The sequence below is a fragment of the Paramagnetospirillum sp. genome, assembly GCF_058402745.1.
Window position 1 is genome coordinate 667,368 of sequence record NZ_JBZVFI010000018.1, and the last position, 52,257, is coordinate 719,624.

Consider the following 52,257-nt stretch of genomic DNA (forward strand, 5'->3'; position numbering starts at 1 on the left):
TGCACCACCTTGTGCTCCATGGCCGGAAGGGTCATGGCCGCCATGGTCTGCAGCATGGGCGAGCGCAGTTCCATCTTGTAGCGAGCCTCGACCCGGCACCCCTCGCCCATGGGCTCGAATTCCCAGATCAGCCGGAACCGGTGAAATGGGCCGTCCTGGGAGGTGATGGTCAGCCGCCCGGGGGGTTCCTCGACGGCATGGGACGTGAAGCGGGCCTGCATCGGCCCCAGGCCGAACAGGTTGTCCACTTCCATGCGGTCGCCGTCGCGCGCGCGGATGCGGGCCTTCTGGCACCAGGGCAGGAATCGCGGATAGGATTCGATGTCCGACGCCAGGGCGTAAAGCTGTTCCGGCGTGTGGCGGGGCACGTCGAGGCGCCAGCCGCCGCTCAAGGGGGGCATGGCGGACTCAGCGGGTCAGGTTGCGGATGTTGCGCACGAAGATGTTGAGCAGGCCGCGGATGAAGGGATCGGCCTTGGCCAGCTTCTCGCGGAAGGTATCGCGCGAGATGATGATGCACGATACGTCGGACAACGCCTTGGCGGTGGCCATGCGCGGCTGGTCATCGACCAGGGCCATCTCGCCGAACAATTCGCCCTTGCCGATGGTGGCCAGCGTCATGCCGTGCTTGATGATCTCCACCTGGCCGTCCTGGATCAGGTAGGCGCGGTCGCCGCTGTCGCCTTCATTGAAGATCTTCGCCCCGGCATAAAAGACTTTGCGCTCGAGAATCCTATCGTTACGCATGCCTGCCACCCCAGCCTTTACGATACGACTTTATTCGCGTTCGGCTCCCGAGTCACTCCCGAAGGCGTATATGAGGTAATCACCTTTGGCGCGTGGTACAACCTCCGCCTTGCCCATCGACAGAAGGGCGAGGTCGGGCATAGACTTGCCCGATGATTCCAAAGGCCGCACATCCATGAGCACAGACGACCGCGCCAAGGGGCTGGCCCGCCTGCGGGCGCTGATGGCCATGACCACCGCCAACGGCTGCACCGAGGAGGAGGAGCTTTCCGCCGCCCGCATGGTCGCCAGGGTGGTCGAGCAGCTGGACGGCAATCCGGCCGCCCAGCCCGCCACCGACCCGTCCTGGGCGGCGCGCGAGCGTGACAATCCGCAATACCAGCTGCTGCTGGAGAAGAACACCCTGGAAGGCATGCTGAAGGCCACGCTGCAGGAACTGGCGCTGGCCCACATCAACACCGTCTCGCCGCCCAAGCGCAATCTGCGCGGCCAGCCGGTGGAATGGGTGCGCACCACCGAGCTGATGCTGCCCTATTTCAACATGATGCTGGGCAGTTCCGGCGCATCGCGCCTGGCGCGCGGCATCGTCGAGGGCATTGTCGAGGAATTGATTCTCGACGGTCTGCTGCCCGACGCCCTGGCCATGCCCCGGGAATAGCCCGAAAGCAAAAAGCCCCGGACCATGATCCGGGGCTTTTTCCTTGTCCGAAAAGGACGGATCAGCGCACGAAGACCTGCACCTCGCCGCCCGACACCGCCGGGCTGGTGGTGGACGAGGTCCGCACCCGGCTGGCCGGCAGGTTCATGTTGGTCAGCGAGCGCAGCACCGCGTCGGCATTGCGCTTGGCGTTGGTGGCGGCCAGGGCCTGGGTGCCGGGGGTGTTGCCCACCGGGGACACCGCGACCACGTCGAAGGTGGCGCTGGGGCGGCGGTCCAGGGCGCTCTTGATGGCGGCGTAAAGCGCCGGCTCGTAATTCACGTTGGGCTTGTCGAAGCGGATGGTCACCAGCGGCGACTCGCCGGCCGCCAGGGCGCGGGCCGGGGCGGCGGTGTCGTAGCTGGCATTGACCCGCGAGGTCAGGCCGCCGGCGAACAGGGCGCCGTTCTTGATGCCGAGAGCCAGGGTGTTGAGGTTCTGCTTCTCGGAGGCGACGTATTGCTGCTGGCGGATGGAATCGCTGGTCAGCTCGGACAGCAGGCGCTCGACCATCACCACGGTGCGGTTGGTCTCGTCCTCGAGAATGCGCAGCTGGCGGTGATCCTCGTCCACGGCGCCGGACAGCGAGCGGGCCGAGCGCACCGAATCCAGCAGGAAGCCGGCCATGGTCGACGACGCGGTCACGTCGTTGGTCAGGCGGTTCATCTTCAGCACGTCGTCGGTGATGCGGTCCAGTTCGCCCTGGGCGGCGTTCCACTGCTGGGTCAGCACCGGATTGCCAGGGGTGGTGCCCACCTGCAGGCGGGCGTTGATGGCGGCGACGGTGCCGTGATAGCGCTGGGAATCCTGGACGGTCTCGTTGCGGATCTGCTGCAGCGACTGGTTCTGCCGGGCCAGGGTGGCCTGCAGCGCCTGCAGGTCGGCGCGCAGCGCCGTGACCTTGCCGCCGACGAAGGTCCCGGTGGGCGAGCCGGCGGTGACGCCGACGGGCTCGTAATTCCCGGTTCCCAAGGCGGGGGGGGCGTCGGCCATGGCCTCGGCGGCCACGCCCTGGCTGGGGGCGACGGTTCCCGAAGCCGGGAACAGCACGTCCTCGGCAAACGAACATCCGCTCGCCAGGAGGACCGCGCACAGGGCGGCGGCATGGGTCTTTTTCAGGGCCATGGGGATTGCTGATCCTTTGCGTCGCCAGTTCGGACAAGTACCGGCGGGGGCCGACGTCCGTGTCCACGAATGAATATCCAGATTGCCCCCGCAAACTTTGGGGCGGATTTTACGCAAATGACCAAGCGGCCACAAGTACGCATTTCGATAAGTGGTGCATTCCCACGGCCCGAGTCCACAGGGTTTTGCGGTTTTTCCGTGGATCGAAATTGGCGCTTGCGGGGGGCAAGGTGTTTGTGTATGGTCCGCGTCCTCGCCGGGGGACATTCCCGGAGAAGAGGGCGCCCGTAGCTCAATTGGATAGAGCACCAGACTACGAATCTGGGGGTTGGAGGTTCGATTCCTTCCGGGCGCGCCACTTCCTTTAGGCTTTACAGGCCCTTAGCCGACAAGACCCCGCACCCCTGGTGGCGGGGTCTTGGCTTGTTGGAGCCCTAGACGGCCTGTCGGGCCGCCGTCACGTAGGGCTTGAATTCCATGTCGTTGTTGACGATGTGGCTGAGCAGCCAGGTGGCCAGCGAATCGCCCAGGGTGCGGACGATGCCGGCGCGGACCTCGTCGCAGCCATCGGCATAATGGGCCAGCACGGACTCCAGCCGCTTCAGCAACATGGCATGGGCGGTGCGGTGGGCTTCGGCCTCGGGAAAGCCGACCGCCTGCTGCAGGGCTTCCTCGCGGCCGAAGTGCTCGCGGCACAGCGCGGCCAGGTCCCGCAGGGTCCGGCCGATGGCGGCGCAGTCGATCTCGGCGCGGGCCGCGGCTTCCAGCTCGGCGATCAGCGCGATCATCCGCCGATGGTCGGAATCGATGCTCGGATCGCCGACCGCCAGCGCCTCGTCCCAGGCGATTGACATCTGACCCCTCCCGGCCGATATCCGAACCCCGCCCGGGACTCTACCCGAGGCGGGGATGGGGGAAAAGCCGGATGATGGTCGTATCGCATGTGGTGCTGGGGGCGGCGGCCTGGATGCTGGCCGAGCGGGCGGGAATCGTCGCGCCCCTGGGACCCGAGGGCGTGGCTGCGGCCACCCTGGGGGCGCTGCTGCCCGACATCGACCATCCGTCCTCGTGGATCGGGCGGCGCCTGTGGCCGGTGTCCCGGCCGCTCTCCATGCTTCTGGGGCATCGCGGCCTGACCCATTCCCTGCTGGCGGTGGCCGGCGGGCTGGCGGTGCTGGCGGTGATGGAGCCGGCCGAGGGCCCGGCCCGGCTGGCCGAGCCGCTGGCGGTGGGCTATCTCTCCCATCTGGCCGCGGATGCCCTGACGCCGTCCGGCGTGCCGCTGCTGTGGCCGTGGAAGCAGCGCTTCGGCGTCGGCCTGTGCTCCACCGGCGGGGTGATGGAATGGCTGGTGGTGGCGGCCTTCGCCGCCGCCATCGCGTGGCTACAGGTGAATTAGGGTGGGCGCCAGCCAGCCGAGGGCGGCGAAGCCAATTCCCACCACACCCAGGCCGCCGGCGAGATAGGCCAGCATGATGGCGCCGGTGACCACCGCCGCCGAACTCAGCACGATGGCGATCTGCAGCGCCGCCGAGCCGTATTCGAACATATGATAGGAGGCCAGCGCCCGGTCGCGCACCGCTTCGGCGGCCTTGGCGCGGGCCGCCAGCTCCTTGCGGCCCTCTCCGGTCTCGGGCTCGGAATCGTAGCGGTTGGCGGCGGCGCGCCAGTCGCCGATGCGCTTGGCCACCACCGGCGCCTTGTCCTCGGGGACCATGCCGGCCACCGCCACTTCCAGGGCGTCGGCGGCGGTGCGCATGGTGGTCATGCGGATGGTCTTGGCCTGGAAGAACGCCCACAGGTTGGACGTCTCGATATTGGCCGACAGCGAGGTGTTCTGGGCGCTCTTGCCGCCGGCCTCGGTGATGGACAGCAGGGCGGCCAGGATGCTGATCAGGATGGCGATCTTCTTGTTGCGGCTGGCCTTGCCTTCCTTGCGGTGATGGTCCTCGTGGTGGTCGTGGTGGGCGACCTCGTGAATCTTCTCGTGCGTCTCGTGGGCTTCCATGACCGGCCTTTTTTCCGTTACCCTGACAGTCCTCGAATTGAATTCGGAGTGCCAGAGTATGTTCATGGTCCAGTGCAAGGACAAGCCCGGTCATCTTCAGACCCGCCTCGACAACCGCGCCGCCCATCTGGAATACGCCAAGGGGTTCCTGGACAAGATCGTCATCGGCGGTCCGCTGCTCACCGACGATGGCCAGGGCATGATCGGCAGCGCCTTCGTGTTCGACACCGACGACCGGGCCGAGCTGGACGCCTTCCTGGCCAACGACCCCTATGCCAAGGCCGGCCTGTTCGAGAGCGTCAGCGTCATCCGCTACAGGAAGGTGCTGCCCTGATGGCCTTCTGGCTGGTCAAGTCCGAGCCCGGCGCCTGGTCCTGGGAGGACCAGATGCGCGACGGGGTGACCGCCTGGACCGGGGTGCGCAACTTCCAGGCCTGCAACAACCTGAAGGCCATGCGGCTGGGCGACCGGGCGTTCTTCTACCACTCGGTGGACGAGAAGCGCATCGTCGGCATCGTCGAGGTGGTGCGGGAAGCCTATCCCGACCCCACCGCCGATGATCCCCGCTGGATGTGCCCCGATTTGAAGGCGGTGGCGCCCCTGGCCCGGCCGGTGACCCTGGCCGAGATCAAGGCCGACCCCCGTCTGGCCGATCTGGCCCTGGTGCGCCAGAGCCGGCTGTCGGTGACGCCGGTGGATGAGGTCGCCTGGGGCATCCTCTGCGGTCTGGGCGGGGTGGCGGCGTGAAGACCCTCTGCCCCCTCGACTCCCTTCCCGATCCCGGGGCGCGGGAGTTCCGGGCCGTGGTCGATGGGGAAAAGCGCCGCGTCTTCGTGGTGCGCAAGGGGGACGAGGTCTTCGGCTACGTCAATTCCTGCCCGCACGTGGGGGCGCCGCTCAATCTCGAGGACGACAAGTTCCTCGACCTGTTCCAGACCTCCATCCTGTGCGCCAATCATTTCGCCCTGTTCGACATCGAGAGCGGGGCCTGCACCCGCGGCCCCTGCAGCGGGCGGTCGCTCCAGCCCTTTCCCGTCGAGGTCGTCGACGGGATCGTGGTGCAAAAGGCTTAAACGACGATTCGGTGACGGCGTGGCCCTACCCCTTTGAGCGGGCTTGTGTCGTCCTGGCGAGTCGAACATAATCGTCGCCTGCTTTACCGGGGAAACATCCCGCGCCAGCCACCGGATGGACGCGGGTCAATCAGAAAAGGGAGACACCCCCAAGATGTCCGAGGTCTATCCTGTTCCCGCTGAGACCGCGAAGAACGCTCTCATCGACGACAAGAAGTATAATGAGTGGTACGAGCGCTCGGTGAAGGACCCCGACGGGTTCTGGGCCGAACACGGCAAGCGCATCGACTGGATCAAGCCCTACACCAAGGTGAAGAACGTCTCCTATTCCGGCGACGTCAGCATCAAGTGGTTCGAGGACGGCACGCTGAACGTGGCGGCCAACTGCCTGGACCGCCACCTGGCCAAGCGCAAGGACCAGACCGCCATCATCTGGGAAGGCGACGACCCGGGCGAGTCGGCCCACATCACCTATGGCGACCTGCACGAGCGCGTCTGCCGCCTGTCCAACGCCATGACCGATCTGGGCGTCAAGAAGGGTGACCGCGTCACCATCTATCTGCCCATGATTCCGGAAGCGGCGGTGGCCATGCTGGCCTGCGCCCGCATCGGCGCCGTCCACTCCATCGTGTTCGGCGGCTTCTCGCCCGACGCCCTGGCCGGCCGCATCCAGGACTGCGATTCCTCGCTGCTGATCACCGCCGACGAGGGTCTGCGCGGTGGCCGCAAGGTTCCGCTGAAGGCCAATGCCGACAAGGCGCTGGAGACCTGCTGGTCGTGCAAGAGCGTCATCGTCGTCAAGCGTACCGGCGGCAACATCCACATGGTCACCGGCCGTGACCACTGGTACCACGAGATCGTCGAGAAGGCCGCTCCGACCCACACCCCGGTGGAGATGAGCGCCGAGGATCCGCTGTTCATCCTCTACACCTCCGGCTCCACCGGCAAGCCCAAGGGCGTGCTGCACACCTCGGGCGGCTACCTGGTGTACGCCTCCATGACCCACCAGTACGTCTTCGACTACCACGAGGGCGAGATCTACTGGTGCACCGCCGACGTGGGCTGGGTGACGGGTCACTCCTACATCGTCTATGGCCCGCTGGCCAACGGCGCCATCACCCTGATGTTCGAGGGCATCCCCAACTACCCGACCGTGTCGCGGTTCTGGGACGTGGTGGACAAGCACAAGGTCAACATCTTCTACACCGCGCCGACCGCCATCCGCTCGCTGATGCGCGAAGGCGAGGAGCCGGTGAAGAAGACCAGCCGCAAGTCGCTGCGCCTCTTGGGTTCGGTGGGCGAGCCCATCAACCCCGAGGCCTGGACCTGGTATCACCGCGTGGTGGGCGACGGCCGTTGCCCCATCGTCGACACCTGGTGGCAGACCGAGACCGGCGGCATCCTGATCACGCCCTTGCCGGGCGCCACCGCGCTGAAGCCCGGTTCGGCCACCCGTCCGTTCTTCGGCGTCAAGCCGGTGATGGTCGACGCCGAGGGCAAGGTCCTGGAAGGCAAGACCGAGGGCAACCTCTGCCTGGCCGAGCCCGGCTGGCCCGGCCAGATGCGCACCGTCTACGGCGACCACGAGCGTTTCATCCAGACGTACTTCGCCACCTACAAGGGCATGTACTTCACCGGTGACGGCGCCCGTCGCGACGAGGACGGCTATTACTGGATCACCGGCCGCGTGGACGACGTGATCAACGTCTCCGGTCACCGCATGGGCACCGCCGAGGTGGAATCCGCCCTGGTCGCCCATCCCAAGGTGGCCGAGGCCGCCGTGGTCGGCTATCCGCACGACATCAAGGGCCAGGGCATCTATGCCTACGTCACCCTGGTGTCGGGCGAGGAGCCGTCCGAGGATCTGCGCAAGGAGCTGGTCAACTGGGTCCGCAAGGAAATCGGCCCCATCGCCAGCCCCGACCTGATCCAGTGGTCGCCGGGCCTGCCCAAGACCCGTTCGGGCAAGATCATGCGCCGCATCCTGCGCAAGATCGCCGAGAACGATTTCGGCTCGCTGGGCGACACCTCGACGCTGGCCGATCCCAGCGTGGTCGACGACCTCATCGACAGCCGCATGAATCGCGGTTAAGACTCCACTCAAGTGGGAAGACCGGGGCCCGCGGAGCGATTCGCGGGCCCCACCCTTTTTTGAGCGGCGAGTGCCAGATATGAAACGCGCTGTCATGCTGAGCGCAGCGAAGCATCTTTCAGCCCGAGGTAATTGCCGTCGGTGCCTGAAAGACCCTTCGCCGAGGCTCAGGGTGACAATCCGCCTATGATTTAACGCTCGATGCTTTAGACAAGGATCACCTTCGTGCTGATGATCATGGTAAAGACGGTGCTGGGCCTGGGCGGGGCATACCTGCTGCTGGTCGGGTTCGTCGCCCTGATACAGCGCGGCATGATCTATCATCCCGATTCCACCCGCACCCGGCCGGACGAGGCGGGCCTGCCCGAGATGGTGCCGGTCCCCATCAAGACCGCCGACGGCTGGATCATCACCAGCTGGTACGCCCCGCCCAAGGGCGTCAACCGGCCGACCATCGTCTTCTTCCACGGCAATGCCGGCACCCTGGCCGACCGCGCCCACAAGGCCCGCGCCTTTCTCGACGCCGGGTTCGGAATGCTGCTGGCCGGCTACCGGGGCTATGGCGGCAATGCCGGACGCCCCAGCGAGCGGGGGCTCTATGCCGACGCCGAGGCGGTGATCCGCTGGCTGACCGGCCAGGGGCTGCCGTCGCGCCGCCTGGTGCTCTACGGCGAATCGCTGGGCTCGGGGATAGCCATGGAAATGGCGGTGCGCCACGAGGTGATGATGGTGGTGCTGGAAAGCCCGTTCACCTCGCTGGCCGATCTGGCCCCGGCCTATGTGCTTCCCCCCCTGGCCCAGTTGCTGACGCGCGACCGCTACGACAACCTGCTCAAGGCGCCCGGCCTGCGGGTGCCGCTGATGGTGGTGCACGGCGACAGGGACGGCCTGGTGCCGGTGACCATGGGCCATGCGGTGCTCAACGCCGCCGACACCATCAAGGAAGGCCTGTTCCTGCCCGAGGCGCACCACAACGACCTGTGGGACCACGGGGCGGGCAAGCGAATCATCGACTTCATCACCCGTCGCGCCCTGTGACGGCTTGAGCCCCTTGCCCCGAAGCCCCTCTGCCTGTATGAGTTTCCCCCATGCATATCCTTGAATTCGAAAAGCCCATCGCCGAGCTCGAGGGCAAGATCGAGGAGCTGCGGCACCTGTCCGATGGCGGCGACGTCAACATCGCCGACGAGGTGTCCAAGCTCCAGGCCAAGGTCGACAAGCTGCTGCGCTCGACCTACGCCAAGCTCACGCCGTGGCAAAAGACGCAGGTGGCCCGCCACCCCGAGCGTCCGCACACGCTGGCCTACATCTCGGCATTGATCGAGGACTTCACGCCGCTGGCCGGCGACCGCGCCTTCGCCGAGGATCAGGCGATCATCGGCGGCCTGGGCCGGTTCCGGGGGCGCTCGGTGATGGTCATCGGCCACGAGAAGGGCCACGACACCGAAAGCCGCCTGAAGCACAATTTCGGCATGGCCAAGCCCGAGGGTTACCGCAAGGCACGGCGCCTGATGGAGATGGCCGACCATTTCCAGGTGCCGATCCTCACCCTGGTGGACACCGCCGGCGCCTATCCCGGCGTCGATGCCGAGGCGCGCGGCCAGGCCGAGGCCATCGCGCGGTCCATCGAGACCTGCCTGGACGTGCGCGTGCCGCTGGTCTCGGTGATCATCGGCGAGGGCGGGTCGGGCGGCGCCATCGCGCTGGCCACCGGCAACACCGTCCTGATGCTGGAACACGCCATCTATTCGGTGATCAGTCCCGAGGGCTGCGCCTCGATCCTGTGGCGCTCGGCCGAGAACGCCAAGGACGCCGCCGAGCAGCTGCGCCTCACCGCCCAGGACCTGCACAAGCTGGGGATCATCGATTCCGTGGTGCCCGAGCCCATGGGCGGGGCGCATCGCAATTCCGACCTGATGATGCAGACCCTGGGCATGGCGGTGGATTCGGCCCTGCGCGACTTGGGCGGACTCGAGGGCGGCATCCTGCGGGCCCGCCGGCGCGAGAAATTCCTGGAGATGGGGCGGGCGGGCCTGTCGTGACCAGCCTCGCCGTTCCTGAACTGTCGGTGGTCGTCCCGGTCAAGAACGAGGCCGAGAACATCCGTCCGCTGCTGGACGAGATCCACATGGCGCTTCAGGGCAAGGTGGAGTTCGAGATCGTCTACGTGGACGACGGATCGGACGACGGCACGCCGGCGGCGCTGGACCAGGCCCGTTCCATCCATCCCCGCCTCCGGGTGGTCCGCCACAAGGTCAGCTGCGGCCAGAGCCAGGCGGTGGCCACCGGCGTGCGCCATGCCGGCGGCAGGCTGATCGCCACCCTGGACGGCGACGGACAGAACGATCCCGCCGACCTGCCCGCCATGCTGGAGCACTGGCGTTCCCAGCCCGATGACGTGCGGCCCCGGCTGATGGTCACCGGCTGGCGCGCCAACCGCCGCGACGACGGCATCCGCCGGCTGTCCTCGAAGCTGGCCAATGCCATCCGCTCCAAGCTGCTGAAGGACAGGACGCCGGATTCGGGCAGCGGCATCAAGCTGCTGCCGCGCGAGCTGTTCCTGGACCTGCCCCGCTTCGACCACATGCACCGCTTCATGGCCGCCCTGGTCATCCGGGCCGGCGGGTCGGTGGAGGTGGTCAAGGTCAACCACCGCCCGCGCGAGCGCGGCACCTCGAAATACGGGGTGTGGAATCGCCTGTGGGTGGGCATCGTCGATCTGTTCGGCGTCATGTGGCTGATGCGCCGGGCCAGAAATCCGGTCATCGAGAGCAGCGAGTGACGAGCCGCCGTCACCCCCTGCTCAATCCCCGCGCCATGGCTAAGGGGCTGGTGCTGATCGCCACCTTCGCGGCCGTCGGCTTCGTGCTGGAAGGCCTGGGCCTCAAGGACGCGCTGGATACCCACTGGATCGATTCCGAGATCCGGGGCAAGGGCCTGAGCGGCGACGCCCTGTTCGTCCTGATCGGGGCGCTGGCCGTCTGCTTCGGCCTGCCGCGCCAGGGGGTGTGCTTCCTGGCCGGCTACGCCTTCGGTTTCGCCGAGGGTCTTCTGTGGTCCACCCTGGCCTCCATGCTGGGCTGCGTCACCACGTTCTTCTATGCCCGCTTCATGGGACGCGGCTTCGTGGTGGCGCGCTTTCCCGAGCGCATCGCCCGCATCGACGCCTTCCTGGCCGGCAACACCTTCGCCATGACCCTGCTGATCCGCCTGCTGCCGGTGGGCAGCAACGTCATCACCAACATGGCGGCCGGTGTGTCGGGAAGCCGGGCCATCGCCTTTTTCGGCGGCTCCCTGCTGGGCTATCTGCCGCAAAGCATCGTCTTCGCGCTGCTGGGCAGCGGCATCCAGGTTGATCCGGTCTTCCGCATCGGCGCCAGCGTGGTATTGTTCGTCGCCTCCGGGGTGATGGGTGTGTGGCTGTTCCGCCGCTTCCGCCACGGCCGGCACCTGGACGCCGCCACCGAGGCGGTCATCGAAGAAGACGGCGACGAAAATCATGAAGAAATCCGCTAGAGCCCTCTGCCTTTGCCTCGCCCTGTGCGGCCTGGCCGCCTGCGCTCCCGACCAGCCGGCGCCGACCCTGACCGCCCCGCCCCGCACCACCGAGCTGAGCTTCGATTCCCAGGGACGCGTGGTGCGCCCGCGCGGCGAGCGCAATTGGGACGACGCCGTCGGCCAGCGGGCCATCGCCCTGCTCAACCAGGCCGACAAGGAGGCGTTCAAGGGCGTCTCGGTGCGGGCCTGGGACGGCGGCGTCCTGCTCACCGGCGCCGTCACCAAGCCCGAGCTGCGCCGCCGCGCCGACCAGCTGGTCCGTTCCATCGAGGGCGTTGCCCAGGTCCACGACGAACTGGTCCTGGCCGAAAATCCCGGCCAGACCGCCTATGTCCCCGACGGCAACCTGGAGCAGCGCATCTACAAGGCCCTGCTGGGCAACGACGACATCAACGGCGCCTATGTGGTCCGCGTGGTCAACGGCGTCGCCTATCTGCAGGGCACCACCCGCACCAAGGCCGACGTGGACAAGGCCGCCGCCTTCGTCCGCACCTTCGATGGCGTCAAGTGGGTGGTGGACAGGGTCTCCGTTCGCTGACCATGGTTTAGCCGCATTCCGGGTCCAGGGTTGGCAGGCTGGAGCGGCGGGCGTCGAATATGAAACGCGCTGTCATGCTGAGCGCAGCGAAGCATCTTTCAGCCTGAGGCGGTTGCCGCAAGTGCCTGAAAGACCCTTCGGCCGCGCCTCAGGGTGACAATCCGTCTCGGATTTGACGCTCGATGCTTTGCCCCTGGAGTCCGGTTCATGCCCCGTCCTCTTACCCTGCTGTTTCTGCTGGCCGCGCCCGCCGCCGCGTCGGCCGGCGAGGTCTCCCTGCCCGCCGACACCCGGTCCGCCCTGTCGCTGACCCTGCACCAGGATGGTCCGGCTTTGGTCCGCGACCGTCGCGCGGCGATGCTGGACAAGGGCGCCTCGTCCCTGGTCCTGGACGGCATTCCCCGTACCATCCGCCCCGGCAGCGCCACCCTGGAAGGGGCGGGCCTCGGCGTCGCCGAGCGCTGGGTCGATGCCGGCCTCCTTTCGGCGGAGCGGCAGCTGGCCGCCCATCTCGGCCGCACCGTGGCGGTGGTGTGGGATGGCGACACACCGGCGCAGAAGGCCACGGTGCTGGCCGCCGAGGGCACGCCGCTGTTCGAGGCGGACGGCAAGGTGGTGGCCGGCCGGCCGTTGCGTATCGTCTATGATTCCCTGGCGCCGGGCCTGGCGCCGCGTCCGTCCTTCCGCGCCCAGGTGGAGGCGGACAGCGCCGGGCGGCGCGAGGTGGACCTGTCCTATGCCGCCGACGGACTGGCCTGGACGCCGCTGGCCAGCGGCGAGTTGAAGGGCGACCGTCTGGCTCTCACCGTCTGGGCCGACGTCAGCAACGCCAGCGGCGCCGATTTCACCGATGCCACCCTGCGTCTGGTGGCGGGCGCCACCCAGGCCGGTGGCGGGGTGCCCAAGATGATGATGGCGGCCCGCGCCATGGCCGAGTCCGCCACCATGCCGTCGCGCGAGGCGGCGGGCCTTTACCACGTCTACACCCTGCCCCGGCCGCTCACCCTGCGCGACGGCGAAAGCCGGCAGGTGCCGCTGATGCCGCCCGCCCAGGTGGCGGTCAGCCGGGAACTGACCCTGGACCCCCAGGGCATCCATCCGTTCCTGTCGCGGGCCCTGGAGTCGCGGCCCCAGCATCCGGTGCTGCGGCTGGCCTTCGCCAACACCGCCAAGGCGGGGCTGGGCCGACCGATTCCCGCCGGTCCCATCCGGGTGACCATGCGCGGCCCCGGTGGCGAGCTGGTCCTGCTGGGCGAGGACCAGCTGCCGGCCCTGCCCGAGGGGGCCGAGGCCCGCCTCAGCCTGGGCCAGTCCTTCGACCTCACCGCCCGGCGGGTGCAGAGCGACTTCCAGAAGGTCTCGGCCGAGGTCAGCGAATCCGCCTGGGAGGTGCGCCTCGCCAATGGCGGCGACCAGCCGGCCACGGTGACGGTGCGCGAAGCCTTCCGTCCCGACTGGCTGATGCTGGAGGAAAACCTTCCCCACGTCAGGGAGGGTGCCGCCCTGGTCCGCTGGACGGTTGCGGTTCCCGCCAAGGGCGAGGCGGTGCTGCGCTATCGCGTGCGCATGAAATAGCTTCAGGCCACCTGCTGACGGAGCGCGTCCAGCTGTTCGCGAATTTCGTCGAGCCGCAATACCATGGTGACGATGCCCAGCTGTTCCTCGACCTGATTGCGCTCTTCCATCAGGGCCTGACGGGCGGCGGGGTCGGCGGTCTGCCAGCGGACGTTCATGCCTTCCTCGTATTCGGCGAAGGTGTGAAGGGCCGCGTCCAGCTCGAAATCGAGCCGGTTCTTTTCTTCGGTCAGCGTCTCGATCATGGCTTTGATGTCATCCACGAAACCATCGTCGCCGTGGTTCAAGCGGCGAGCCTCTGTCTGGGATCAAGGGCCTCGACCTCGGCGCGGGCGGCGGAATCCTCCACCCCGGTGACGGCCGCCAGCAGCATGGAAGCCGCGGTCAATCCCTCGGAATGGGCGACGGCGTCGCCACGGCCGGCCGCCAGGGCATCCTGGACGGTTTCGTCGTAGGCGGTCAACACCATCTCCAACGTCGCTGCGTCCATGAGTTCCCCCTTCCGGCGAATGCCGTGCGGTATCACCCCGTCCCGGTGACGGAGGCCTTGATAGGGCGATGGTATGTCCTGGAATCGTCCTTCCGCAACCAAATAATGCCCATATTACAAATATGCGTATTGTAATGGTTCTCTTGTTATTGCGTTCACTTGTTAAATGGCATGTAAACGAGATGTAATTGTGAGCTTTGCATAAGCGGCATTTCTCCCGCCGGTTAACACGCCGAAGGTATGTAATCGCGAAAGTTGCCGATGTCGGGGCGACGATGACAGGAGATGCGCGAAGGGACGAGTCCCTTCGCCTTTAGTGGGCCGCGTCCCAGCTGTCGGCGATGCCGGCTTCCACCAGCAGGGGGACCGAAAGGGCGGCGGCGGATTCCATGACGCGCTTCACCACGGCGACGGTGGCCTCGGCCTCGGCCTCGGGGGCTTCCAGCACCAGTTCGTCATGGACCTGGAGCAGCAGGCGGGCTTTCAGCCCGGCATCGGTCAGGGCGGCGGGCAGGCGGATCATGGCGCGCTTGATGATGTCGGCGGCCCCGCCCTGGATGGGGCCGTTGATGGCGGCGCGCTCGGCGAAGGCCCGCATGGCGCCGTTCTTGTCCTTGATGCCCGGCGTGAAGACCTTGCGGCCGAACAGGGTGGTGACGAAGCCGTTCTCCCTCGCCTCCTCCTTGGTCCGCTCCATATAGGCGCGGATCTCGGGGTAGCGGGCGAAATAGGCCTCGATATAGGCCTTGGCCTCGCCCTGGGGGATGCCCAGCTGGGCGGCCAGGCCGAAGGCGCTGATGCCGTAGATGATGCCGAAATTGATGGCCTTGGCCCGGCGCCGGAGCGCGGAATCGATGCCCTCCACCGGCACGCCGAACACCTGGGAGGCGGTGATGGCGTGGATGTCCTCGCCCTTGGCGAAGGCGTCGCGCAGGCCCTCGATCGCCGCCACATGGGCGACCAGGCGCAGCTCGATCTGGGAATAGTCGGCGCTGATCAGCTTCTTGCCCGGCTCGGCCACGAAGGCGTGGCGGATCTTGCGGCCTTCCTCGGTGCGGATGGGGATGTTCTGCAGATTGGGATCGGAGGACGACAGCCGCCCGGTGGTGGTGGCGGCCAGCGCATAGGAGGTGTGGACGCGTCCGGTGGCGGGGTTGATCTGGGCCACCAGGGCGTCGGTGTAGGTGCCCTTCAGCTTGGACAGCATGCGCCAGTCCAGCAGGCGGGCGGGCAGGGGATGCAGGGGGGCCAGCTCCTCCAACACGTCGGCGCCGGTGGCCCACTGGCCGGTCTTGGTCTTCTTGCCGCCGGGAAGCCCCAGGGTCTCGAACAGCACCTTGCCCAATTGCTGCGGCGAGCCCAGGTTGAAGGCCTCGCCGTTGTTCAGGGCCACCACCTCGGTCTCCAGCTCGCCCAGGCGGCGGCCGAAATCCTCGGACAGCCCCATCAGCTGGGCGCGGTCGACCTTGATGCCGTCGCGCTCCATGGCGCTGATCACCGGCACCAGCGGGCGCTCCAGCGTCTCGTAGACGGTGACCATGCGATCGGCCAGCAGGCGGGGCTTCAACAGGGCGTGCAGGCGCAGCGTCATGTCCGCGTCCTCGGCGGCATAGGCGCAGGCCTTGTCCAGCGGCACGCGGTCGAAGGTCACCTGATTGCGGCCCGTGCCGCACACCTCGGAGAAGGCGATGTTGGCATGGCCGAGATGCAGCAGGCACAGCTCGTCCAGCCCGTGGCCGTGGCTGGCCCCGTCCAGCACGTAGGACAGCAGCATGGTGTCGTCGAAGGGCTCCACCTTGAGCCCGAGTCCGGCCATCACCTGCATGTCGTACTTGATGTTGTGCCCGACCTTCAGCACCGAAGGATCGGCCAGCAGCGGCTTCAGGCGTGCCAGGGTCTCGGCGGCCGGAATCAGCCTGGGCGCGTCGGCGGCGGGGCCATCCAGCCCGCCCAGCAGGTCGCCCTGGGCCTGGGCCGGGGAATGCATCACCGGGATGTAGCAGGCCCGGCCCGGCGCCACGGCCAGGGAGAGTCCGACCAGTCTGGCGCGCAGGGGATCGAGGCCGGTGGTCTCGGTGTCGAAGCCCACCAGCCCGGTCTCGGTGGCCTTGGCGATCCAGCGATCCAGGACGGCAAGATCGGTGACCAGCTCGTAGGCGGTCTCCACCTTGGTCGGCAGGGAGGGAACCTCGGCCGGAGCGGCGGCCGCGATGGCCCGCGTGGCGGTGGGCGCGGCGGGAATCCTGGCGTTGAGGCGGCCCAGCAGCGACTTGAAGCCCTGGGCGGCGCAGAAGGCGGCCAGCTTGTCCGGGGCCGGCGGCCTGACGCCAAGCTCGGCCAGCGGCACCGGCACCGGCGCGTCGGCGCGCAGGCGCACCAATTCGCGTGAGATGCGGGCGAGATCGGCGTTCTGCTGCAGGGTCTCGCGGCGCTTGGGCTGCTTGATCTCGCCGGCCCGGGCCAGCAGGGTGTCGAGGTCGCCGTATTCCTCGATCAATTGGGCGGCGGTCTTGACCCCGATGCCCGGCACACCCGGCACGTTGTCCGAGGAATCACCGCACAGGGCCTGGACGTCCACCACCTTGTCCGGGGCAACGCCGAACTTTTCCCGCACCTCGGCCTCGCCGATGGCGCGGTTCTTCATGGGGTCGAACATCTCGACCCCCGGCCCCACCAGCTGCATCAGGTCCTTGTCGGACGAGACGATGGTCACCCTGGCCCCCGCCTCGACCGCCAGCCGGGCATAGGTGGCGATCAGATCGTCGGCCTCGAACCCTTCCAGCTCGATGGCCGGCAGGTCGAAGGCCCGCGTCGCCTCGCGTACCAGGGGGAACTGGGGCACCAGCTCCTCGGGGGCCGGCGGGCGGTGGGCCTTGTATTCGGGGTAGATGTCGCTGCGGAAGGTCTTGCGCGACGAATCGAAGATCACCGCCAGATGATCGGCGTCGGTGTCGGACAGCAGCTTCATCAGCATGGTGGTGAAGCCGTAGACGGCGTTCACCGGCGTGCCGTCGGCCCGGGTCATGGGCGGCAGGCCGTGAAAGGCCCGGAAGATGAAGCCCGAGCCGTCGATCAGGTAGACGTGGCGGGGGGAGGACATGATGCCGCCCTTTCAGAAGGAAAAACCCTCAAAAGCCCGAGCGGCGATTGAGCCCGCCCGGCACGGGCGCGCCACAGGCAATGCTGAGGCCGATGCAATCGGCTTCAGTGATGACCGATCTTGGCGCCCTCGGCCAGCACGTAGGTGCGCGAGCAATAGGGGCACACGATCCTGCCCTCGGCGGTGAGGTCGAGGAAGACGCGGGGATGGCCGAGACCCTTGGCCACGTCGCCGTCGCAGGCGACGGAGGCGGTGGACACGGTGATGGTTTCGAAGGCGGCGGCGGGCTGGGTTGACGCGGACGACATGGGTGCTCCGTTGACCGGGGTGTTGGCCGGATGATACCCATTGGCGGCCATGGTTCAATCACTCTCTCACGCCACCCTGCCCGAATCGGCGGTCGAAGCCCACTCCCTGGTCAAGGTCTATCGCGGCCGGGGCGGTGAAAAGCGCGCTCTCGACGGCGTCGGGCTGTCGGTGCCGCGCGGTTCGTTCTTCGGCCTGCTCGGCCCCAACGGGGCGGGCAAGAGCACCTTCATCAATATCCTGGCGGGCCTGGTGCTGAAGACCGAGGGCCGGGTCCGAATCTGGGACCGCGACATCGACGTGGACGGGCGGGGCGCCAAGGCCGCCATCGGCGTGGTGCCGCAGGAACTGAACCTGGACCCCTTCTTCACGCCCAGGGAACTGCTGGACGTGCAGGCCGGCATGTACGGCGTGCCCAAGGCCGAGCGCCGCACCATGGAGATTCTTGAGGCGGTGGGGCTGGCCGACAAGGCCGGCGCCTATGCCCGGACGCTGTCGGGCGGCATGCGCCGCCGCCTGCTGGTGGCCAAGGCCATGGTCCATTCTCCGCCGGTGCTGGTCCTCGACGAGCCCACCGCCGGCGTCGACATCGAGCTGCGCCAGCAATTGTGGGCCTATGTGCGCGAACTCAACGCGCGCGGCACCACCATCCTGTTGACCACCCACTATCTGGAGGAGGCGGAGGAACTGTGCGACCGCATCGCCATCATCAATCACGGCAAGCTGGTGGCCTGCGATTCCACGCCCAACCTGCTGAAGCGCATCGACGGCAAGGCGCTGACCATCACGCTCGAGGCCGATCTGGCCGAGATTCCGGCCCAACTGGCGCCGTTCGGGCCGGAACGCCTTGATTCCCGGCGGCTGCTGCTGCGCTACCGTCCCTCGGCCACGCCCATGGGCCGCATCCTCGCCGCCTTCGCCGCCGCCGATCTCGCCATCGCCGACCTGTCCACCGAGGAAACCGACCTCGAGGACATCTTCCTGCAACTGACCTCGTCGAAATGATGCACCGGCTGGGAGGGCTGCTGATGGGTCTGCTGCTCTCCGCCTGCGCCGCCGCTACCCATCCCGCCGGCCCGGATATTCGGTCCGCCGCCCTGGAGGCCGATGCCATCATCGCCGCCGACGGGGCGCGGCTGCCGCTGCGCTCGTGGTTGCCGGCGGCCGAGCCCCGGGCGGTGGTGGTCGCAATCCATGGCATGAACGACTATTCCAACGCCTTCCTTGGCCCGGGCAAGGCGCTGGCCGCCAAGGGCATCGCCGTCTACGCCTACGACCAGCGGGGCTTCGGCGCCGGTCCCCATCCCGGCTGGTGGTCGTCCACCGCGGCCATGGCCGCCGATTTGCGGACCGCCGCCCGTCTGCTGGCCGCCCGCCATCCGGGAGCGCCGCTCTATCTGCTGGGCGAGAGCATGGGCGGCGCGGTGGCCATCGAGGCCGCCGTCCACGCTCCCATGCCCGAGGTCAGCGGCGTGATCCTGTCGGCGCCGGCGGTATGGGGGCGGGCCAGCATGCCCTGGTACCAGCGGGCAGCCCTGTGGCTGGCCTATCAGATTGCTCCCGGCTGGACGCTGACCGGACGGGGTCTGAAGATCCAGCCGTCGGACAACATCGAGATGCTGCGCGCCCTGTCCCGGGACCCCCTGGTCATCAAGGAGACCCGGGTCGACGCCATTCACGGGCTGGTGGACCTGATGGACGCCGCCCAGGCCGACGCCCCGCTTCTCGATCTGCCCGCCCTCCTGCTGTACGGCGCGCGTGACGAGATCATCCCGCCCGGGCCCACCTGGGCGGCGGTGGCGGCCCTGCCCCGCCTGGGCGGCGGCCAGCGGGCGGCGCTTTACGCCAACGGCTGGCACATGCTGCTGCGCGACCTCCAGGCCCAGGTGGTGATCGACGACATCGCCGCCTGGATCGCCGACGCGTCCGCGCCGCTTCCGTCGGGCGGCGACAGGGCCGCGTCAGAAAAGCTTGCGACCCTTGCGTCGGAGACCCGGTGACGGAGTGCCGTTCCCCATGCCATACTTCGCAGTCGCGAAATGATCTGGTGAACATTGATGAGGGTTCGATCGCGGTTCTGGACACTGCTGGTGGCGGTGATCGCGGCTTCTGGTCCCGCCCTGGCCGACCAGAAGGTGGTCCGCGCCCTGGGCGAGGGCCTGCCGCAACCCGGCGCCCTGTTCGAGGACGTGCGGGCCATGAAGCTGGAGCCCGGCCGGCGCATCGTCTGCGAGTCCGACACCGACAAGCCCAGGCTGGCCAATCCCGGCCTGATGAAGACCCAGCGCTCGCGCGGGGCGGACCATGTCCGGCGCTGCGCCGTGTTCGCCGACGACGGAACCGACACCTGGTCCATCGCTGGGGTACCCACCGCTCTGGGCGCGGCGCGGCTGTGGCTGATCTTCGTCGAGCAGGGGGCCCAGGGGCGCTACCGCCTGGCCCAGTTCAGCCTGTGGGGCCGCAATTCCGAATGGGACAAGGCGGCGGGGCTGCTGGGCGCCATGCTGGGCGAGCCCTCGACCCGGGGGCACCGCTTCCTCGGCTGGCAGGACGAGCAGCACGAGACCCTGATGTTCGTCGATGAGAAATATCCCGACGAATTCGCCGTGGCGGTGGGTGACGTCCGCCTGCGCAAATTGATGAGATCCCCCGGAACCGCCATCCGCGAGTAAGCCCCATGCGTCTTGCCGTCGTTGTCTGCCTGCTGCTGTCCGCCTTGCCCGCTCTGGCCGCCGACACCACCCGTCCCCTGGACCTGGGGCCGGCCCAGTTGGGCATGCGCGCCAACCAGCTGCGCTTTTCCGCCTTGCCCGCCAACACCAAGATGGTGTGCGGCTGGGACGCCGAGAAGCCGCCGGGGGTCGAGAAGACGCCGCTGATGATGGTGGGCGCCATGGTCACCGCCAAGGTGGACCGCTGCGCCCTGTTCCAGGACGACGGCAGGAACAACTGGAGCCCGCGCCCGGCCCTGGTGGGCGGCATCCCCACCGAGCTGTGGTTCCTGACCATCGAGGACGAGGCGGGCAGCCAGCGCATCTTCCAGATCGTCGGCCGCCAGGAACCCAACGCCTTTCCCGCCACCCTGGCCTTCCTGACCGAGCGCTGGGGGGCGCCGGTGCAGAAGGTGCCCTATTTCGTCCGCTGGCTGAACGGCACCAACGAGGGCCAGATGAAGGAGGACGGCGAGGGCGTCATGCTCTGGCTGTTCGACACCAAGCTGCATGCCCTGATGGAATCGCGCATGCCCCGGGGCAAGACCAAGAAGTAAGGGGCTCGCCCCCCCCTAAACGTTGGACAACCCGCCCGAATGCTGGTTGTGGATCAGCGCCATGAATTCGCGGCGGGTGGCCGGATCGTCGCGGAAGGCGCCCAGCATGCGGCTGGTGACCATGGTGACGCCGGGCTTGTGGATGCCGCGCGTGGTCATGCACTGATGCGCCGCCTCGATCACCACCGCCACGCCCTTGGGCTGCAGCACGTCGTTGATGGTGTTGGCGATCTGGGCGGTGAGTTTTTCCTGGATCTGCAAGCGCCGCGAATAGATCTCCACCACGCGGGCCAGCTTGGAGATGCCCACCACCCGGCGGTTGGGCAGGTAGGCCACGTGCGCCTTGCCGATGATCGGCACCACGTGGTGCTCGCAATGGGATTCCAGGCGGATGTCGCGCAGCAGCACCATCTCGTCGTAGCCGTCGGTCTCCTCGAAGGTGCGGTGCAGGATCTCGGTGGGGTCCTGGTCGTAGCCGGAGAAGAACTCCTCGTAGGCGCGCACCACCCGGTCGGGGGTGCCCACCAGGCCTTCGCGGTCGGGATCGTCGCCGGCCCAGCGCAGCAGGGTGCGGACCGCGTCCTCGGCCTCCTCCCGCGTCGGCCGGTTCAGGCCGGAACCGGTGGCGGGAAGCAGTTCCTTGGGGAGGGAGAGGGTGGTGGCGTCGTTGCTCACGGCGGCATTCCTTTGGCGTTGGTCACGATCCGGCATGTGGCGGCGCCCCCCTGGTTTTACAAGTCCGACTAATTCAGTCGGGGCTTCTCGTGCGGGCTGTCCAGCGAGAAGGCGGGGATGGCGATGTCGAAGGCCGAGCCGTCCTCGTCCTCCATCTCGTAGGTGCCGACCATGATGCCGGACGGCGTGGGCAGGGGCGTGCCCGAGGTGTACTCGTAGGCGTCGCCGGGGCGCAGCACCGGCTGCTCGCCCACCACACCGGGGCCCTTGACCTCCTGCACCCGCCCGATGGCGTCGGTGATCACCCAGTGACGGCGCATCAGCTGGACGGTGCTCTTGCCCTTGTTGACGATGCGCACGCGGTAGGCCCAGACGAAGTGGTTGTCGCCGGGCGAGGACTGGTCGTCCAGGTAGAACGGCTTGACGGTCACCTCGATGTCCCGGGTGGTCTGGCTGTACATGGGAATCCTCGTCCGGAACAATACCGGCACCCATCATATCAGGCGGGTGCCGGTCTTTGTCCACCGAACAGAATCGAGGAATTCTAGCGTTCCAGCGCCCGGCCCAGATCCTCGACCAGATCGTCGCCGTCCTCCAGCCCCACCGACAGGCGCACCAGGCCTTCGGAAATGCCCATGGCCAGCTTGTCCTCGGGTGCGAGGCGCTGGTGGGTGGTGGTCCAGGGATGGGTCATCAGGCTCTTGGCATCGCCCAGGTTGTTGGAGATGTCGATCAGTTCCACGCCGTTCAGCAGCTTGTAGGCCGAAGATTTTCCGCCCTTCAGCTCGATGGCGACGATGGAGCCCCAGCCCTTCATCTGGCGCCCGGCGAGGTCGTGCTGCGGGTGGCTTTCCAGGCCGGGATAGATCACCCGGGCCACTTCCGGGCGGGTTTCCAGGAAGCGGGCGACCTTCAGCGCGTTGGCGCAGTGGCGCTCCATGCGCAGGTCCAGGGTCTCCAGGCCCTTCAGCAGCACCCAGGCGTTGAACGGCGACAGCGCTGGCCCGGTGTTGCGCAGGAAGGGGCCGAGCACGTCGTTGCAGAACTCGACGGAGCCCAGCACCGCGCCGCCCAGACAGCGCCCCTGGCCGTCCATGTGCTTGGTGGCGGAATAGGCGACGATGTCGGCGCCCAGTTCGAAGGGGCTCTGCAGGATGGGGGTGGCGAAGACGTTGTCCACCACCACCTTGGCCCCGGCCTTGTGGGCGAGATCGCACACGGCGGCCAGATCGATGATCTCCAGCGTGGGATTGGAGGGGGTCTCGAGGAAGACGCAGGCGGTGGGCTTGGCGAGCGCCGCTTCCCAGGCCGCGAGATCGGTGCCGTCCACGAACACCCGCTCGATTCCGTAGCGCGGCAGCAATTCGTTGATGATCCAGTGGCACGAGCCGAACAGCGCCTTGGACGCCACCACCCGGTCGCCGGCCCGCAGCTGGCAGAGCAGGGCGGCATGCACGGCGGCCATGCCCGAGGCGGTGGCGCGGCATGCGATATTCATGCCCTGGGGCGCGCCCTCCATCTCGGCCAGACGCTGCTCGAACATGGCCACGGTGGGGTTCTTGAAGCGGGAATAGACCATGCGGTCCAGCGTGCCGTCGAAGCTGGCCTCGGCCTCCTCGGCGCTGCCGTAGACATAGCCCGAGGTCATGAACATGGCTTCGGCCGTCTCGCTGAAATTGGTGCGGGCAAGACCGCCGCGCACCGCCTTGGTGCGGGGGCGCCAGGGGCGGGACGGCTTGGACTCGTTGCTGCTCATGGTACCTCCGAAAACAAAAGCCCCGACCATGGAGCGGGCCGGGGGCTCGACATTCGGAGCACTCGGACCTCTTTAGCGGAATGTTTTACGTGGCCGCAATCCGGTCGGACAAATCACCACGTCAAAGACATAGCGCCCGCCGCCGCCGAGCGTCAAGCTCGTTGGCGGGGTGGCGAACATTCAATGTTTTCCGAATATTACCGTTGTGCGAAATGCAGGCCTGATTTGGTCATACCGCTTGAGGCCCGGGCGGGAGAGGTCTATGCTGCACTGCAGCAACATACTTTGGAGATGGGCCTGACATGAATGGAACCGCCAATGGCGCCCCGGCGCCGCTGCAGCTTCTCGACCTCCGCGGCAAGAAGGGACTGGTGATCGGCATCGCCAACGACCAGTCCATCGCCTATGGCTGCGCCCGCCATTGCCACGCCTATGGCGCCGAGCTGGCCATCACCTACCTCAACGAGAAGAGCGACAAGTACGTCCGTCCCCTGGCCGAGCAGCTCTACGCCCCCATCTACATGCCCTGCGACGTGCGGGAAGACGGGCAGCTGGAGGCGGTGTTCAAGGCCATCGAGGAGAAGTGGGGCCGCCTGGATTTCGTCATCCACTCCATCGCCTACGCCAACCGCGACGACCTGCACGGCCGGGTCACCGATTGCTCGCGCGAGGGGTTCGCCCTGGCCATGGACGTGTCGTGCTTCTCGTTCGTGCGTTGCGCCAAGCTGGCCGAGCCGCTGATGAAGAACGGCGGCTCGCTGATCACCGTGTCGTTCTACGGCGGCCGCAAGGTGGTCGAGCATTACAACGTCATGGGCCCGGTCAAGGCGGCGCTGGAAAGCACCACCAAGTACCTGGCGCATGAGCTGGGCCCCAAGGGCATCCGCGTCCTGGCCCTGTCGCCCGGCCCGCTGAAGACCCGCGCCGCCTCGGGCATCGACCGCTTCGACGAGCTGATGGACGCCGCCGCCCAGAAGGCGCCGACCCACCAGCTGGCCGACATCAACGATTGCGGCTCGTTCGCCGCCTATCTGGTCAGCGACCTGGCCAAGTCGGTGACCGGCACCACCCTGTACATCGACGGTGGCGCCCACATCGTCGGGTAGAGCCGCCGCGATGGCGTCCAAGAGGGGCGGGCCTTATTCCCGCCCCTCGAACGCCGCCACGGAATCCAGCAGAATTCGGCCGTAGCGCTCGCGCTTGGCCTCGCCCAGGCCGGCGATACCCTCCAGCTCGTCCATGTGGCGCGGCCGGCGCCGCGCGATGTCGAGCAGCGTCGAATCGTGCCAGATGACGTAGGGCGGCACGCCCTGGGCCTTGGCCAGGGCCAGGCGCTCGGCCCGCAGATGCTGGAACAGGGCCTCGTCGGACGGGTCGGTCAGCGGCGCGGCGGATTTCCGTCCGCTTGACGTCTTGGCCTTGCCCCGGGCGGGCAGGGGGTCGCGCCTGAGGTCGACGCGGACCTCGCCGCGCAGCACCGGCCGGCAGGCCTCGGTCAGCTTGAAGGCGCCGTGGCCCTCGGTGTCGATGGCGAGCATGCCGGCCGCCACCAATTGCCGCAGCACCGAGCGCCACTGCTCGGCCGGCAGTTCGGTGCCGATGCCGAAGGTGCTGAGCCGGTCGTGGCCGAAACGGCGAATCTTCTCGTTGTCCTTGCCCAGCAGCACGTCGATGACGTGGCCGGCCCCGAAGCTCTCGCCGGTGCGGTAGACGCAGCTGAGCGCCTTCCTGGCCAGCTCGGTGCCGTCGAACGAGGCCACCGGCTCCAGGCAGGTGTCGCAATTGCCGCAGGGCCGGTGCTCGGTCTCGCCGAAATAGTCGAGCAGCACCTGGCGGCGGCAGCGGGTGGTCTCGCACAGGCCGAGCAGGGCGTTGAGCTTGAGGCGCTCGATGCGCTTCTGGGCGTCCGAGGCCTGGCTGGCGGCGATGAACTGCCCCAGCTTGGCCACGTCCTCCAGGCCATAGGCCATCCAGGCGTCGGCGGGCAGCCCGTCGCGACCGGCGCGGCCGGTTTCCTGGTAATAGGCCTCCAGGCTCTTGGGCAGATCCAGGTGGGCGACGAAGCGCACGTCCGGCTTGTCGATGCCCATGCCGAAGGCGATGGTCGCCACCATGACGATGCCTTCCTCGCGCAGGAAGCGCTCCTGGTTGGCGGCGCGCACCGACTGGTCGAGGCCGGCATGGTAGGGCAGCGCGGTATAGCCCTTGGCCGCCAGCCAGGAGGCGATCTCCTCCACCTTGGCCCGCGACAGGCAGTAGACGATGCCCGATTCCGCTCCCGGCCCGCCGTGCTCGGTCTCGATGAAGCGCAGCAGCTGCTCGCGGGCATTGTTCTTGGCGGCGATGCGGTAGCGGATGTTGGGACGGTCGAAGCCGGCGACGAAATGCCGTCCGTCCTGGAGGTTGAGGCGCTCGGCGATGTCCCTGCGGGTGGGGCCGTCGGCGGTGGCGGTCAGCGCGATGCGGGGAACCCTTGGGAAGCGCTCGTGCAGCAGGGCCAGCTGCAGGTATTCCGGGCGGAAATCGTGCCCCCATTGCGAGACGCAATGGGCCTCGTCGATGGCGAACAGGGCGATCCGGCAGTCCTCCAGCAGGGAGAGGAAGCCGGGCAGCACCAGGCGCTCGGGGGCGACGTAGACCAGGTCCAGCTCGCCCGCCTGCATGCGGCGCTCGATGACCCGGACCTCGTCCAGGCTGCGGGCGGAATTGAGCGCGGCGGCGCGCACGCCCAGCTGGTTCAGCGCCTCCACCTGATTCTGCATCAGGGCGATCAGCGGCGAGACCACCACCGCCACGCCCTCGCGGCACAGCGCCGGCACCTGATAGCACAGCGACTTGCCCGCCCCGGTGGGCATCAGCACCAGCGCGTCGCCGCCCGCCACCACATGGTCGATCACCTCGGCCTGCTGGCCGCGAAAGGCGGGAAAACCGAAGACATGGTTGAGGACGTGCAGGGGGGCGGGCATGAAAATCCTTAACAGGGTGCGGAAAAACTCGTCCCAAGAAGTCGTCATTCCCGCGAAGGCGGGAATCCATGCATCAGCCAACTACATCTTGTGTTGACGCCGCCAAATTGCGTCAACATGGACCCCCGCCTTCGCGGGGGTGACGGGCAAATTAGAGTGGCAAGCGAGTTTTCCGCAGCCTGGTCGATACGGCCAAGATCGTCGGCGGCCTTGTTGGAAAGGACGTAATCAGCCATGTGCGAGGCGGGATTTTGCCTCGGCCATGATGTCTTCGGCCTTGCGCGGGCTGCGGCCGCTATCCAGCCCCTCGGCGATGGCGGCCTCCAGAACCTGGCGCCGCTGCTGGTCGTGGCGGATCAGGTCACGGATATAGTCGCTGGCATTGGCGTAGACACCGCCCTTGACCTGGGAATCCACCCATTCGCGCATGGGGTCGGGCAGGGATACGTTCATGGTCGCCATGACGAACTCCTTGGAGCTGAGACATGGCAAAGTTTGCCATACCTTGTCACTCAAGAAAAGCTGTAGGGATCGACGTCCACCTGGACGCGGACGCTCTTTGGCGGCTGGGCGCGGGAAAGCCAGTCGCGCAGCAGGGCCTGCAGGTTCACCGTGCGGGCGGACTGCACCAGGAAGCGGCGGCGGTGGCGCCCCCGCAGCAGGGCCATGGGGGCGGGCGCGGGGCCCAGCACCTGCACGCCCTCGGCCCGGGGCGCCGCCTTGGCCAGGGCGCGGGCGTAGGAATCGACGATGCCGGCATCGGGACCCGACAGGATCAGGGCGGCGAGGCGGCCATAGGGCGGCATGCCGGCGGCGCGGCGCAGTTCGGCTTCCCGCGCGATGAAGGCGTCGCGCTCGCCCGAGCGCAGCGCGCGCATCACCGGATGGTCGGGCTGGTAGGTCTGGAGCAGCACCCGGCCGGGGCGCTCGGCGCGGCCGGCGCGCCCCGCCACCTGGGAGAGCAATTGGTGGGTGCGCTCGCCCGCCCGAAGGTCGCCGCCCTCCAGCCCGAGATCGGCATCCACCACCCCCACCAGGGTCAGCATGGGGAAGTGGTAGCCCTTGGCGACGATCTGGGTCCCCACCAGCAGGTCGATCTCGTGGTCGGAGACCCGGCGCACGAACTCGGCCGCCGCGTGGGGGCCGGTGCAGGTGTCCGACGTCATCACCGCGATGCGTGCGTCGGGGAACAGCAGGGCGGCCTCCTCCGCCACCCGCTCCACCCCCGGTCCGCAGGCGGCGAAATTGGCCTCGGCCTCGCATTCCGGGCATTTGTCGGGGAGGCGGATGTGGTGGCCGCAATGGTGGCAGACGAGACGGCCGGCGGAGCGATGCTCCACCAGCCAGGCGGTGCAGTGGGGGCATTGCAGCCGGTGGCCGCAACTGCGGCACAGCGTCAGCGGCGCATAGCCCCGGCGGTTGAGATAGAGCATGGCCTGCTCGCCCGCCGCCAGCACCTCTTCCAGGGCCTCCAACAGCTTGGGCGACAGCCAGCGGCCCCGGGGCGGCGGATGGCGGCGCAGATCCACCGGCACGATGTCGGGCATCACCGCCCCGGCATGGCGGTCGGGCAGATGGACCAGGCGGTAGCGTCCGGCCTGGACGTTGGCCAGGCTTTCCAGCGACGGCGTGGCCGAGGCCAGGATGGCGGGAAAATTTCCCAGCCGGGCGCGGACCACCGCCATGTCGCGGGCGTGGTAGCAGACGTGGTCCTCCTGCTTGAAGGCCTGGTCGTGCTCCTCGTCCACCACGATCAGGCCGAGGTCCCTGAACGGCAGGAACAGGCCGGAACGGGCGCCGACCACGATGGCGGCCTCGCCCGAGGCCACCGCCCGCCAGGTCTTGCGCCGGGTGGAATCGCCCAGGTCGGAATGCCACAGGGCCGGCTTCACCCCGAAGCGTTTGCGAAAGCGCTCCAGCCATTGGGCGGACAGGGCGATCTCGGGCAGCAGCACCAGCACCTGTTTTCCGGCAGCCAAGGCGGCGGCCACCGCCTCGAAATACACTTCGGTCTTGCCCGAGCCGGTGACGCCGTCGATCAGCAGCACCGAGAAGCCGCCGTCCAGGGCATCCACCAGGGTGTCGGCCGCCTCCTGCTGGGCCGGGGACAACGCGGCGCGCTGCTGGGCGAGGTCGGGAGGCGCGAAGGCGCGGGGCGGCGGCAGTTCGACGGTTTCCAGCACGCCGGAATCGGCCAGCCCCTTGACCACCGCCGGCCCCACCCCGGCCTCGCGGGCCAGATCGGCCGCCGCCATCGGCGGCAAGCGTCCCGCCGCCTCCATGACCTTGCGCCGGGCGGGGGTCTCCTTGAACTGGGGAAGAATCGCGGCGAGGCGAAGGGCCAGATGGGGGGGCGCGGGCTCCAGGGCCGAGGGCACGCTCATGGCCATCTTCAGCACCGCGCCGGGCGGCGCCATTGTATAGGCCGCCACCCAATCGACGAAGCGCCGCGTCACCTCGGGCAAGGGTGGCGCGGCGAGGCGGCGCGCCACCGGACGCAGCTTCGCCATTTCCACCTTGCCGTCGCCCTCTCCCCAGACCACGCCGGTCACCAGCCGGTTTGCCAGGGGGACCTCGACGAAATCGCCGGGCCGCAGGGGCTCGTGGCCCACGGCGTAATCGTAGGCTCCGCCCAGCGGCAGGGGCAGCATCACGGCGACGCGATGACCTGGGTTGAACAGGGAGGGGGTTGAAGTGGCGGACATGGCGTGCATAAGCTACGGAACAAGGGAGAACCAGGGAAGGGATATTGGTCATGGCGCGAAAGCGCGACGACGCCGTGTTGCATCTGCCGCTGCCCGACGAACGGCAGGTCATGGCCTATCTGCAGGCCCACCCCGACTTCCTGGTCCGCCATCCCGACCTGCTTTTGTCGCTGTCTCCGCCGTCGCGCTGGGCCGAGGACGACGGCGTGCTGGACATGCAGGTGTTCATGATCGAGCGCCTGCGGGACGAGGTGGAGCGGGTCAGGGGCGCCGCCGAGCACCTGATCCACACGTCGCGCTCCAACATGTCCATCCAGACCCGCACCCACCGTGCCGTGCTGTCCATCCTGGGCGCCGAGACCATGGCCGAGCTGGTCGAGGCGGTGTCCGACGACCTGCCGGCCCTTCTGGACGTGGACGTGGCGACGCTGTGCTTCGAAAAGGCCGGGGAAGCCCTGCCCGAACTGATGGCGCCCGGCATCCTGACCCTGCCGGTCGGCACCGTCGCCCAGATCATGGGCGGGGCCGACCGCGACTGCGCGCTGACCGAGGAGATGCCGGGCGACCCGGCCCTGTTCGCCGGCGGCGCCGGTCTGGTGCAATCCTCCGCCGTGGTCCGCCTGTCGCCGGGCGGGCGCTCGCCCGAGGGAGCGATGGCGCTGGGCTCGCGCCACGGCCGCACCTTCCACGCCGGCCAGGCCACCGAGCTGATCACCTTCCTGGCCCGCGTGGTCGAGGGATCGGTGCGGAGATTCGTGGGGTAGGGGCGGCCTTGAAAGCCCTCGATTCGAGTGATATCATTTTTGATATCAATGGAGGTCGTTCGCCATGGGCTCCGTGGTCATTCGCAATCTCGACGACGCCATCATCGACAGCTTCCGCACCAAGGCCGAACTGAACGGCAGATCATTGGAGGCAGAGCTGCGGGACGCCTTGCGGCAGACGGCCCCCCTCAGCCGCGATCAGAAGCGCCGGATGCTGGAAAAGGTCCGCATCACCCTGCCGGCGGGCTGCCCGGACAGCACCGACCTGATTCGCGAAGACAGGGATAGCCGATGACGCTGGTGATCGATGCCAGCGTCGCCATGAAGTGGCTCATCAACTGCGACGAAACCCCCCGGGCCCAGGCCCTGATCGATTCGGACCGGCTGGTCGCCCCTGATCTCATCATGGCCGAAATCGCCAACGCCCTGTGGCGCTACGCCAGCGCCGGGCATCTGGACGAGGCGGCCGGCGAGGCCGCCCTGGCCGCATTGGGCCGGATTATCGACCAGACCTATCCTCTAGGCCCCCTGGCGGGCGAGGCCCATGGCTTGGCCTGCCGTCTTGGGCATCCCGCTTACGACTGCTTCTATCTGGCGTTGGCGGCGCAGGTCGAAGGCCATGTCGTGACGGCCGACCGGCGTCTGGCCGCCAAGGTGGCGGGAACGCCCTGGCAAGACAGGGTAAGGCTGCTCTGATGCCCCCCACCCCCATCCATTTCGCGGCCCATGCCGATCTCGCCCGGGCGGTGGAATCGTGGCGGCAATGGCTGGGGGCGGAGAAGCGGGCGTCGGGCCATACCCTGGACGGCTATGGCCGCGATCTCGCCGCCTTCCTGTCCTTCCTGACCGGGCATCTGGGGGCCGAGCCCGATCTGGCCGCCCTGAACGGCCTGGGGGCGGGGGATTTCCGCGCCTTCCTGGCGCGGCGCACCGATGACGGGCTGGGGCGTTCGTCCCTGGCGCGGTTGATGAGCACCCTGCGCGGCTTCTTCAAGTTCCTCGACCGCCATGGGCTGGTCCATAACCCGGCCATTACAGCGGTGAAATCGCCGCGTCCGCCCAAATCCGTGCCCAAGCCGCTCGCCCCCGACGAGGCGCTGGAGGCACTGGCCAGCGCCGGCGAACTGCATGACGAGCCGTGGCTGGCGGCCCGCGACGTGGCGCTGTTCACCCTGCTCTACGGTGCCGGGCTGCGCCTGGGCGAGGCCCTGTCGCTGACGCGGCGCGACCTGCCCCGGGGCGACACCATGGTCATCACCGGCAAGGGCAACAAGCAGCGGGTGGTCCCCATCCTGCCGGTGGTCAGGGACGCCATCGCCGATTACCTGAAGCGCCTGCCCTATCCCGCCGATCCCGACATGCCGCTGTTCCTGGGGGCCAGGGGCGGACCGCTCAATCCCGGCGTGGTGCAGCGGCAGATGCGGCGGTTGCGCCTGTTGATGGGGCTGCCCGACACCGCCACGCCGCACGCGCTCAGGCATTCCTTCGCCACCCACCTTCTGGCCGGCGGCGGCGACCTGCGGACCATCCAGGAATTGCTGGGGCATTCCTCGCTGTCCACCACCCAGCGCTACACCGAGGTGGACGCCGCCCGTCTCACCCGCGTCTATCGCGACGCCCATCCGAGGGCCAAGGCATGAGTCTGGTCATCTCCTTCGACCTGCCCACCGAGGCCGACACCATGGAACTCGGCCGCCGGCTGGCCGCCCTGGTGCGGCCCGGCGACGTCATCGCGCTGGAGGGAACGCTGGGCACCGGCAAGAGCACGCTGGCCCGCGCCCTGATCCGGGCGCTGACCGACGAGGAGGAGGAGGTGCCCAGCCCCACCTTCACCCTGGTGCAGCAATACGAGTCCGAGGCGGGGCTGGTCTGGCATTTCGACCTCTACCGCCTGGAGAAGCCCGACGACGCCCTGGAACTGGACATGGAGGAGGCCTTCGCCGAGGGTATCAGCCTGATCGAATGGCCGGACCGGCTGGGGCCGCATCTGCCGCGCAAGCGCCTGGACGTTTTGCTGCAACAGGGCGAGGCCGGGCTGGGCCGCCACGCCACCCTGACCGCCTATGGCCCCTGGGCCGAGCGCCTTGGAGATTTCCTGCATGAGTGCGACTTGTCATGCTGAGCGTGAGCGAAGCATCTTTCACCCTCCGCCGATGCCTGAAAGATCCTTCGCTTACGCTCAGGATGACAGGGCGGTGTTTCTAGGATGAATGGAATGAGTGAGCGCGAAAATCTTATTCGAGACTTCCTGACCAAGGCCGGCTGGGGGGCGGCCAGGCGCGGAAGGCTGGCCGGCGACGCCAGCTTCCGCCACTACGACCGCCTCTTGCTGGACGGCCGTCCCGCCGTGCTGATGGACGCCCCGCCGCCCAAGGAGGACGTGCGGCCCTTCGTGCGTATCGCGCGGCACCTGAAGGAACTGGGTCTCTCCGCCCCCGACCTGCTGGCGGTGGACGAGGAGAACGGCCTGTTGCTGCTGGAAGACCTGGGCGACGCCACCTATACCCGCCTGCTGGACGCCGAGCACGACGAGGCGGCGCTCTATCGCCTTGCCACCGACGTGCTGGCCGAGATCGCGGCGCGGCCCGAATCCGCGCTGGCCGGCACGCCGCCCTATGACGACGAGCGCCTGCTGACCGAGGCCTGCCTGCTCACCGACTGGTACATGCCCGCCATGGCCGGCAAGGATACCGACGCGCAGGCGCGGGCCGACTACGTGGAGATCTGGCGGCGGCTGTTCCCCATCGCCCGCATGGTGCCCGACACCCTGGTGCTGCGCGATTTCCACGTGGACAACCTGATGCTGCTGGACCGCCCCGGCCTGGCCGCCTGCGGGTTGCTGGATTTCCAGGACGCGGTGATCGGTCCCCTGACCTATGACCTGATGAGCCTGTTGGAGGATGCCCGCCGGGACATCGACCCGGTGCTGATCGAGCTGATGAAGGGCCGCTTCCTCAAGCGCTTCCCCGACCTCGACCGCGCCGTGTTCGAGGCCTCCTGGGCGGTGATGGCCGCGCAGCGCCACGCCAAGGTGATCGGCATCTTCACCCGGCTGTGCCGGCGCGACGGCAAGCCCTCCTATCTGGTCCACATCCCCCGCGTCTGGCGCCTGCTGGAAAATGCGTGCCGGCATCCGGTGCTGGCCGAGCTGAAGACCTGGATCGACCGCCACATCCCCAAGGAGACGCGGGGAGTGCCCAGTCCATGAGTGCCCACATCACCCACGCCATGGTCCTGGCGGCCGGTCTCGGCCTGCGCATGCGGCCCATCACGCTCGCCACGCCCAAGCCCCTGGTCAAGGTGGCGGGGCGCACCATGCTGGACCGGGCGCTGGACCACGTGGAGCGGGCCGGCATCGACGACATCGTGGTCAACACCCATTGGCTGGCCGACAAGGTGGTGGAGCATCTGGCCGGGCGGAGCGAGATCACCATCTCCCACGAGCCGGAGCTGCTGGAGACCGGCGGCGGCGTGGCCAAGGCCTTGCCCCATCTCGGCCATTCCTCGTTCTTCGTGGTCAACAGCGACATCATCTGGACCGACGGCGACGTGCCGGCGCTGGCCCGCCTCGCCCGCATGTGGGACCCGGACCGCATGGACGCCCTGCTGCTGCTGCAAAAGGTCGAGACGGCCGTGGGCTACGAGGGCAAGGGCGATTTCTCGCTCGACGCCGCCGACGTGCCCCACCGCCGGGGCGAGGCCCCCTCGGCGCCCTACCTGTTCTCCGGCGTGCAGGTGCTGCACCACCGCCTGTTCGAGGGCGCGCCGGAGGGCAAGTTCTCGCTCAACGTCCTCTACGACCGGGCGGCGGCGGCCAGGCGCCTGTTCGGGCTGGTCCACGACGGCAAGTGGTACCACGTGGGAACCCCCGAGGCGCTGCCCGAGGTGGAGCGGCTGCTGTCGGCCTGATCCCCATCTCAGCCTGGACCGGCGGTGCCGATTCTGAAAAGCCGTTCCAGGACGAGATCCCTCCTCCCGCTGGTCGTCGGGATGACAATTCAGAATCTCCCGGTATGACAATTCGGTTGGGAGCCATTTGGCCCATTGCTCCCCGGCCTCGCCTCGGCTAAAAGATTTCGTCGTCGCAACGAACGAGTGGATTGATGGGCGTTACCCTGAAACCGGTGCAAGCTCTCGACCTCTGGCGCGGAGCCATCGTCGAAAGCGTCCGGCGTGACGCGCCCGATCTGTCGGCCCGCCAGATGGCGCTGCTGCTCACCGTCTATCTCACGCCCCCGCCCCACACGGTGCGCGGACTGGCGATGACGCTCAACATCTCCAAGCCGGCCATCACCCGCGCTCTCGACCGCTTGACCGAGTTCGGCCTGGTCAAGCGCAAGGTGGACGACCAGGACCGCCGCTCGGTGCTGATCCAGCGCACGGTCAAGGGCTCGGTGTTCCTGCGCGAATTCGGCGACATCATCGTCACCGCCGGCTCGGACGCCGCCGAGGCGGGCTGAGGCTCCGCCGTCATTCCGAGGCCCAAACTTGTCATTCCGAGGCAAAGCCGAGGAATCTTTCACCCACCAGCCGTGCCGGAAAGATCCTTCACTTTCGCTCAGGATGACAGTTCATATTGTCTGGGAAGGGTGGGAGACCGGACACGACCCGGACCGGAAATCGTTACGGCTGCTTCCTTCCGGACCTGACCGGGTTGGCGACGGGTCCGTCCATGCCGATCTCCCGGGCGGACCATTAGAGCAACCGGCAGCCCATTGCAAGACCGATTCGCGTCATGACCCGCATCCTCGCCGTACTCGGCCCCACCAATACCGGCAAGACCCACTTCGCCATGGAGCGCATGCTGGCCCATGCCAGCGGCATGATCGGCTTTCCGCTGCGGCTGCTGGCCCGCGAGAACTACGACCGCATCGTCCGGCTGAAGGGCGCGTCGCAGGTGGCGCTGATCACCGGTGAGGAGAAGATCGTTCCGCCGCACCCGCGCTGGCTGGTCTGCACGGTGGAATCCATGCCGCTGGACCGAAGGGTGGCGTTCCTCGCGGTGGACGAGATCCAGCTGTGCGCCGATCCCGAGCGCGGCCACATCTTCACCGACCGCCTGCTGCATGCCAGGGGCGACGCCGAGACGCTGTTCCTGGGGGCCGAGACCATCAAGCCGCTGATCCGCAAGCTGGTGCCGGGCGTCGAGTTCATGAGCCGGCCGCGCTTTTCCCAGCTGACCCATGTGGGGGCGAAGAAGCTGGGCCGCCTGCCGCCCCGTTCGGTGCTGGTGGCGTTCTCGGCCGCCGAGGTCTATTCCATGGCCGAGTTCGTGCGGCGAAGCCGGGGCGGCGCGGCGGTGGTGCTGGGCGCGCTCAGCCCCCGCACCCGCAATGCCCAGGTGGGCATGTACCAGGCGGGCGAGGTGGATTACATCGTCGCCACCGACGCCATCGGCATGGGGCTCAACATGGACGTGGACCATGTGGCCTTCGCCGCCCTGCGCAAGTTCGACGGCCGCGCGCCGCGCCCGCTGGAACCCACCGAGATCGCCCAGATCGCCGGGCGCGCCGGGCGGCACATGAACGACGGCACCTTCGGCACCACGCTGGACGCCGGGACCATCGCCCCCGAGGTGGCCGAGCAGGTGGAGACCCACCGCTTCGATCCCTTGAAGACGCTGTTCTGGCGCAATTCCGACCTGCGCTTCGCCTCGGTCCCCGCGCTGCTGGCCAGCCTGGATCGTCCGCCCGACAGGCCCGGCCTGCTGCGCGCCCGCGACGCCGACGACCAGCTGGCGTTGGCGGCCCTGGCCCAGGACGAGGAGATCGTCAAGCTCGCCAATCATCCCGAGCGGGTCAGGCTGCTGTGGGAGGTCTGCCGCGTCCCCGATTTCCGCAAGGTGATGGACGAATCCCATACCCGCCTGCTGGGCCGCCTGTTCCGCCATCTGGCCGCGCCCAGGGGAAGGCTGCCCACCGACTGGCTGGCCGAGAACATCAGGCGCATCGACCGCACCGACGGCGAGCTGGACGCCATCGTCCAGAGAATCGCCAATATCCGCACCTGGACCTATGTGTCGCATCGGGCCGACTGGGTGGCCGATTCCGCCCACTGGCAGGAGGTGACCCGGGGCGTGGAGGACCGCCTGTCCGACGCCCTGCACCAGCGGCTCACCAACCGCTTCGTCGACAAGCGCACCGCCGTGCTGGTGCGGCGCATGCGCGACGACAGCGTCCTGGATGCCGAGATCGCCTCCGATGGCGCGGTGCGGGTGGAGGGCGAGTATGTGGGCCACCTCGAGGGCTTCCGCTTCGAGGCCGACAAGGCCGAGACCAATGCCGCCGCCCGCACCATGCTGGCCGTCGCCATGCGGGCTCTGGGACCGGAGGTGGAGCGCCGCCTGGCGGCGGCCCTGGCCGATCCGGTCGAAGCCTTCGACCTGGGGCCGGACGGCCTTTCGTGGCGCGGCGAGGTTCTGGCCCGCCTCGGCCCCGGCGCCGACGTTCTCCACCCCCAGGTGGAGGCGCCGCAGGGCGACCTGTTGCCGCCCAAGGGGCGCGAGCGCCTGCGCAAGAAACTGGGCGAGACGGTCGGGTCCCGGCTGGCCGCCCGCCTGCCCCCGCTGTTCCGCCTGGGCGAGGCGAAGCTGACGGGGGCGGCGCGGGGACTGGCCCACCAGCTGGCCGAGGGGCTGGGCTCCATGCCCGCCGACGAATCCCTGGTCCGCTCGCTGTCCAGGGACGATTCCCTGGCGCTGGCCCGCCTGGACGTCCGGGTCGGGCGGCACGGACTCTATATTCCAGCCCTGCTGAAGCCCAAGGCGCAAGCCTTGCGCGCCCTGCTGTGGAGCGTCCACACCGGGGTCGCCGCGCCGGAGGTTCCCGGCCCCCGCCCGGCGGTGATGATGGCCGACGGCGTGCCGGCAGCCTTCTACGAGGCGGTGGGCTATGGCGTGATGGGCAAGGTGGCGGTGCGCCGCGACGTGCTGGAACGTTTCGCCGCCCTGGCCCGCGCGGCGGCCCATTCCGGTGTGTTCCAGCCCAGCCACGAGATGCATTCGGCGCTGGGCCTGGGTATCGAGGCCACGGAAAGCGTGCTGGGCGCCCTGGGCTATGTCCGGGCGGCGGAAGGGTTCAGGACGGGCCGGAAGCCCCGGCGCAAGGTCCGGCCGGAAAAGCCTTCGGATTCGCCCTTCGCGGTGTTGAAGCAGCCGCGCTGACGTTCCTCCTGTCGTCATGCCCGGACTTGATCCGGGCATCCACGTTGCCCCCTCCGCCGTCGGAACGGTCCAACGACGTAGACCCCCGGGTCAAGCCCGGGGGTGTCCGGTTTACTTCGGCCAGCACTGGTCTCTTGCCTTGCCCAGGCTTGGTTTGAGATGGCTCCACCGGAATGGGGATACGGAAAAGCCTCTTCAACCACCAAGACACCAAGAGGACAGAGCGGATCGCCCCGCCCAACCTCACCGTCATGGCCGGGCATCGTCCCGGCCATCCACGCGGATCCGCTGGAATGCCTCATGAAGCAATAGTCCCGGCGGATGGGCGTGGATGCCCGGAACAAGTCCGGGCACGACGCACCTGGAATGTCCTCTTGGTGTCTTGGTGGTGAAAAACCCGTCCGCCAGCACCCAGGCAATTAAGCCGGACGGCAGTGGGTCAAGCCCGGGGGTGACGAGATAATGGGGAATGAAACGATGGAGGGTTCGGGAGGCTTCAGCCTCCCGGTCGGAGCCGGGGCGGAAGCCCCGCAAGCTCCCGAATCACGCGAACAGATACGGCACGAACGACCGGTTGTTCTCGTCAACGCTGATATGGCTGCCGATGGGGGGGAAGGCGCGCTGGCGGCAATCGTCGCGCTCGCAGATGCGGCAATTGACGCCGATGGGCACGGCGGCCTGCTCGGAGGCGAGGTCGAGACCGGCGGAATAGACCACGTCGGCGGCGTAGGCCGTCTCGCAGCCCAGGCCCACGGCGAAATGGCGGTCGGGGCGCAGGTACGATCCGCCACGCTTGGACACCGTGCGGGCCACGCAGATATAGGAGATGGAATCGGGCATGCGGGCCAGCTGCACCAGGATCTTGCCCGGCCGGGCGAAGGCCTCGTGCACGTTCCACAGGGGGCAGGCGCCGCCGAAGCGGGTGAAGTGAAAGCGGGTCGCCGAATGGCGCTTGGTGATGTTGCCGGCCATGTCGACCCGCACGAAATAGAACGGCACGCCCCGCGCGCCGGGCCGCTGCAGGGTGGACAGGCGGTGGGCCACCTGCTCGAAGCTGGCGCCGAAGCGGCTTTGCAGCTGCTCGATGTCGTGGCGCAGCAGCTTGGCCTGATTGGCGAAGGCCATGTAGGGCATCACCAGGGCGCCGGCGAAGTAATTGGCCAGCCCGACGCGACAGATGGAGCGCGCGTCGTCCGACGACAGCTTGGCGCCCGCCACCACCTCCTCGATCAGCTCGTGATAGGCCAGCAGCGCCACCTGATGGGCCAGCTGGAAGGTGCGGCTGGGCACCGACAGGAGCGCCGACAGCGACAGCGAGCCCGCCCCGGGCTCGAAGGTGCGCATGCCCGCCGTGTCGTCCTCGGCGACGATGCGCACCCGCACGCCGTGGCGGTTTTCCAGATAGGCCACCAGATCGTTGTGCATCTGGCCCAGGCGGAACCCTTCGGCCTCGACCAGCGCCTCGGCGGCCTCGTCCAGGGTGCCGAAGTAGTTGTTGCAGTAGTAGAAGAAGTCGCGGACCTCCTCGTAGGGAAAGTGGGCGTGGCCGCCCCTCTCTTCCCCCGTGGCCGAGGACAGGTTCTCGGTCAGCGACTGCATGCGCTCGTCCAGCTGGCGGAAGGTCTGGTACAGGGTCAGCACCCGTTTCGCCAGTTCCGGCGAGGCCGAGGCCGCGTTCCTCAGTTCCGACAGGCCGATGGAGCCCGAGCCGAAGACGGGATCGTTCAGCGCCTCGCGCAGGTCGGCGACCAGCCGGGATTCCTCGTCCTCAACCAGGGTGGCGAGATCCACGTCCAAGACCTTGGCGATGCGCAGCAGCACCGGCACCGTCAGCGGACGCTGGTTGTTCTCGATCTGATTGAGATAGCTGGGCGACACCTCCAGCAGCGCGGCGAGCGCCGCCTGGGACAGCTTCTTGTGCTCGCGCAGGCGGCGGAGCTTGTAGCCGAGGAACAGTTTCTTGTTCATGACCATAGGTTATAGCCGCCCCCATCGATCTTCGCAACCTTAGCAACTTCGCAGGGCAAGGTTGCGAAGGGCTTCGCAACACCGCCCTTTTCCCCGCGACTCCTGTTGCAGCCATGGGGCTTTGCGAATAAGACCGACGCCAATGTCACTCTGCCCGCCGGAGGCCCGCGTCCATGCAAGAAATCATCAAGCAGCTCGAGGAAAAGAGGGAAGGCGCCCGTATGGGCGGCGGCGAGAAGCGCATCGCCGCTCAGCACAAGCGCGGCAAGCTCACCGCGCGTGAGCGTATCGAGCTTCTCCTCGACCCCGATTCCTTCGAGGAATGGGACATGTTCAAGGAGCATCGCTGCACCGATTTCGGCATGGATTCCGAAGACAACATGATCCCCGGCGACGGCGTGGTCACCGGCTACGGCACCATCAACGGCCGTCTGGTCTTCGTGTTCTCCCAGGACTTCACCGTGTTCGGCGGCTCGCTGTCCGAGGCCCACGCCGAGAAGATCTGCAAGATCATGGACAAGGCGGTCCAGGTCGGCGCCCCGGTGATCGGGCTGAACGATTCCGGCGGCGCGCGCATCCAGGAAGGCGTCGCCTCGCTGGCCGGCTATGCCGAGGTGTTCCAGAGGAACGTCATGGCGTCGGGCGTGGTGCCGCAGATCTCCATGATCATGGGCCCGTGCGCCGGCGGCGCGGTGTACAGCCCGGCCATGACCGACTACATCTTCATGGTCAAGGACAGCTCGTACATGTTCGTGACCGGCCCGGACGTGGTCAAGACCGTCACCCACGAGACGGTGACCGCCGAGGAACTGGGCGGCGCGGTGACCCATTCCACCAAGTCGGGCGTCGCCGATCTGGCCTTCGAGAACGACGTCGAGGCGCTGCTGCAGCTGCGCCGCTTCATGGATTTCCTGCCCAGCTCCAACCGCGAGAAGCCGCCGGTTCGTCCCACCAGTGACGGCCCCGACCGCGTCGAGACCTCGCTGGACACCCTGATCCCCGACAATCCCAACAAGCCCTACGACATGAAGGAGCTGATCCTCAAGGTCGTGGACGAGGGCGACTTCTTCGAGGTGCAGCCCGGCTATGCCGGCAACATCATCGTCGGCTTCGCCCGCATGGAGGGCCGCACGGTGGGCATCGTCGCCAACCAGCCCATGGTTCTGGCCGGCTGCCTGGACATCTCGTCCTCCATCAAGGGCGCCCGCTTCGTGCGCTTCTGCGACGCCTTCAACATTCCCATCGTCACCTTCGTGGACGTGCCCGGCTTCCTGCCCGGCACCTCCCAGGAATACGGCGGCATCATCAAGCACGGCGCCAAGCTGCTTTACGCCTATGCCGAGTGCACGGTGCCCAAGATCACCGTCATCACCCGCAAGGCCTATGGCGGCGCCTATGACGTGATGAGCTCCAAGCATCTGCGCGGCGACGTCAACTTCGCCTGGCCCACCGCCGAGATCGCGGTGATGGGCCCCAAGGGCGCGGTGGAGATCATCTTCCGCGGCGATATCGGCGACGCCGAGAAGATCGCGGCGCGCACCGAGGAATACCGCCAGAAGTTCGCCAATCCCTTCATCGCCGGCCATCGCGGCTTCATCGACGACGTCATCATGCCCCGCAACACCAGGAAGCGCATCTGCCGCTCCCTGGCCATGCTGAAGGACAAGGACGTCAAGAATCCGTGGCGCAAGCACGGCAACATTCCGCTGTAAGCGAATCGGGTTAACCACGAAGGCACGAAGACACGAAGGAGGACCGAAGGAAAAAGGAAAGTTCGATCGCGCCCCGGGGCGCGGGATAAAACTCTCTTCCTTACCCTTCGCGCCTTCGTGTCTTCGTGGTGAATGAAACGGTCAGCCCGCCCAGAGCGCGGGCCACGAGGGGAAGAAGCCAATGTTCTCCAAGATTCTGATCGCCAACCGTGGCGAAATCGCCTGCCGCGTCATCAAGACCGCGCGCAAGATGGGCATCAAGACGGTGGCGGTGTATTCCGACGCCGACAAGGACGCCCTTCACGTCTCCATGGCCGACGAGGCCGTGCATATCGGCCCGGCGGCCTCGGCCCAGTCCTATCTGGTGATCGACAAGATCGTCGAGGCCTGCAAGAAGACCGGCGCCCAGGCCGTCCATCCCGGCTACGGCTTCCTGTCCGAGAAGCGGGAGTTCCAGGAGGCCCTGGGCAAGGCGGGCATCGCCTTCATCGGCCCCGACGCCCACGCCATCTTCGCCATGGGCGACAAGATCGAGTCCAAGAAGCTGGCCCGCGAGGCCGGCGTCAACACCGTTCCCGGCTTCCTGGGCGTGATCAAGGACGCCGACGAGGCGGTGAAGATCGCCAAGGAAATCGGCTATCCCGTCATGCTGAAGGCTTCGGCCGGCGGCGGCGGCAAGGGCATGCGCCTGGCCTGGAACGATGCCGAGGCCCACGAGGGCTTCATCTCGGCCACCAACGAGGCCAAGTCGTCCTTCGGCGACGACCGCGTCTTCGTGGAAAAGTTCATCGAGCAACCCCGCCACATCGAGATCCAGGTCCTGGCCGACGGCCAGGGCACGGTGCTGTACCTGGGCGAGCGTGAATGCTCGATCCAGCGCCGCCACCAGAAGGTGATCGAGGAGGCTCCGTCGCCCTTCCTCACCCCCGAGACCCGCAAGGCCATGGGCGAGCAGGCCTGCGCGCTGGCCCGCATCGTCAACTACAAGTCGGCGGGCACGGTGGAGTTCATCGTCGGCGGCGCCACCGGCGAGTTCTACTTCCTGGAAATGAACACCCGCCTGCAGGTGGAGCATCCGGTCACCGAGATGATCACCGGTCTCGACCTGGTGGAACAGATGATCCGCGTCGCCGCCGGCGAGAAGCTCTCCATCACCCAGGACGACGTCAAGCTGAACGGCTGGTCCATGGAGGCCCGGGTCTACGCCGAGGACCCCTTCCGCAACTTCCTGCCGTCCACCGGCCGTCTCACCCGCTACCAGCCGCCGGCGGAAAGCGCCCATGTGCGCGTCGACACCGGCGTCTACGAGGGCGGCGAGATCAGCATGTTCTACGATCCCATGATCGCCAAGCTGATCACCTACGGCCCGACCCGCGACGCGGCCATCGCCCACATGCGTCAGGCGCTGGACGAGTACTACATCCGCGGCCTGTCCCACAACATCCCCTTCCTGGCCTCGCTGTTCTCCAAGGAGCGCTTCGTCAAGGGCCAGCTGACCACCAACTTCATCGCCGAGGAATACGCCAACGGCTTCCATGCCAACGACCTGCCGGCCGATGATCCGACCGTGCTGATCGCCGTGGCGGCCAGCGCCAACCGCCGCATCGCCGAGCGCGACATCCGCATCTCCGGCCAGTTCCCCGGCCACGAGATGAAGGCGGGCGACGAGTGGGTGGTGGTGATGAGCGGCCAGTACCACGACATCACCGTGCGTCCCGCCGAGAACGGCTATGCCGTGGCCATCGGCGGCGAGACGGTGGACGTCAAGACCGACTGGCAGATCGGCGAGCCCCTGTTCCGCGCCGTGATCGACGGCCGCCCGGTGGCGGTGCAGATCGAGCGGGCCGGATCGGGCCTGCGCCTGGCCCATGCCGGCTCGCGCGCCGACGTGCTGGTGCTGACCCCGCATGCCGCCAAGATGAACAGGCTGATGCCGTTCAAGGCGCCGCCGGACATGAGCAAGTACCTGCTCTCGCCCATGCCCGGCCTGCTGGTCAAGCTGCTGGTCGAGGACGGCCAGGAGGTCAAGGCCGGCGAAGCCCTGGCGGTGGTCGAGGCCATGAAGATGGAGAACATCCTCAAGGCCGAACGCGACGCCAAGGTGGCCAAGATCCACGCGGCGGCGGGCGACTCGCTGGCGGTGGACCAGAAGATCATCGAGTTCGCCTCATGAGCAAGGTCCCGGGCATCGATCGCCTGCTGGCCAACAACAAGGCCTGGGCCGAGGAGACCGAGCGCACCAAGCCCGGTTTCTTCGCCCATCTGGCACAGCAGCAGACCCCGGGATATCTTTGGATCGGCTGCGCCGATTCCCGGGTTCCGGCCAACGAGATCGTCGGCCTGGAACCCGGCGAGGTTTTCGTCCACCGCAACGTGGCCAATCTGGTGCATCCCGCCGACATGAACTGCCTGTCGGTGCTGCAATACGCCATCGACGTCCTCAAGGTGGAGCACATCATCGTCTGCGGTCATTACGGCTGCGGCGGCGTGCGGGCGGCGCTCCAGGATTCCCGCCTCGGCGTCACCGAATTCTGGATCCGTCCGGTGCGCGACATCTGCGAGTGCCACCGGCACGAACTGGACATGCTGCCCAACGAGGCCGCCCGGGTGGACCGTTTGTGCGAGTTGAACGTCATGCAGCAGGTCCGCAACCTGTGCCGCTCGCCGGTCATCCAGGATGCCTGGAGCCGCGGCCAGCAGCTGGAAGTGCATTCCTGGATCTACGGCCTGACCGACGGCATGGTGCGGCCCCTGGGCCCCATCGTGGCGGGATTGAAGTCGTTGGACGAGTTCGGCGCCTCCTACCTGATGCGTGGCGCGGCGTTTTAATCCCGTCCCGTCAGGGACGGCAAGGGCAAGGCCCGCCGCGCCTTATGGCGCGAGAGCCAAGCGAAGCGCCCGGCGATTGAGGGCAATGAGGCGAGCCAGCTTACGGCTCGCCGATTTAGAGAGAAGGGAGAGGGACCATGACCGAGTTCCCGAAGAAGAGTGTTGCCGATTGGGAAGCCCTGGCGTCCAAGGACCTCAAGGGCGCCTCGCCCTCCACCCTGGACTGGGAGACTCCGGAAGGCATCAAGGTCAAGCCGCTCTACACCAATGCCGACCTGGAAGGCCTCGAGCATCTGGGGTCGCTGCCCGGCTTCCCGCCCTTCACGCGGGGCCCCCGCGCCACCATGTACGCCGCCAAGCCGTGGACGGTGCGCCAGTACGCCGGCTTCTCCACCGCCGAGGAATCCAACGCCTTCTACCGCAAGAATCTGGCCGCCGGCCAGCAGGGCATCTCGGTGGCCTTCGATCTCGCCACCCATCGCGGTTATGATTCCGATCACCCCCGCGTGGTGGGCGACGTGGGCAAGGCGGGTGTGGCCATCGATTCCGTCGAGGACATGAAGATCCTGTTCGACGGCATTCCGCTGGACAAGATGAGCGTCTCCATGACCATGAACGGTGCCGTTCTCCCCGTGCTGGCCGGCTACATCGTCGCCGCCGAGGAGCAGGGCGTCTCCCAGGACCAGCTGTCGGGCACCATTCAGAACGACATCCTGAAGGAGTTCATGGTCCGCAACACCTACATCTATCCGCCGGCGCCCAGCATGCGGATCATCGCGGACATCATCGAGTACACCTCGAAGAACATGCCCAAGTTCAACTCCATCTCCATCTCCGGCTACCACATGCAGGAAGCCGGCGCCACGGCGGTGCAGGAGCTGGCCTTCACCCTGGCCGATGGCCTGGAATACGTCCGCGCCGCCTTGGGCCGGGGCCTCAAGATCGACGATTTCGCCGGTCGGCTGTCGTTCTTCTGGGCCATCGGCATGAACTTCTTCATGGAGATCGCCAAGATGCGCGCCGGCCGCCTGCTGTGGGCGCGCATGATCAAGCAGTTCGATCCCCAGAAGCCGTCGTCCATGGCGCTGCGCACCCATTGCCAGACCTCGGGCGTGTCGCTGACGGAAAAGGACGCCTACAACAACGTCATCCGCACCACCATCGAGGCCATGGCGGCGGTGCTGGGCGGCACCCAGTCGCTGCACACCAACGCGCTCGACGAGGCCATCGCCCTGCCGACCCCGTTCTCGGCCCGCATCGCCCGCAATACCCAGCTGATCATCCAGGAAGAGACCGGCATTCCCCATGTGGTCGACCCCCTGGCCGGCTCCTATTACGTGGAAAGCCTGACCAACGCCCTGGCCGAGGAAGCCTGGAAGCTGATCCAGGAAGTGGAAGAGCTGGGCGGCATGACCAAGGCCGTGGAATCCGGCATGCCCAAGATGAAGATCGAGGAGGCCGCCGCCCGGCGTCAGGCCCGCATCGACCGGGGCGAGGAAGTGGTGGTCGGCGTCAACAAGTACCAGCCGGCGGAAGAGACCCCCATCGAGATTCTCGACGTGGACAACGCCAAGGTGCGCGAAGCCCAGATCGCCCGATTGAAGCAGATCAAGGCGACCCGCGACCCGGCCAAGGTCGAGGCTGCCCTGGCCGCCCTGGCCAAGGCGGGCGAAACCGGCGAGGGCAACCTGCTGGCCCTGGCGGTCGAGGCCACCCGGGCGCGGGCCACGGTGGGCGAGATTTCCGACGCCCTGGAGAAGTCCTTCACCCGTCACCGCGCCGTCAACCGCACCATCTCGGGCGTCTATGGCGGCGTCTACAAGGATGACGAGGGCTTCGCCAGGCTCAAGGCCGACATCGAGGCCTTCGCCAAGACCGAAGGCCGCCGCCCCCGCATGCTGGTGTGCAAGATGGGCCAGGACGGCCACGACCGTGGCGCCAAGGTGATCGCCACCGCCTTCGCCGACCTGGGCTTCGACGTGGATATCGGGCCGCTGTTCCAGACCCCGGAAGAGGCCGCCCGGCAGGCCGTGGAAAACGACGTGCACATCGTCGCCGCCTCCTCGCTCGCCGCCGGCCACAAGACCCTGGTCCCCGCCCTGATCGGCGAGCTGAAGGCCCAGGGTGCCGGCGACATCCTGGTGGTGACCGGCGGCGTCATCCCCAATCAGGATTACGACTTCCTGTACAAGGCCGGCGTGGCGGCGGTGTACGGTCCGGGCACCAACATCCCCAAGGCCGCCGCCGAGATTCTGGAATTGCTGAAGAAGCGCGGCAAGGCCGCCTGATTTTCCGTTCCAAGGCGCGATGAACGGGCGGGGCGGCGACGTCCCGCCCGTTTCCGTTCAGTCCATGGCCTCATAGAAGCTCCGGAACACCGACAGGCCCGAGGCTCCCGCCGTCGCCGCGTCCAGCAGGTTGCCGCCGGTGGCCGAGGACGAGCCGCGCAGCTTCAACAGCGCCGATTGCCGCGAATCGGCGATGCTCTCGGCGGTCTCCTGGCTCATTCCGGCCAGGATGGCCGAGGCGGAGCCGCCCACGCCGCCCATGCCCGCGGCCCCCATCCTGGCCCTCTGGGTCGCGGACGCCTTGGCCAGCAGGTCGCGCTGCTGCTGCTCCTCGGCGGCCTGGCGTTGCAGGATCATCTGGTTCTGCCGGGCCTGGGCCTCGGCCTGGGCGCTGGCGGCCTTGTCCGCCGCCGACGACTTGGCGGCCGCCCCGGCCACCGTGGACACGGCGCCGATGGCCATGGGAATCATGGTTTCAAATCCAGACATGACGATCTCCTTGAAGTAGGGGGTTCCGGCTGCGCCGAGTAACCCGGGGATGAATTGCGGCGGGGGCAGGGCAGCTCCTGGATGGCCCTGACCTGTATTGTCGAGGCTTGATAAGTTTCCCCCTTCCGACCGGCCTAAAACCGATTATCATCGGGAAAAAAAGAGGGCTTTGGCGGATAGGCGGGGCATGACTCAATCTTCCTTGACCAGCACACGGACACGAACCCAGCGCACCGATCGGATCGAGGCCCGGGCCAACGGGTTGCTGGGAGATTGCCGCCGCGCCTTCCATGCCTTCGGCGATCTGGACGAGCTGGCCGAGAATCTCCGCATCCTGTCGCTGAACGCCGAACTGGCCGCCGGCCGGGCGGGCGACAAGGGCAAGGCGGTCCGGGCGCTCACCCAGTACACCCGCGAACTGGTCAACCGGCTGGCGCAGATTCAGGGCGAGATGCATGCCCTGCGAAGCCGCACCTTCGCGTTCTCCTCCACCATCCTGCGCTGTCTGATGCAGCTGAACCTGTTCGAGCGGGCCTGCCAGATGATCGAGTCGGAGCCGGACGGCGCGCGGCGTTGCGGCAGCGGCAAGCGGGCCTTCGCCGACCTGATGACCCTGCTGGTCGATACCCTGGACGGCATGGCCGACGCGGTCACCGACCTGTCGCGCCGCACCCACGCGGTGGAGGAAGTGGTCAGCCAGTCGGATTCCATCGCCACCAACATCGCCATCGAGGCCGCCGCCGCCGGTGTGCATGAAAAGGAATTCCGCACGGTGTCCGATACCATGCGGACCTATGTGGACGATCTGCGCCAGATGATCGACGAGGCTTCGGACGCGGTGCGCCGCGCCTCCGAGAAGGGCGAGGCGCTCAGGCGCATCGGCCTGGACGCCCTCGACGATCTCCATCGCAACTCATAGCGTGTCAGGATTTCGCCCATGAAGTGCGTCACCCTCTTCCGCCAGGACGATCATTGCTGGCAGATGTTCGGCCAGGACCCGGACAAGCCCGACAACGTGGTCGACACCAACCAGTACCTCGTCCGCTCGGGCGAGTCCGCCATCCTGCTGGATCCCGGCGGCATGGAGGTGTTTCCGGCCATGCTGGCGGCGCTGACCCGCGAGATTCCGGTATCGTCCATCAAGGCGCTGTTCCTGTCGCACCAGGACCCCGACATCGGCTCGTCCCTGCCGCTGTGGCGCCGGGTGTGCGAGCCGGACATCAAGGTCTACCTGTCCTGGCTGTGGTCCAGCTTCACCGCCCATTTCGACCGCGAGGCCACCTTCACCACCATTCCCGACGAGGGCATGGAGATTTCGCTGTCCCACGATGTCCGCCTGCGCTTCGTGCCGGCCCACTACCTGCACTCGTCGGGCAATTTCAACGTCTACGACCCCAGGGCCAGGGTGCTGTTCTCCGGCGACGTGGGCGCCGCCCTGGTGCCCAAGGAAAAGGCCACCGGCTCGGTGTTCGTGACCGACTTCGCCTCCCATGTTCCGTACATGGAAGGCTTCCACCGCCGCTGGCTGGCCTCGACCCGCGCCCGTGACGCCTGGTGCGCCCAGGTCTCCAAGCTGGACATCGACTTCCTGGCCCCCCAGCACGGGCTGGTGTTCAAGGGCGACGACGTCAAGCGCTTCATCGACTGGTTCGCCGGCCTGGAAATCGGGTCGGGCGTGGCGGCCATGAACCGGTAGCCTCCCGACGGAAAAGCCGTCATCCCGGAAGCGCATCGCGCTATCCGGGATCCAGGGAAGCGGCTCCCGGGTCCCGGCTCTTCGGCCGGGACGACGGTAGGGACGCTTTATTCCCCGTAGAGCTTGCGGAAGCCGTCGGTGACCCTGGCGATGAAGGCCGGGTCGCGGGTCTTCCAGTAGCGGGGGTCGTTGATCATCTTCTTCAGCTGCTCCTCGGTGTGGCCGTCCTCGCCGGGGGGCGGGGCGGTACCCAGGGCGGGCTCCTCGGACTGCATCAGGCGATGCATGGTCTTGACCCCGTCGGCGGTGGCGGCCAGGGCGTCGTAGGCCGCCTTGGGCAGGTTGGCCTTGCCCCAGGCCTTGATCTGGCGGGCGTTTTCCTTCCACTGGGTCTCGCCGCCGAAGTGGCGCTTCAGGTGCTCGATCTGGTTTTCCTCGTCGTGGCACTGGGTCAGGTGCTCGATCAGCGGCAGCAGGCATTCATGGGCCAGGTCGTAGACCATCTGGGCCTGGGCCTGGGTGAAGCCGGCCTGATGCAGGCGCTGGTTCACCGCCGGCGCGCTGGCCAGGGACGGATGCCGGCTGTTGATGCTGTAGCTCTCGTGGCTGTCGGGAATGCCGAGCGCCCGGCGGAAGGCGGCGATCTCGTCTTCGGCGGCCTGGGGGCCGGGCACCCGCACCATGGACGAGGCGCGGCGCTCCAGGTCGCGATAGGCCCGCAGCAGGGCCTCGACCCTCACCTGGCCGGTGGCGGCGTCCCAGAACTTGGCGGGGATCGCTTCGGGGCGGGCGCCCTCGGCGCCGGTGTCGGCGGTATCGGGGGAAAGGACGGACTGGGTGATCATGATGGTCTCCTTGAGAGGGGATGTCCTACGCCTCGGCCCGGCCGCGAGCGGCCAGGGCCAGGACGTGCAGGACCAGATGGCGCTGGCCTTCCAGGTGGCGCAGCGCGGCGTCGCCGGCCTCGGGTCCGAGGCAGCGGTCGATGGTCATGGCCTTCAGGTGGTCGAGGACGGCCTCGCCGTCGGGGGTGGCGAGCAACCGGGCGGCCTGGCGGGCCAGGACCTCCATGGCCGGATCGTCATGGCGCCCGGCCGGGCTTTCCAGCCAGGCCCAGCCGGATTCAGCCCGGGGCATGGGCGCCTCCCTCGACCTGGAGAACCGCCGGCGCGTCCAGGTCGCGGATCACCTGGGCCAGACCCTGGGAATCGGGGGGAGGCGCCGTCTCCGGGGACGGAACCGCCCCGGGCCGCACCAGTTCCGACGGTACGTTGAAGGCCCTGGCCAGCCAGCGTGCCGCCGCCTCGCCATCCACGGTCCCCGCCGCCGCCGGCCCCAGGCTGGCCAGGGCGCCCAGCCAGGACAGCACGTTGCGGGCATCGCGGCGGCCCTGGTTCTGGGCCAGGGGCGAGCGGTACTGCAGATCGATGGTCCGCCCATCCAACGCCAGGGCGGGAATCTCGCCCCGGCGGCGCAGGATGTGGATGGCGCGCATGACCAGGGGGGTCAGCAGTTCGCTCTGCAGGCGGCCATAGGTGGCCCCCAGCAGCCGCGCCATGTCGTCGGAGCGCTGCAATACCTCGGTGGCGGTGAGCGCCGGAGCGGCGGGCTGGCTGAGCTTGTCGCCCAGCAGGGCGTGGCGGATGCGCGCCCGGAGGTCGTCGAGCACCAGCTGCGAGGTGTCGAATCGCCCCGGGGCGGTCAGCGGCTGCAGTCCGGCCGAGCCCACCGCCTTGGGAATGATGGTGCCGGGCACCAGCTTGATGTTGGCGGGGTTGAGCACCCCGTCGTCATCGGCCTGCCAGATGCCGGTGACGGCGATGGTGGCGTTCTTCAGCACCAGCTCCACCACCTTGTTGGCGGTCTTGATGTCGGGCAGGGCCTTCATCACCGGCGAGCGGCCGTAGACCTCGCCCGGCGCCTTCAGCCAGCGGAAATTGAGGAAGGGCGAGCTGGAAAACTGTCCCTGCCCGAGGACCAGGTCCGAGGATTCGTCGTCGAGCACGGCGGCGTAGGAATAGCCGCCGCGCGCCGGGACCACCGCCTCGACCAGGCCGAGACGCAGCTCGGGATCGTCGGCCGCCGCCTTCAGCACCTCCTCGGGCAGGACGGCGCGGGGAAAGCGGGCCCTGAGCGCCGCCACCGACACCTCGCTGCGGCGGAAGGTGACGTCCAGGCGGCCCAAGGGCCCTTCCTCCAGCACCACCTGGCCCAACGGGACCGAGGTGAAGCGGAAGGCCGACGGCTCGCCGGGCGGCGCCTCCTCGAACAGCAGCGAGGCGGTGCCGCCGGTGACCGCGTCCAGGTAGCACTGGTGCATCTCGATGGCGAAGTTGGAGCGGTCGAAATGGGACTGCATCACCGCAGCGATGCGCTCCAGCATCGGCGCCAGCTCGTCGCGCTCGGCGGCGGGCAACTGGTCGCCGGCCGCCAGTCCGAACCACTGGGCCCAGGGCGGCGTCAGTTCCGACAGCAGGCTGGCGGCCAGCTGGTCGACGCAATCGGGGGCGGTGCCGTCGAACAGACGGTCGGCCTTGCGCTCGCCCGGCACGCCGGCGTGGAACATGCCGTCGCGGAGCGGCAGGGCGTAGTCGTAACATTCCTGCCAGTGGGATTCCCAGGTGCCGCGCCGCTCCTTGGCCCTGCGGTAGCGCCGGAGCAGCGCCGACGGGTCGTCGCCCCCGGTGCCCAGCAGGACCTCGCCCAGGGCGGCCCGTTCCTCGGCGGCCTTGCGGCGGCCCGTTTCCGTACCGTCCATGGTCAGTCTCCCAGCAGGCTTTTGCCCGCCCGGCTGCCTCCGGGCTGCAGCAGCCCGGTCTCCGACGTGGCGATGGTTCCCAGCAGGCCGCGCCGGTTGCGGTTGATGGCGTTGACCCGCTCTTCCGCCGCCGCCGCTTCCGGATCGGGGGGCGGGGGCAACACCACCGGCGGGGGCGGGGGCGGCGGGTCGGGCGCGAAAAATCCACCCATGGCATGTCTCCTTCGATTTGATCATGTTTTGTTCCAAACCGTGACCGAGCGCGTCCGTTCTCCTTGAAGGGAGCGGCGGTCCGGGCATGGTTCGGGTGTTGATTTGCGGACGATATGCCGATCAGGCGGTGCAGTCAAGGAGTTTTTTCCTTTTTCCGTGAGGAAGTCGTACAGCTGCCCCGGAGTCAGCACCCACCGCCGTTGCACGCCGAGGATCCGCTTCACCGCCTCGACACAGGAAAAAATACCGATGGGACTGGGGCGGCGCGGCGGGTGGCGCACCTCGGTCTCCACCACCCTCAGCCCGTCCTGGGACCGCAGCCAGCTTGCCAGATCGGTGGCGGGATCCAGGGACCACACCTCCACCGAGGTGCGATGGGCCAGGGGATTGACGCAGACCCAGGTGCCGCCCAGGTCCAGCAGGACGAAGCAGTGCCTGAAGCCGGGGCGCAGCAGCCGCAGCCAGCCCAGATCGGCCTTGCCCGAGAACACCACCAGGGCGCGGGTCGCCGGGGGCGTCGCGGTCATTGGACGATGCCCTTGGCCCGCAGCGGGCCTTCCAGCCGGTCCAGGGCCTCGCGCCAAAGCCGGTCGGCGCCGCCGCCATCGCCCACCGCCACCCCGCCTTCCCCCGCGAACAGGGCCAGCACCCGCAAATGGGCGCGGCCGAGAACGCGGCGCTGCACCAGCCGCCTGACCTCGCGGGCGATGTCGTCGGGGGCGCAGGGGCGGGCGACGGCTCCCAGCCCTTCGCGGAAGCGGGCGCCGTCATCGCGGGCCCGCTGGCAGTGGGAATACCAGATCCAGGCATCCTCCGGCGTGGCGAAGGGCTCCTCGTCGCGCTCATCAACTGTTCTGCTTATGTTCCGGTCCGCAGCCATGATTTTCCCCGAAAATAGGATCGTATGCCGAGAATTGATGCCGATACTCCGGAAGAGAGTCAATGAAAAGGTTTATGTTCCTGTGGCACCGGAGGGCGATTTGCGGGACCATCTTCCCATGCTGAAGCACGCCGACATCTGGGCCGCCATTGACGCGCTTGCCCGTGACCACGGGCTGACGGCGTCGGCGCTTGCCCGTAAAGCCGGGCTGGACCCCACCACCTTCAACAAGAGCAAGCGCATCACCCGCGAGGGTAAGCCCCGCTGGCCCTCGACGGAAAGCGTCGCCAAGGTGCTGGAGGCCACCAACGCCAGCATGACCGCCTTCGTCGCCTATATCGAAGGCGCCACCCAGCCGCAGCATCCCGCCAGCACCATCCCCCTGGTCGGCTTCGCCCAGGCGGGAGACCGGGGGTTTTTCGACGATGCGGGCTATCCGGTGGGTGGCGGCTGGGATGAAATTCCGTTTCCCGAGATCGGCGATCCGCACGCCTACGCCCTGGAGGTCAGCGGCGAATCCATGGAGCCGCTATACCGCGACGGCGACGTGGTGATCGTCTCGCCCGCCGCCGGGGTGCGGCGCGGCGACCGCGTGGTGGTGCGCACCACCGAGGGCGAGGTGATGGTCAAGCAGCTGGTCCGCCAGACCGCCCGGCGCATCGAGCTGGCCTCCATCAATCCCGACCATCCCGGGCGTTCGCTGGCCACCGAGGAGGTGGCGTGGATCGCCCGCATCCTGTGGTCCAGCCAGTAGTTCTTGCGAATTTGTTCCTATTGTGATCTCATGGCCGCCTCGCCCGAGGAGACCGCGATGCCCG

The 52,257-nt window shown here is 67.8% G+C and carries 56 protein-coding genes, 1 tRNA gene, 1 other RNA gene and 1 riboswitch (1 of these 59 cut by a window edge); of the genes, 34 read left to right on the forward strand and 24 right to left on the reverse strand.

The window, feature by feature from the left end:
• On the reverse strand, positions 1-401 hold the 5' portion of the coding sequence (locus ACV4UZ_RS19180; RefSeq protein WP_491602377.1) for a type II toxin-antitoxin system RatA family toxin. The gene continues 40 nt to the left of window position 1, outside the view; the window shows 401 of its 441 coding nt (coding positions 1-401); it begins with the start codon at positions 399-401; its stop codon lies off the left edge, out of view.
• A gap of 7 nt (positions 402-408) precedes the next feature.
• Positions 409-747: a cyclic nucleotide-binding domain-containing protein gene (locus tag ACV4UZ_RS19185; protein WP_008618450.1), complete on the reverse strand. Its 339-nt coding sequence runs from the start codon at positions 745-747 to the stop codon at positions 409-411.
• 175 nt (positions 748-922) lie between these two features.
• Between ACV4UZ_RS19185 and ACV4UZ_RS19190 the strand changes: the two genes are divergently transcribed.
• Entirely contained in the window at positions 923-1,405 is a 483-nt protein-coding gene (locus ACV4UZ_RS19190; RefSeq protein ID WP_491602378.1) for a hypothetical protein, read from the forward strand.
• Positions 1,406-1,466: 61 nt separating this feature from the next.
• Here the strand turns inward: ACV4UZ_RS19190 and ACV4UZ_RS19195 are convergent, their stop codons facing one another.
• On the reverse strand, positions 1,467-2,570 hold the full coding sequence (locus ACV4UZ_RS19195; protein WP_491602379.1) for a hypothetical protein: 1,104 nt from the start codon (positions 2,568-2,570) through the stop codon (positions 1,467-1,469).
• Positions 2,571-2,851: 281 nt separating this feature from the next.
• Here ACV4UZ_RS19195 and ACV4UZ_RS19200 point away from each other — a divergent pair.
• Positions 2,852-2,928, forward strand: a tRNA-Arg gene (locus tag ACV4UZ_RS19200).
• Positions 2,929-3,004: 76 nt separating this feature from the next.
• Here the strand turns inward: ACV4UZ_RS19200 and ACV4UZ_RS19205 are convergent.
• On the reverse strand, positions 3,005-3,424 hold the full coding sequence (locus ACV4UZ_RS19205; RefSeq protein ID WP_491602380.1) for a bacteriohemerythrin: 420 nt from the start codon (positions 3,422-3,424) through the stop codon (positions 3,005-3,007).
• Between the two features lie 71 nt (positions 3,425-3,495).
• Here ACV4UZ_RS19205 and ACV4UZ_RS19210 point away from each other — a divergent pair, with 71 nt between their 5' ends.
• Positions 3,496-3,969, forward strand: coding sequence for a metal-dependent hydrolase (locus ACV4UZ_RS19210; protein WP_491602381.1), 474 nt, complete (start codon positions 3,496-3,498; stop codon positions 3,967-3,969).
• Here ACV4UZ_RS19210 and ACV4UZ_RS19215 read toward each other — a convergent pair.
• Complete coding sequence (locus ACV4UZ_RS19215; protein WP_491602382.1) at positions 3,955-4,578, reverse strand: DUF4337 domain-containing protein; 624 nt, start codon at positions 4,576-4,578, stop codon at positions 3,955-3,957. The genes ACV4UZ_RS19210 and ACV4UZ_RS19215 overlap by 15 nt on opposite strands.
• 58 nt (positions 4,579-4,636) lie before the next feature.
• Between ACV4UZ_RS19215 and ACV4UZ_RS19220 the strand changes: the two genes are divergently transcribed.
• The 10 genes from ACV4UZ_RS19220 (at position 4,637) to ACV4UZ_RS19265 (ending at position 13,414) form a co-directional block, all read left to right on the forward strand.
• Entirely contained in the window at positions 4,637-4,912 is a 276-nt protein-coding gene (locus tag ACV4UZ_RS19220) for a YciI family protein (RefSeq protein ID WP_491602383.1), read from the forward strand.
• Complete coding sequence (locus ACV4UZ_RS19225; RefSeq protein WP_491602384.1) at positions 4,912-5,325, forward strand: EVE domain-containing protein; 414 nt, start codon at positions 4,912-4,914, stop codon at positions 5,323-5,325. The genes ACV4UZ_RS19220 and ACV4UZ_RS19225 overlap by 1 nt, the downstream gene beginning before the upstream one ends.
• Positions 5,322-5,651 (forward strand): Rieske (2Fe-2S) protein, encoded by a 330-nt coding sequence (locus ACV4UZ_RS19230; RefSeq protein ID WP_491602385.1) that lies wholly within the window; start codon positions 5,322-5,324, stop codon positions 5,649-5,651. The genes ACV4UZ_RS19225 and ACV4UZ_RS19230 overlap by 4 nt, the downstream gene beginning before the upstream one ends.
• Before the next feature lie 154 nt (positions 5,652-5,805).
• A complete protein-coding gene (acs, locus tag ACV4UZ_RS19235; RefSeq protein WP_491602386.1) occupies positions 5,806-7,743 on the forward strand; it encodes an acetate--CoA ligase in 1,938 nt (645 codons plus the stop codon).
• A gap of 231 nt (positions 7,744-7,974) precedes the next feature.
• Complete coding sequence (locus ACV4UZ_RS19240) at positions 7,975-8,781, forward strand: alpha/beta hydrolase (protein WP_491602443.1); 807 nt, start codon at positions 7,975-7,977, stop codon at positions 8,779-8,781.
• Between the two features lie 50 nt (positions 8,782-8,831).
• Positions 8,832-9,785: an acetyl-CoA carboxylase carboxyltransferase subunit alpha gene (locus ACV4UZ_RS19245; RefSeq protein WP_491602387.1), complete on the forward strand. Its 954-nt coding sequence runs from the start codon at positions 8,832-8,834 to the stop codon at positions 9,783-9,785.
• Positions 9,782-10,525, forward strand: coding sequence for a glycosyltransferase family 2 protein (locus ACV4UZ_RS19250; protein ID WP_491602388.1), 744 nt, complete (start codon positions 9,782-9,784; stop codon positions 10,523-10,525). The genes ACV4UZ_RS19245 and ACV4UZ_RS19250 overlap by 4 nt, the downstream gene beginning before the upstream one ends.
• Positions 10,522-11,259, forward strand: coding sequence for a TVP38/TMEM64 family protein (locus tag ACV4UZ_RS19255; protein ID WP_491602389.1), 738 nt, complete (start codon positions 10,522-10,524; stop codon positions 11,257-11,259). The genes ACV4UZ_RS19250 and ACV4UZ_RS19255 overlap by 4 nt, the downstream gene beginning before the upstream one ends.
• Positions 11,243-11,839, forward strand: a complete 597-nt coding sequence (locus ACV4UZ_RS19260) for a BON domain-containing protein (RefSeq protein ID WP_491602390.1) — start codon at positions 11,243-11,245, stop codon at positions 11,837-11,839. The genes ACV4UZ_RS19255 and ACV4UZ_RS19260 overlap by 17 nt, the downstream gene beginning before the upstream one ends.
• A 207-nt stretch (positions 11,840-12,046) precedes the next feature.
• Positions 12,047-13,414 (forward strand): DUF4139 domain-containing protein, encoded by a 1,368-nt coding sequence (locus ACV4UZ_RS19265; RefSeq protein WP_491602391.1) that lies wholly within the window; start codon positions 12,047-12,049, stop codon positions 13,412-13,414.
• A gap of 2 nt (positions 13,415-13,416) precedes the next feature.
• Here ACV4UZ_RS19265 and ACV4UZ_RS19270 read toward each other — a convergent pair whose 3' ends face one another.
• The 4 genes from ACV4UZ_RS19270 to ACV4UZ_RS19285 all read right to left on the reverse strand — a co-directional run bounded on the left by ACV4UZ_RS19270 (position 13,417) and on the right by ACV4UZ_RS19285 (position 17,312).
• Positions 13,417-13,677 (reverse strand): hypothetical protein, encoded by a 261-nt coding sequence (locus tag ACV4UZ_RS19270; protein ID WP_491602392.1) that lies wholly within the window; start codon positions 13,675-13,677, stop codon positions 13,417-13,419.
• A 20-nt stretch (positions 13,678-13,697) separates the two neighbouring features.
• Positions 13,698-13,904, reverse strand: a complete 207-nt coding sequence (locus tag ACV4UZ_RS19275) for a hypothetical protein (RefSeq protein WP_491602393.1) — start codon at positions 13,902-13,904, stop codon at positions 13,698-13,700.
• 313 nt (positions 13,905-14,217) lie between these two features.
• Positions 14,218-17,004 (reverse strand): DNA polymerase I, encoded by a 2,787-nt coding sequence (gene polA, locus ACV4UZ_RS19280; RefSeq protein ID WP_491602394.1) that lies wholly within the window; start codon positions 17,002-17,004, stop codon positions 14,218-14,220.
• 104 nt (positions 17,005-17,108) lie between these two features.
• Positions 17,109-17,312, reverse strand: coding sequence for a zinc-finger domain-containing protein (locus ACV4UZ_RS19285; RefSeq protein ID WP_491602395.1), 204 nt, complete (start codon positions 17,310-17,312; stop codon positions 17,109-17,111).
• 49 nt (positions 17,313-17,361) lie between these two features.
• Here ACV4UZ_RS19285 and ACV4UZ_RS19290 point away from each other — a divergent pair, with 49 nt between their 5' ends.
• The 4 genes from ACV4UZ_RS19290 to ACV4UZ_RS19305 are packed head-to-tail and all read left to right on the forward strand — an operon-like array spanning position 17,362 to position 20,578.
• On the forward strand, positions 17,362-18,315 hold the full coding sequence (locus ACV4UZ_RS19290) for an ABC transporter ATP-binding protein (protein WP_491602396.1): 954 nt from the start codon (positions 17,362-17,364) through the stop codon (positions 18,313-18,315).
• A 23-nt stretch (positions 18,316-18,338) separates the two neighbouring features.
• Positions 18,339-19,310: an alpha/beta hydrolase gene (locus ACV4UZ_RS19295; protein WP_491602397.1), complete on the forward strand. Its 972-nt coding sequence runs from the start codon at positions 18,339-18,341 to the stop codon at positions 19,308-19,310.
• Between the two features lie 57 nt (positions 19,311-19,367).
• Complete coding sequence (locus ACV4UZ_RS19300; protein ID WP_491602398.1) at positions 19,368-19,982, forward strand: hypothetical protein; 615 nt, start codon at positions 19,368-19,370, stop codon at positions 19,980-19,982.
• Positions 19,983-19,987: 5 nt separating this feature from the next.
• Positions 19,988-20,578: a hypothetical protein gene (locus ACV4UZ_RS19305; protein WP_491602399.1), complete on the forward strand. Its 591-nt coding sequence runs from the start codon at positions 19,988-19,990 to the stop codon at positions 20,576-20,578.
• Between the two features lie 15 nt (positions 20,579-20,593).
• Here the strand turns inward: ACV4UZ_RS19305 and folE are convergent, their stop codons facing one another.
• The 3 genes from folE to metZ all read right to left on the reverse strand — a co-directional run bounded on the left by folE (position 20,594) and on the right by metZ (position 23,009).
• Positions 20,594-21,214 carry a GTP cyclohydrolase I FolE gene (gene folE / locus ACV4UZ_RS19310; RefSeq protein WP_491602444.1) on the reverse strand — a complete coding sequence of 207 codons (621 nt, stop codon included), beginning with the start codon at positions 21,212-21,214 and terminating at the stop codon, positions 20,594-20,596.
• Positions 21,215-21,321: 107 nt separating this feature from the next.
• On the reverse strand, positions 21,322-21,714 hold the full coding sequence (gene apaG, locus ACV4UZ_RS19315; RefSeq protein ID WP_491602400.1) for a Co2+/Mg2+ efflux protein ApaG: 393 nt from the start codon (positions 21,712-21,714) through the stop codon (positions 21,322-21,324).
• 83 nt (positions 21,715-21,797) lie between these two features.
• Positions 21,798-23,009, reverse strand: a complete 1,212-nt coding sequence (metZ, locus tag ACV4UZ_RS19320) for an O-succinylhomoserine sulfhydrylase (protein ID WP_491602401.1) — start codon at positions 23,007-23,009, stop codon at positions 21,798-21,800.
• 51 nt (positions 23,010-23,060) lie between these two features.
• Positions 23,061-23,139: riboswitch (SAM riboswitch) on the reverse strand.
• A gap of 172 nt (positions 23,140-23,311) precedes the next feature.
• On the opposite strand from metZ, the gene fabI reads away from it, so the two are divergent.
• Entirely contained in the window at positions 23,312-24,115 is an 804-nt protein-coding gene (gene fabI / locus ACV4UZ_RS19325) for an enoyl-ACP reductase FabI (RefSeq protein ID WP_491602402.1), read from the forward strand.
• Between the two features lie 33 nt (positions 24,116-24,148).
• On the opposite strand, the gene recQ is transcribed toward fabI, so the two are convergent.
• The 3 genes from recQ to ACV4UZ_RS19340 all read right to left on the reverse strand — a co-directional run bounded on the left by recQ (position 24,149) and on the right by ACV4UZ_RS19340 (position 28,689).
• The gene (gene recQ, locus ACV4UZ_RS19330; RefSeq protein WP_491602403.1) at positions 24,149-25,975 is read right to left on the reverse strand and encodes a DNA helicase RecQ; all 1,827 of its coding nucleotides are present in this window, start codon (positions 25,973-25,975) and stop codon (positions 24,149-24,151) included.
• Between the two features lie 228 nt (positions 25,976-26,203).
• Positions 26,204-26,437 carry a type II toxin-antitoxin system ParD family antitoxin gene (locus ACV4UZ_RS19335; RefSeq protein WP_491602404.1) on the reverse strand — a complete coding sequence of 78 codons (234 nt, stop codon included), beginning with the start codon at positions 26,435-26,437 and terminating at the stop codon, positions 26,204-26,206.
• Between the two features lie 50 nt (positions 26,438-26,487).
• The gene (locus ACV4UZ_RS19340; RefSeq protein WP_491602405.1) at positions 26,488-28,689 is read right to left on the reverse strand and encodes a primosomal protein N'; all 2,202 of its coding nucleotides are present in this window, start codon (positions 28,687-28,689) and stop codon (positions 26,488-26,490) included.
• 41 nt (positions 28,690-28,730) lie between these two features.
• On the opposite strand from ACV4UZ_RS19340, the gene ACV4UZ_RS19345 reads away from it, so the two are divergent.
• The 8 genes from ACV4UZ_RS19345 to ACV4UZ_RS19380 all read left to right on the forward strand — a co-directional run bounded on the left by ACV4UZ_RS19345 (position 28,731) and on the right by ACV4UZ_RS19380 (position 33,904).
• Positions 28,731-29,444, forward strand: coding sequence for a DUF484 family protein (locus tag ACV4UZ_RS19345; protein WP_491602406.1), 714 nt, complete (start codon positions 28,731-28,733; stop codon positions 29,442-29,444).
• Between the two features lie 64 nt (positions 29,445-29,508).
• On the forward strand, positions 29,509-29,739 hold the full coding sequence (locus ACV4UZ_RS19350) for a FitA-like ribbon-helix-helix domain-containing protein (protein WP_491602407.1): 231 nt from the start codon (positions 29,509-29,511) through the stop codon (positions 29,737-29,739).
• Positions 29,736-30,140 (forward strand): type II toxin-antitoxin system VapC family toxin, encoded by a 405-nt coding sequence (locus ACV4UZ_RS19355; RefSeq protein ID WP_491602408.1) that lies wholly within the window; start codon positions 29,736-29,738, stop codon positions 30,138-30,140. The genes ACV4UZ_RS19350 and ACV4UZ_RS19355 overlap by 4 nt, the downstream gene beginning before the upstream one ends.
• The gene (locus ACV4UZ_RS19360; RefSeq protein WP_491602409.1) at positions 30,140-31,084 is read left to right on the forward strand and encodes a tyrosine recombinase XerC; all 945 of its coding nucleotides are present in this window, start codon (positions 30,140-30,142) and stop codon (positions 31,082-31,084) included. The genes ACV4UZ_RS19355 and ACV4UZ_RS19360 overlap by 1 nt, the downstream gene beginning before the upstream one ends.
• On the forward strand, positions 31,081-31,566 hold the full coding sequence (gene tsaE, locus ACV4UZ_RS19365; protein WP_491602410.1) for a tRNA (adenosine(37)-N6)-threonylcarbamoyltransferase complex ATPase subunit type 1 TsaE: 486 nt from the start codon (positions 31,081-31,083) through the stop codon (positions 31,564-31,566). The genes ACV4UZ_RS19360 and tsaE overlap by 4 nt, the downstream gene beginning before the upstream one ends.
• Before the next feature lie 93 nt (positions 31,567-31,659).
• Positions 31,660-32,652: an aminoglycoside phosphotransferase family protein gene (locus ACV4UZ_RS19370; RefSeq protein ID WP_491602411.1), complete on the forward strand. Its 993-nt coding sequence runs from the start codon at positions 31,660-31,662 to the stop codon at positions 32,650-32,652.
• Positions 32,649-33,353 (forward strand): nucleotidyltransferase family protein, encoded by a 705-nt coding sequence (locus ACV4UZ_RS19375; RefSeq protein ID WP_491602412.1) that lies wholly within the window; start codon positions 32,649-32,651, stop codon positions 33,351-33,353. The genes ACV4UZ_RS19370 and ACV4UZ_RS19375 overlap by 4 nt, the downstream gene beginning before the upstream one ends.
• Before the next feature lie 194 nt (positions 33,354-33,547).
• On the forward strand, positions 33,548-33,904 hold the full coding sequence (locus tag ACV4UZ_RS19380; protein ID WP_491602413.1) for a MarR family transcriptional regulator: 357 nt from the start codon (positions 33,548-33,550) through the stop codon (positions 33,902-33,904).
• A gap of 127 nt (positions 33,905-34,031) precedes the next feature.
• On the opposite strand, the gene ffs is transcribed toward ACV4UZ_RS19380, so the two are convergent.
• Positions 34,032-34,130, reverse strand: an RNA gene (gene ffs / locus ACV4UZ_RS19385) — signal recognition particle sRNA small type.
• A gap of 49 nt (positions 34,131-34,179) precedes the next feature.
• Here ffs and ACV4UZ_RS19390 point away from each other — a divergent pair.
• Positions 34,180-36,606 carry a helicase-related protein gene (locus ACV4UZ_RS19390; protein ID WP_491602414.1) on the forward strand — a complete coding sequence of 809 codons (2,427 nt, stop codon included), beginning with the start codon at positions 34,180-34,182 and terminating at the stop codon, positions 36,604-36,606.
• 543 nt (positions 36,607-37,149) lie between these two features.
• On the opposite strand, the gene ACV4UZ_RS19395 is transcribed toward ACV4UZ_RS19390, so the two are convergent.
• Positions 37,150-38,580, reverse strand: coding sequence for a helix-turn-helix domain-containing protein (locus ACV4UZ_RS19395; protein WP_491602415.1), 1,431 nt, complete (start codon positions 38,578-38,580; stop codon positions 37,150-37,152).
• 167 nt (positions 38,581-38,747) lie between these two features.
• On the opposite strand from ACV4UZ_RS19395, the gene ACV4UZ_RS19400 reads away from it, so the two are divergent.
• From ACV4UZ_RS19400 to scpA, 4 genes are all read left to right on the forward strand, one after another.
• On the forward strand, positions 38,748-40,286 hold the full coding sequence (locus ACV4UZ_RS19400; RefSeq protein ID WP_491602416.1) for an acyl-CoA carboxylase subunit beta: 1,539 nt from the start codon (positions 38,748-38,750) through the stop codon (positions 40,284-40,286).
• A gap of 181 nt (positions 40,287-40,467) precedes the next feature.
• Complete coding sequence (locus ACV4UZ_RS19405; RefSeq protein ID WP_491602417.1) at positions 40,468-42,459, forward strand: acetyl-CoA carboxylase biotin carboxylase subunit; 1,992 nt, start codon at positions 40,468-40,470, stop codon at positions 42,457-42,459.
• Positions 42,456-43,115, forward strand: a complete 660-nt coding sequence (gene can, locus ACV4UZ_RS19410) for a carbonate dehydratase (RefSeq protein WP_491602418.1) — start codon at positions 42,456-42,458, stop codon at positions 43,113-43,115. Before ACV4UZ_RS19405 ends, can begins: the two co-directional genes overlap by 4 nt.
• A 137-nt stretch (positions 43,116-43,252) precedes the next feature.
• Positions 43,253-45,403, forward strand: coding sequence for a methylmalonyl-CoA mutase (gene scpA, locus ACV4UZ_RS19415; protein WP_491602419.1), 2,151 nt, complete (start codon positions 43,253-43,255; stop codon positions 45,401-45,403).
• Between the two features lie 57 nt (positions 45,404-45,460).
• On the opposite strand, the gene ACV4UZ_RS19420 is transcribed toward scpA, so the two are convergent.
• On the reverse strand, positions 45,461-45,892 hold the full coding sequence (locus ACV4UZ_RS19420; protein WP_491602420.1) for a hypothetical protein: 432 nt from the start codon (positions 45,890-45,892) through the stop codon (positions 45,461-45,463).
• 187 nt (positions 45,893-46,079) lie between these two features.
• On the opposite strand from ACV4UZ_RS19420, the gene ACV4UZ_RS19425 reads away from it, so the two are divergent.
• Both ACV4UZ_RS19425 and ACV4UZ_RS19430 read left to right on the forward strand, forming a co-directional pair.
• Positions 46,080-46,811, forward strand: coding sequence for a methyl-accepting chemotaxis protein (locus ACV4UZ_RS19425; RefSeq protein WP_491602421.1), 732 nt, complete (start codon positions 46,080-46,082; stop codon positions 46,809-46,811).
• An 18-nt stretch (positions 46,812-46,829) separates the two neighbouring features.
• Entirely contained in the window at positions 46,830-47,588 is a 759-nt protein-coding gene (locus tag ACV4UZ_RS19430) for an oxygen-binding di-iron domain-containing protein (RefSeq protein ID WP_491602422.1), read from the forward strand.
• A gap of 107 nt (positions 47,589-47,695) precedes the next feature.
• On the opposite strand, the gene ACV4UZ_RS19435 is transcribed toward ACV4UZ_RS19430, so the two are convergent.
• Genes ACV4UZ_RS19435 through ACV4UZ_RS19460 form a run of 6 tightly spaced genes read right to left on the reverse strand, consistent with a single transcriptional unit; the run spans position 47,696 to position 51,439 of the window.
• Positions 47,696-48,433 (reverse strand): capsid assembly protein, encoded by a 738-nt coding sequence (locus ACV4UZ_RS19435; protein ID WP_491602423.1) that lies wholly within the window; start codon positions 48,431-48,433, stop codon positions 47,696-47,698.
• Positions 48,434-48,458: 25 nt separating this feature from the next.
• On the reverse strand, positions 48,459-48,725 hold the full coding sequence (locus ACV4UZ_RS19440; protein ID WP_491602424.1) for a Bbp19 family protein: 267 nt from the start codon (positions 48,723-48,725) through the stop codon (positions 48,459-48,461).
• A complete protein-coding gene (locus ACV4UZ_RS19445) occupies positions 48,712-50,346 on the reverse strand; it encodes a portal protein (RefSeq protein WP_491602425.1) in 1,635 nt (544 codons plus the stop codon). Before ACV4UZ_RS19445 ends, ACV4UZ_RS19440 begins: the two co-directional genes overlap by 14 nt.
• A 2-nt stretch (positions 50,347-50,348) precedes the next feature.
• Positions 50,349-50,558 (reverse strand): hypothetical protein, encoded by a 210-nt coding sequence (locus ACV4UZ_RS19450; protein ID WP_491602426.1) that lies wholly within the window; start codon positions 50,556-50,558, stop codon positions 50,349-50,351.
• Between the two features lie 21 nt (positions 50,559-50,579).
• The gene (locus ACV4UZ_RS19455) at positions 50,580-51,086 is read right to left on the reverse strand and encodes a hypothetical protein (protein WP_491602427.1); all 507 of its coding nucleotides are present in this window, start codon (positions 51,084-51,086) and stop codon (positions 50,580-50,582) included.
• Complete coding sequence (locus ACV4UZ_RS19460) at positions 51,083-51,439, reverse strand: hypothetical protein (protein ID WP_491602428.1); 357 nt, start codon at positions 51,437-51,439, stop codon at positions 51,083-51,085. Before ACV4UZ_RS19460 ends, ACV4UZ_RS19455 begins: the two co-directional genes overlap by 4 nt.
• Before the next feature lie 118 nt (positions 51,440-51,557).
• On the opposite strand from ACV4UZ_RS19460, the gene ACV4UZ_RS19465 reads away from it, so the two are divergent.
• On the forward strand, positions 51,558-52,193 hold the full coding sequence (locus ACV4UZ_RS19465) for a S24 family peptidase (protein WP_491602429.1): 636 nt from the start codon (positions 51,558-51,560) through the stop codon (positions 52,191-52,193).
• The last annotated feature ends 64 nt before the right edge of the window (positions 52,194-52,257 follow it).

Coding starts and splice junctions, on each gene's coding strand:
- metZ (WP_491602401.1), bottom strand. CDS start 23,009: ATGAGCAGCAACGAGTCCAAGCCGTCCCGCCCCTGGCGCCCCCGCACC.
- ACV4UZ_RS19275 (WP_491602393.1), bottom strand. CDS start 13,904: ATGGACGCAGCGACGTTGGAGATGGTGTTGACCGCCTACGACGAAACC.
- ACV4UZ_RS19455 (WP_491602427.1), bottom strand. CDS start 51,086: ATGACCGCGACGCCCCCGGCGACCCGCGCCCTGGTGGTGTTCTCGGGC.
- ACV4UZ_RS19210 (WP_491602381.1), top strand. CDS start 3,496: ATGATGGTCGTATCGCATGTGGTGCTGGGGGCGGCGGCCTGGATGCTG.
- recQ (WP_491602403.1), bottom strand. CDS start 25,975: ATGCCCGCCCCCCTGCACGTCCTCAACCATGTCTTCGGTTTTCCCGCC.
- ACV4UZ_RS19190 (WP_491602378.1), top strand. CDS start 923: ATGAGCACAGACGACCGCGCCAAGGGGCTGGCCCGCCTGCGGGCGCTG.
- scpA (WP_491602419.1), top strand. CDS start 43,253: ATGACCGAGTTCCCGAAGAAGAGTGTTGCCGATTGGGAAGCCCTGGCG.
- ACV4UZ_RS19425 (WP_491602421.1), top strand. CDS start 46,080: ATGACTCAATCTTCCTTGACCAGCACACGGACACGAACCCAGCGCACC.
- ACV4UZ_RS19430 (WP_491602422.1), top strand. CDS start 46,830: ATGAAGTGCGTCACCCTCTTCCGCCAGGACGATCATTGCTGGCAGATG.
- ACV4UZ_RS19215 (WP_491602382.1), bottom strand. CDS start 4,578: ATGGAAGCCCACGAGACGCACGAGAAGATTCACGAGGTCGCCCACCAC.
- ACV4UZ_RS19340 (WP_491602405.1), bottom strand. CDS start 28,689: ATGCACGCCATGTCCGCCACTTCAACCCCCTCCCTGTTCAACCCAGGT.
- ACV4UZ_RS19195 (WP_491602379.1), bottom strand. CDS start 2,570: ATGGCCCTGAAAAAGACCCATGCCGCCGCCCTGTGCGCGGTCCTCCTG.
- ACV4UZ_RS19305 (WP_491602399.1), top strand. CDS start 19,988: ATGCGTCTTGCCGTCGTTGTCTGCCTGCTGCTGTCCGCCTTGCCCGCT.
- ACV4UZ_RS19375 (WP_491602412.1), top strand. CDS start 32,649: ATGAGTGCCCACATCACCCACGCCATGGTCCTGGCGGCCGGTCTCGGC.
- ACV4UZ_RS19395 (WP_491602415.1), bottom strand. CDS start 38,580: ATGGTCATGAACAAGAAACTGTTCCTCGGCTACAAGCTCCGCCGCCTG.
- ACV4UZ_RS19390 (WP_491602414.1), top strand. CDS start 34,180: ATGACCCGCATCCTCGCCGTACTCGGCCCCACCAATACCGGCAAGACC.
- fabI (WP_491602402.1), top strand. CDS start 23,312: ATGAATGGAACCGCCAATGGCGCCCCGGCGCCGCTGCAGCTTCTCGAC.
- ACV4UZ_RS19440 (WP_491602424.1), bottom strand. CDS start 48,725: ATGCCCCGGGCTGAATCCGGCTGGGCCTGGCTGGAAAGCCCGGCCGGG.
- ACV4UZ_RS19350 (WP_491602407.1), top strand. CDS start 29,509: ATGGGCTCCGTGGTCATTCGCAATCTCGACGACGCCATCATCGACAGC.
- ACV4UZ_RS19245 (WP_491602387.1), top strand. CDS start 8,832: ATGCATATCCTTGAATTCGAAAAGCCCATCGCCGAGCTCGAGGGCAAG.
- polA (WP_491602394.1), bottom strand. CDS start 17,004: ATGTCCTCCCCCCGCCACGTCTACCTGATCGACGGCTCGGGCTTCATC.
- ACV4UZ_RS19370 (WP_491602411.1), top strand. CDS start 31,660: ATGAGTGAGCGCGAAAATCTTATTCGAGACTTCCTGACCAAGGCCGGC.
- apaG (WP_491602400.1), bottom strand. CDS start 21,714: ATGTACAGCCAGACCACCCGGGACATCGAGGTGACCGTCAAGCCGTTC.
- ACV4UZ_RS19205 (WP_491602380.1), bottom strand. CDS start 3,424: ATGTCAATCGCCTGGGACGAGGCGCTGGCGGTCGGCGATCCGAGCATC.
- ACV4UZ_RS19435 (WP_491602423.1), bottom strand. CDS start 48,433: ATGATCACCCAGTCCGTCCTTTCCCCCGATACCGCCGACACCGGCGCC.
- ACV4UZ_RS19295 (WP_491602397.1), top strand. CDS start 18,339: ATGGGTCTGCTGCTCTCCGCCTGCGCCGCCGCTACCCATCCCGCCGGC.
- ACV4UZ_RS19380 (WP_491602413.1), top strand. CDS start 33,548: ATGGGCGTTACCCTGAAACCGGTGCAAGCTCTCGACCTCTGGCGCGGA.
- ACV4UZ_RS19290 (WP_491602396.1), top strand. CDS start 17,362: ATGGTTCAATCACTCTCTCACGCCACCCTGCCCGAATCGGCGGTCGAA.
- ACV4UZ_RS19450 (WP_491602426.1), bottom strand. CDS start 50,558: ATGGGTGGATTTTTCGCGCCCGACCCGCCGCCCCCGCCCCCGCCGGTG.
- ACV4UZ_RS19185 (WP_008618450.1), bottom strand. CDS start 747: ATGCGTAACGATAGGATTCTCGAGCGCAAAGTCTTTTATGCCGGGGCG.
- ACV4UZ_RS19420 (WP_491602420.1), bottom strand. CDS start 45,892: ATGTCTGGATTTGAAACCATGATTCCCATGGCCATCGGCGCCGTGTCC.
- ACV4UZ_RS19445 (WP_491602425.1), bottom strand. CDS start 50,346: ATGGACGGTACGGAAACGGGCCGCCGCAAGGCCGCCGAGGAACGGGCC.
- ACV4UZ_RS19225 (WP_491602384.1), top strand. CDS start 4,912: ATGGCCTTCTGGCTGGTCAAGTCCGAGCCCGGCGCCTGGTCCTGGGAG.
- can (WP_491602418.1), top strand. CDS start 42,456: ATGAGCAAGGTCCCGGGCATCGATCGCCTGCTGGCCAACAACAAGGCC.
- ACV4UZ_RS19260 (WP_491602390.1), top strand. CDS start 11,243: ATGAAGAAATCCGCTAGAGCCCTCTGCCTTTGCCTCGCCCTGTGCGGC.
- ACV4UZ_RS19285 (WP_491602395.1), bottom strand. CDS start 17,312: ATGTCGTCCGCGTCAACCCAGCCCGCCGCCGCCTTCGAAACCATCACC.
- acs (WP_491602386.1), top strand. CDS start 5,806: ATGTCCGAGGTCTATCCTGTTCCCGCTGAGACCGCGAAGAACGCTCTC.
- ACV4UZ_RS19465 (WP_491602429.1), top strand. CDS start 51,558: ATGCTGAAGCACGCCGACATCTGGGCCGCCATTGACGCGCTTGCCCGT.
- ACV4UZ_RS19405 (WP_491602417.1), top strand. CDS start 40,468: ATGTTCTCCAAGATTCTGATCGCCAACCGTGGCGAAATCGCCTGCCGC.
- ACV4UZ_RS19345 (WP_491602406.1), top strand. CDS start 28,731: ATGGCGCGAAAGCGCGACGACGCCGTGTTGCATCTGCCGCTGCCCGAC.
- ACV4UZ_RS19460 (WP_491602428.1), bottom strand. CDS start 51,439: ATGGCTGCGGACCGGAACATAAGCAGAACAGTTGATGAGCGCGACGAG.
- ACV4UZ_RS19355 (WP_491602408.1), top strand. CDS start 29,736: ATGACGCTGGTGATCGATGCCAGCGTCGCCATGAAGTGGCTCATCAAC.
- ACV4UZ_RS19220 (WP_491602383.1), top strand. CDS start 4,637: ATGTTCATGGTCCAGTGCAAGGACAAGCCCGGTCATCTTCAGACCCGC.
- ACV4UZ_RS19360 (WP_491602409.1), top strand. CDS start 30,140: ATGCCCCCCACCCCCATCCATTTCGCGGCCCATGCCGATCTCGCCCGG.
- tsaE (WP_491602410.1), top strand. CDS start 31,081: ATGAGTCTGGTCATCTCCTTCGACCTGCCCACCGAGGCCGACACCATG.
- ACV4UZ_RS19240 (WP_491602443.1), top strand. CDS start 7,975: ATGATCATGGTAAAGACGGTGCTGGGCCTGGGCGGGGCATACCTGCTG.
- ACV4UZ_RS19300 (WP_491602398.1), top strand. CDS start 19,368: ATGAGGGTTCGATCGCGGTTCTGGACACTGCTGGTGGCGGTGATCGCG.
- ACV4UZ_RS19335 (WP_491602404.1), bottom strand. CDS start 26,437: ATGGCGACCATGAACGTATCCCTGCCCGACCCCATGCGCGAATGGGTG.
- ACV4UZ_RS19400 (WP_491602416.1), top strand. CDS start 38,748: ATGCAAGAAATCATCAAGCAGCTCGAGGAAAAGAGGGAAGGCGCCCGT.
- ACV4UZ_RS19265 (WP_491602391.1), top strand. CDS start 12,047: ATGCCCCGTCCTCTTACCCTGCTGTTTCTGCTGGCCGCGCCCGCCGCC.